A 50,100-nucleotide genomic window follows, 5' to 3' on the forward strand; every position below is an offset into this window, starting at 1 on the left:
CTTCCCCAACACCCCACACCCATTTTCACTTGTCTATGAGCGATTCTTACTCTCCTCCCGTCGATAATCCGGCCTATACCGTTGAACAAGCGATCGCTAATATCCAGCAAAGAGAAGACCTAGGCGCGCGTTATTATGCTGCTTGGTGGTTGGGTAGATTTCGTGTTCGTCAACCGGAGGCGATTTCGGCCTTAATTGCCGCTTTAGAGGACGAAAGCGATCGCACTCCCGACGGCGGTTATCCCCTGCGACGCAATGCCGCCAGTGCTTTAGGGAAATTAGATGATCTCAGTTGTGTTCCCGCTTTGATTGCCTGTCTCGAATGCGAGGATTATTATGTGCGTGAATCGGCGGCCCAAGCATTGGAAATGCTTCAGGATCGAAGCGCGATCGCACCTTTAAAGAAACTATTAGAGGGTGGCATCGAAGTGGCTGTTTTAGTGGCGGGAAAACCCCATTTAGTCCAACCCTACGAAGCGATTATCGAAGCCTTGGGAACCCTGCAAGCGACGGAAGCGATTCCCCTCATCGAACCGTTTTTAACCCATTTCGTCGAAAAAGTGCGTTATGCGGCTGCCCGCGCCCTCTATCAACTCACAGCTAACCCCCACTATGGCGATATTCTGATTAAGGCCTTGCAAGGGGAAGAATTACAGCTGCGTCGTTCTGCTTTAATGGACTTGGGTGCTACGGGTTATCTGCCAGCCGCCCCTGCGATCGCTAATACTTTGGCGGAAAATAGTCTGAAACTGGTTGCTCTCAAGGAACTTTTAGAAAACCATCTAAAAACTAATTCTAGGGGCGAAAATATCTCCGAAATTCTCACTTTAATGGATGGTTTATTGTAATTAATCATATCTAAATTAAAACCGATAAAATCCAGAGTTATTATGCTAATTCAAACTGATTATGTTGGGTGGCTGAACGAAACAATCACTCTGTTAAAACAAAAAAACTTTGATAAAGTTGACTGGGAAAACTTGCTCGAGGAGATAGAAAGTTTGGGCAGACGTCAAAAACGTGAACTCCGCAACCGGTTAACCACCATCTTAGAACAATGCCTCAAACTTTGCTATACTGATTACGTTGAGGATTATCGAGGTTGGCAAGAAACTATTAGGCGCAGTCAACGGGAACTAGAAGAACTTTTGATCGATTCTCCTAGTTTAAAACCCTACTGGGATCAAGTATTTTTAGATTGCTATGCCACGGCTTTAAAAAGCTTGCGAGATAACCCCGATTATCAATCCTTTAACTTTCCGGATGATTGTCCTTTTCCCCAAGAAATTAGTCAGATTTTACAGAAAAAAGTTTGGCGATAAAATTATCTTTAAGAGTTTGTTGGTGGGGTTAGGAGATAAGAATTAGTCGTCAGGAGATTATTTTTATTTATTCTTCCCACTTCATAATTTATAATTCATAATTCATAATTCCCAACCCCTCATCCCCTCCAATGATAACCAATGCTTCCTACCGTTGAGACTTTAATTATTGCCGTCGAAAAAGCCGACTCAGCCAATGGGTTACTAATCGCCGTGGAAAACTTAGCCGCCGCCAAAAGTGAGGCGGCAATACCCACCCTCACCGATGTCCTCAGATATAATAACCCCGGTGCCTCCGTGGCAGCCGTGGATGGTTTAATCGCCATCGGCAAAGCGGCGGTTCCCTACTTACTGGCCAACCTAGACGGTTATAATTATGGGGCGAGAGCTTGGGCAACCCGCGCCCTAGCAGGAATTGGCGATGTGCGAGGATTGGACTTATTGCTTGAGGCGGCGGTGAGTGATTTTTCCTTTAGCGTGCGGCGAGGGGCGGCTAGAGGCTTAGGAAATATAATTTGGTCTGATTTGGAGGAAAGTCGGGTTTCTGAGGCTCAGAAGGCTGTTTTTGCGGCACTGGAGAAACTTTCGCAAGGGGATCCAGAGTGGGTGGTTAGATATGCGGCGATTGTCGGATTGGAGGGGTTAGGAACTGCGGCGGCGGCATTTCGCGGGGCGATTCGGGAACTTTTAGCACAGATTCGGGAGACAGAAGCGGACATAGTGGTAAGATTGCGTGCTGATCAAGCTCTGGAACACTTACAATAAGCCTAAGTCGAAAGTAGGAAAACTTATTTCTCTACAGGGAGAAACAATTACACTAACATTCTATGAAATATTGGCAGGAAATTTTAGCGATCGCTCAACGAATTTTAGTGGAATTAATCCGGCGCGGGCGTAGCTTAATCCTCTGGGGCATTTTCCCGATCCTTGTCCTGCTCTTAAATGGCTATATTATGGCAGAAAAAGGCAAAATTGAGCTTGCCGAGGCAATGGCTCTGGCTACTCCTCCCACCCTCGTCGGGGCGGCACTTTTCTTTAGTTGTTTGGGGGGAACCGTGGCGACGGTAGTAGCAGAAAGGGAACAACAAACGATTAAACGGTTATTTTTATCGCCTTTAAGCGGTGTTTCCTATTTTATCGGCATTTTTCTCGCCCATTGTGTGATTGCTGCCTGTCAGACAGTTTTAGTTTATTCTATTGCTAAACAGTATGGAGCCACTTTTAAAGGCTCAATTCCTCTAGAATTATTAATTATTTTCCTTAGTATCACCGCCTATGTGGGTTTAGGATTTATCCTCGGTACTCAACTGGCGAAAAGAACAGAAGATGTTAATGCTTTGGTGGGAACTTTTGGGGTTCCTTTATTAATTTTAGGCGGCGTTTTTCTCCCCACTGCTTTATTCCCCGACAATATTCTATCTCTGGCTAAATATAACCCGATCTACCACATGAATGAAGCTTTAATTGCTGTTTGGGCAAAGGGCGAAAATCTAGAAGATATTAGCTCTCATTTTCGCTTTCTCTGTCTTTTTGCTCTAGCTATGGTAGCAGGTGGTTGGCTTACCTATCGACAAATGTTAAACCTTGAACGCCGATTGTAAATCAGTGATCGGTTATCAGTGATCAGTTAGGTAGGGTGGGTTAGGCGGAGACAAATTATCAGACTTAATCATTAATTTATCTATTCGCCGTAACCCACCATCAGTTATTCAGCTTCTTAGTTTTTCAGTGTAGTTAGCCAATTTCCCTGTTATTCGTACTATTACCTAGCTGACGGCTGATGACCTAAAAAAGCCTGACTATCCTTATTACTTTATTAAAAATGCTGACTATTAGTAATGTCAAAAAAAATTACGGAAGACGCTTAGTATTAGATCAATTAAACTTTCATATTGAAGCGGGGGAAATTTACGGTTTACTCGGTCCCAATGGTGCGGGAAAAACCACCACTATTAACTTAATTTGTAATTTATTAAAACCCTCATCGGGAGAAATTACCTTTAATTATTTGCCAATTTCCAGAGTTACTAAAGAATTGATTGGGGTTGCACCGCAAGAAAATTTATTGTACAAATCCCTTACTTGTGAGGAAAATCTCAACTTTTTTGCTCAGATTTATGGACTCGATCGCCCCCAGCGTCGTCATCGGATTAAAAGCAGTTTATCCGCAGTAAATTTGCTTGATCGCGCCCGTAGTCCGGTGGAAACTTTAAGCGGTGGAATGCAGCGCCGGATGAATATTGCTGTGGCTATTGTTCATCAGCCAAAATTATTAATTCTCGATGAGCCAACTACTGGTTTAGACATCGAATCTCGCTATGAAATTTGGGATTTAATCGGAGAATTACGGCGACAGGGAATGACAATTTTATTAACTACCCATCTCCTCGATGAAGCACAGCGTCTCTGTCAACGTATCGGCATTTTAAAACAAGGTCGTATTATTGCCGAAGGTAATTTAAATCAGCTGCGTCAGCATATTCCTGCTAAGGAAATTATTATCATGGATACCCAGGATCAAGAAGCGGCAATTAATCGAGGGAAACAATTAGGATTTACTCCCAAATTTTACGGTAAAGATTTAGCTTTTTGGTTAGATGAACATCTAGAATTAAGCGAGATTATTCAGGCATTCGATGGCATTAATATTGATTCTCTCGCCCGTCAGACGGTACAGTTAGAACATATTTATATAGAAATTATGAATCAATTTTAACACCGTTTTTGAGAATTCAGGTTGATGATCAGCATTTTTTCGGAATTTAGCTCAATTAAGCTAAATCACCGTTTTTTTACCGTCATGATCATCTATAATTTTTGGATAGGTTCTATTAATTGGAGACAAAATCAATGATGAAATTAACCTCTATCACTGGGTTATTGAGTCTATCGGCGGTATTATTAAGCTCACATCTACCGGCAGCGGCGCAAAATTGTCGGCCACTTTCTCTATTAGGCGGTGAAGGTAGTGAAGTTACGAAAAGCGTCTCACAACCCACTGTTCCAGGGCCTTTCGGTGTCACGATAACTCGTAATAATTGGAATACCGATTGGGCAGTGCCGGGGGGGAGACGTTTTCAGAGGTTTATCGTTACGGTTTCTGTCCCCCGGGCTGCCTCCTTCGATATCCGGCTGTTTCTCAAGTATAGCGATCAAACTAACGAGGAATTTTTTAATACTAATGGAGTACGAATCGAACCCGATAAACCCTTAACAATTACTGCCACAGTCCGGGCAAATGATCAACCTTTTCTAGTCAATCTTTTTGTCAATGGTATTCAGCACATCGGTAATACCTACACCGCTTTTGTTGTCGGTTGTGAACGATAAAATATATAGGGTGTGCTGAAAAAGTTTTTTGGTGGGGGCAGGGTGTGGGGTTTGAAGCTAAGAGGCATTTTAATCGCCTATCCGATTAGCTGAATCTCTCCCAATCCCTTTACTGTTGCCTCTTGTTTCATCTCAACAGGCAATTTATACTAAATCCAGTTATTAAAGACTGATTATCTATTCCTCCTTTTGCCTCTTGCCTCTTGCCTCTTGCCTATCCTCATAAGTAGCCTATACTCAACGGATTTAGTATTAAATGCGCGGGCAGCCCCAGACTTTACTCTCTACTCCGATTGACCTTCAGTGGGACAATTAGAGCAATGCACAATTAAGGATTTTTGTCAAGAAAATAATATTAAACTTATTATTGATGTCTGCCATCCTCACGCCCAAATTATCTGGCAATTAGCGATTAATTGCGCTACCCTAACTAACATCCCCCCATTTGCCTCGATTTAGAACTGGCTTTTATCCGTCCCCACCTTATTATCGATTTTTTTCCAGAACATTATGTCTGAAACTATCACTCCCGTCATTAGCGATCGCATATGTAAACACATGAATAAAGATCACGGTGATGCCGTGCTTTTCTACGCTCAAGTTTACGGTAATATCACCGATGCAGAAACTGCTCAAATGCTCTCCATCGATCCCGAAGGCATGGATTTAGCCGTAGAAAAATTAGGGGAGAGTCAAACAATTAGAATACCTTTTGAGCGCACCCTAGAATCAGCCAAGGATGCCCATAATATCCTCGTTGAGATGCTAAAAGTTAATCAAACCACCCCTTGAGAAAGAGCGATTTTGCGCCATAAATCTAACAACCTTGTTCGATAAAACTTTTAGATTTTTTCGCCATTAAAAAGTGTCGGCCATGGGGGTAATCCGGGGGAAATTGGGCTACTTTTTCCCTGAAAATAGGTAAAACCCCACACCCTGTCCCCACGAAAAACTTTTTCAGCAGACCCTAGTTATAGCTTAAATTGCTTTTCTATCAAAGACACGATCCAACTTCTAGGTAAAAAACGGGGCAGATTGACGATAATTTTATTAGCAAATTTACCTGCTACCACGTTGGGGCGTTTGTTGGCCAAGGCGGTTAAAGCCTCTTGTACCACCACTTCCGCCGAATCTAACCGGCCGTTTTTGCCCATAAAGGCACTGGGAAATCGGGCTACCTCAAAAAAATTAGATTCCGTCGGACCGGGGCAAAGAGCAAGGATTTTAACGCCTTTGTCTTTATTTTCTGCCCAGAGAGACTCGCTAAAACTGAGGACAAAAGCTTTTGTCGCCGCATAGACGGAAAGATAGGGGAGCGGTTGAAACCCAGCAATGGAAGCAACATTGATAATTGCCCCCCCAGCACCAGCAAGCATCGGACGGAGAAAATAGTGGCTTAATTCCACCAATACCAGATTATTTAACTGGATCATTTCTAACTGTCGGGCTAAATCCTGCTCGCTAAAAGCACCATAACCACCAAAACCGGCATTATTTACCAGTAAATCAACGTTGATTCCTTTTTGGTTCACCGTATCATATACTAGCTTTCCCGCCCCAGCAACGGTCAGATCTTGGACGATAACCGTCACTTTTACCCCGTATTGTTCCTCTAATTCCGCTGCTAATTGTTCTAGTTTATCCCTAGATCTAGCGACTAAAATTAGCTCCATTTGCCGTTGAGCAAGTTGACGAGCAAAGACGACACCGATACCAGTGGAAGCGCCAGTAATGAGGGCTGTTTTCATAGAAGATCAACTAAAAATAGCTCTTTTGCTGGAATCTTACCACAATTACCCTTCCATTTACAGTTCTTAACTTGGCGGGGAAGACATTTTTTCAACTCAGAATATATGTTAGGCTAGAAATAGAACAAAGGTCGAGGAAGGTGCAGAAATGACAGTTATAAGCTTCACTGATCAAGATATTGCCAAATATACCGCCGCTGATATTGCTTCTTTAGCCGAACGACTAGAAAAAGATGAGTATAGCAACCCCTTCGAGGCTTTGCGGGATTGGCATCTGTTGCGGGCGATCGCTTTTCAAAGGCAGGAATTAGCCGAACCTTATCTTTATCTGTTGGATCTAGAAGCCTACGATGAGGCTTAAAGTGGTTTAGTTAAACAAAACTTAACAAAAATTAGCCGGTGTGTGAGACTAGCACACCGATAATTTTTGTTTATCGTCTTCTCTGGCTGAAAACAGCCCCTAGCTTTTTGCCCCTTATTTCCCTACTATCAATAACAAAGTATTTTTAGGCGATCGACTAGATTATGGGCAAACAATACAACGTTTATGGGATCGGTAACGCGCTCGTCGATATGGAATTTCAAGTCTCTCCTGAATTACTGCAAGAATTAGGCATCGATAAAGGAGTGATGACGCTGGTGGACGAAAATCGTCAAACCCAGTTGATGGAAAAATTGGCTTTTGATTGTAAACGCAGCGGTGGCGGATCGGCGGCGAATACCCTAGTAGCGATCGCTCAGTTGGGGGGTAAAGGTTTCTATTCCTGTAAAGTGGGCAATGACGAATTAGGTAAGTTTTATCTGCAAGATCTGCGGGCCTGTGGTTTGCATACCAATGAACATGGTGGCGAAAAAGAGGTGGGAATCACGGGAAAATGTCTAGTTTTCGTCACCCCCGATGCCGATCGCACCATGAATACTTTTCTCGGCATCACCGGGGAAATTTCCGAACGGGAATTAGTCCCTTCAGCGATCGCTAATGCCGATTATCTCTATCTCGAAGGTTATCTCGTCACCTCTCCCACTGCCAAAGCTGCCGCTATTAAAGGGCGAGAAATTGCTCAGGCTGCTGGAGTCAAAACCGCTTTATCCCTGTCGGATCCCAATATGGCGATCTTCTTCCGGGAGGGATTACTGGAAATGATTGGAACGGGATTAGATTTCGTTTTCGCTAATGAGTCGGAAGCTTTGACTATTTCCAGCAGCGACGAAATCGAGTCAGCGATCGCCTATTTTAAAACCATTGCCAAAGGATTCGCTATCACCCGGGGTGCCAGTGGTTCTTTGATCTATGATGGCGAAAATCTCCTGGAAATTGACCCCCATCCCGTACAGGCGATCGATACTGTCGGTGCGGGGGATATGTATGCAGGTGCGTTTCTCTACGGTATTACCCACGGTATGGGTTACAAAGGAGCGGGAAATCTCGCTTCTCTAGCGGCTGCCCGGGTGGTTTCTACTTTTGGAGCGCGTTTACAAACCGAGGAAATTCAATCCCTGCGCGATTCGATCGTTTTGGGATAGGTTTTGTCGGTGATCAGCTTTCAGTCAGTAGTCAGGTTTTTTCTCCCTGCTCCCTGCTCATAGACAGTCTTAACCAGTAATTTAGATAGTCAGACTAAATCCCGTTTAAAAGGTATATGCGTTCCCCAAAATCGATCAGTGGAGCAGTGGGAGCCACATTAGGGAACGCACCCTACCAGATCGGCGATCGCACTACAGGATTGGCGATCTAAAGTTTTGCAACCAGAGTATTCATGGCATTAATACAATTTTGGCTCTTCGTTACTTGTTATGGTTCGATAGGGGGGCATAAATTGACTAAATCCTTCTATGGCAAGAGACTTAATTGATGAGTTCGCTCTAGATAAAAAACAATTGACAAAAATCGCCAAATGCCTTTCTACATAAGGGTTCCATTCCTTATAACCCCCGTCCATTGCATAACACAAACCGAAGAGCCACAATTTTCAAGGTAATCTGCACGGACTTGTACCTCTCGTCCTGGAAGCTTATAGATTCCAGACGACATTTTTGAAAATGGCAACCCTTGGGCAAAAGCAACTACGCCTGTTGTCTGAAAATCTCGAATATCGACCACAGCATCAGCAAGGGTAGTAAACGTCACAACATTTGGATCCGTCTCTAGAATTGAGCCAATCATTGTGTCAATTTTTGTTAGTACGGCAAAATAGGCCGATGCAGGCCCCATATATTGCGTTAGTCTATTTTTAGGGAATAAATGGAATTTCGGGGCACTTCGACCAGCAGCTTGAAGTTGGGATGAAAAGTTATGTTGTTGATAAATTGGAGAAGGTAAATTTATTCCCTGAACTAATGCAAAGGCATTTTGCACTGCTCTTCTGGAAGAATCATCCGCCATAACAGGTAAAATCATTGAATCGGTTGCTGCCAAAGCAATTTGAGTGTAAATAGAAAAACTTGGATTAGCATCAATAAAAAGAAAGTCATAATTATCAGCAACCAATGCAACAAAATCATTGGCCCAGTCGATTACTTTTAACCATGTGTTTGTCCCAGGGATTTGGGTATTAGCTAATGTTGTAATTGCGTTTGACTGTAATTCAACCAAAGCATCACCAGCCAAAAGGTCAATATTGACAGGGATACTATTGTTAAAGTGGGTTGGATTAGATATGAAATCATCAGGATTTATCTGTGGCATTGCATATGGTGATGGTAATCTTTCCTGAAAATAACCCCCAACACTTTTCCTCGGCTGGTTGTTATGTAACGAGTTGAGATTTTGGCTTCCAGAGCCAGTAAGGCCGCCTAATAATAATTCAGACAAGTTCCCTTGAGGACAAAGGTCAATAACTAAAATACGTTTGTCTGTATTATTTTCTGCAAACATCGTGACAGCTTGAAATGCCAAACTTGTCTTTCCTGTACCACCTTTATTGTTCCAGAATGAATATTTTTTCATTTATTCTCCAATTTTCTAAATGATAGAACCAACTACATATTATAGGTCAACTTTCTGTATAACACTCTCCAGAATAACGATATGGGTCAACTTTCTGTATATCACTTCATTTAGGCGCAATCGCCAGAACTTTTCCCCTATATCACCCCCAAAAGCCTGTTAGCCAGATTAGCATATTGCCAAAAACCTTGTTTAACTAAATTCCTGACAATTAGACTCATTCTAGCGATGATTCCTCTGTCTGACCGCACCCCTTGACAGAAATTTACAATTATTCGACTTTTAGCGATCGCTATCGGGGGATAGTTGTTTTTTGTTACAGCAGTGGGGAGAAGGGAGCGGGTTTTTCAAGTGGGATTGGCAGTTAATCATGCTATTAAAAACCGATTCAGTATAACGGCTAAGTTGAGCGGCGGCCAATATCCTTTGCACCACTATCAATATCTCTCGCTCGTCCACTCCAACGTGTTGTTAGACCGTGTTTTCGAGATAAGGTAACAACTTCTCTGCCACTTTCAGCTTGTTGCTTTTGCAAATCAGCAAAGATGGCTTTCAAGTCATGATTGAATGACCGAGAGTACTCTTCACGAATTTTGTGGATCTCTTCCACAATCTCATCCTGAAACATAATCAACCTCCGAGAAGTTCATAGGGTGTACAAAGAATTGGCAACTCGTAGCCAAAATCAAGGCTGATCTCTGCCAACTTTCCCTGAATTTGAGCATTGGCGATGTGCTTGCAGTTCCAGGTGAGCAGGTAATCCATGCCGTGAACGGTTGCGACGGCGATATGAACAGCATCAATATCAGCTTTTGCGGGAAGGTTGCTGCGTTCCAAAAATTGCTCTGCTAAATCTAGCACAGCTTGGTTCAAGTCGAGTAAAGATAGATTAGCAAGGATTTCTAGTCATAGACGGTTTCGCTCACGGCAATCTAGAAAATCTATCCAATGCCTATCCTACCGCATTTAATCTTGGTTCTGAGGGTGTTGGGTAACAGTCGTCAACCCAACCTTGTACGTGAAATATTCTTGTCAGCATAAAGTTGCCGCAGAAAGCGGTAGTCCCTGATCAAGCAACAGCTTCATAGCGATTAAGAAGTTCAATGATGCGATCATCCAAGTAGGAAGAGGCAAAAATTAGGGCTTGTCGAATATCTTCATCCTCCAGTTCCGGAAACTCTTGATGTAATTCTGCTCGATCGGGATAAGTTGCCAGTAGCTCAATCACTCGACGAACCGTAAGGCGAAGATTACGAATGCAGGGTTGCCCATTCATACGGTTTGGATGGCTCGTAATACGATCTAGTTTCATTAGAGTAATTCTATTGCTTCATGATCACTTTAACCTTTAGCGGGAGTAAGGGACTTGCGCTTTGATAATGTACCATTTAGGGCTGGTCTTATTCTTCTAGAGAGCGATTTTCTGGCTGGGATATTATTCCTACCCACATTCCGCACCCTAGTCGTTGAAATCAAAAGTTGCTCTAGCCCTTGTATAGTAAGACTTTTAGCGATTACTAAGAATTATGAAGTGTCACACTCTAGTCAGCGATCGCCAGCTTAATGAGAGTTTATCTCAATAATTTGGTATCAGAGCTATCAGATTTTTAGGGCTAATTGTGCATCTGCTAGACAAACAAATTAGCCTGTAATTCAGAGCCAGCAATCGTTTTGACGATTTGGATAAAATTTTCAATGTGACACTTTAGGGTGCGGAATGTGGGTTCCTACGCAAGTCCCTAACTACTGGTTTAAGGTAAATCCGTCGCCCCCATCAAAAAGCGATCGCATTCTCTGGCGGCCCCGCGACCTTCATTAATCGCCCAAACCACCAAACTTTGACCACGACGACAATCCCCCGCCGCAAAGACTTTCGGTAAGCTAGTGGTAAATTGACCGTGTTCGGCCTTGATATTGCTGCGGGCATCCTTTTCTAGTCCTAAATCATCGAGTAAAGGCTGTTCTGGTCCCAAAAATCCCATGGCCAATAGAACTAATTGGGTCGGGATGACTTTTTCTGTTCCTGCTACTGGTTGGGGGATAAACTGCCCTTTTTCGTTGCGTTGCCATTCCACCTGTACCGTATGAATCCCTGTGACGTTACCCTCGCTATCCCCCTCGAATTTAGTCGCTGTGGTGGTATAAACCCGGGGATCATCGCCAAAACGGGCGGCCGCTTCCTCTTGTCCATAGTCCAGACGGTAGATTTTTGGCCATTCGGGCCAGGGATTATCGGCAGCCCGTTCCCGGGGCGGTTGCGGCATAATTTCTAATTGGGTAACGCTACGGCAGTTATGACGCAGGGAAGTCCCCACACAGTCGGTTCCCGTGTCACCACCGCCGATAATTACTACGTCTTTACCCGCAGCCGAGATAAAATCCTCCCCGGGCTGTCCGTCTAGTAGTGCTTTTGTATTAGCGGTGAGAAACTCCATGGCGAAGTGAATGCCCTTTAATTGGCGACCTTCGATGTTTAAATCCCGGGGTTTGGTGGCTCCGGTACAGATAACCACGGCATCATATTCGTTTAATAGGTCTTGGCTGCTGATATCCTTACCCACTTCCGTGTTGCAGACCATTTTTACCCCTTCCTGTTCGAGCATCTGGAGACGACGCAGAACCACTTCTTCCTTATCTAACTTCATGTTAGGGATACCGTACATTAATAGGCCGCCGGGACGGTCGGCCCGTTCGTAAACCGTCACCCAGTGACCGGCTTTATTTAACTGGTCGGCGGCCGCTAATCCAGCAGGTCCGGAACCGATTACGGCCACTTTTTTGCCGGTACGGATTGCGGGGGGATTGGCAGTAATCCAACCGGATTCCCAACCTTTGTCGATAATCGAACATTCAATATTTTTGATCGTAACGGGGGGATTATGAATACCGAGAACACAGGAACCCTCACAGGGAGCGGGGCAGACTCTACCAGTAAATTCGGGGAAATTATTGGTTTTATGGAGGCGATCGAGGGCTTCTCGCCACAATCCTCGATAGATTAAATCATTCCATTCGGGAATCAGGTTATTAATCGGGCAACCACTGGCCATGCCACTAATTAGGGTTCCCGTGTGACAAAATGGTGTACCACAATCCATACAACGGGCGGCCTGATTGCGGAGTTTATCTTCTGGCATGGGAAGATGAAACTCATCCCAATTATGAAGGCGATCGAGGGGGGTAAGTTCGGAAGGAAGTTCACGCAGGAATTCGATAAAGCCAGTCGGTTTGCCCATAGTCTTTGTTATCTCTGTCGTTTATTCCCTATCTTCCTTCAGAGTTCGATCGATCCTCGCAACTTTACCGATTTCTTTAATCTTATCGGCAGCTCAGTGGAGCAACAGGCGGTAATTTTGACAAATTGGGTAATTAACTATTGAGTTAAAAACAGGCGATTTTAAGAGGAAGGGGGCAATTCTAACGGGATAGCCCCGATTATTCCCTTGCGAAAATCATTGAGTAACTGCATGGCTGCCCTTTCTTTATCCTCTTGATATTTGAGATTGGCCAATTTTTCGATAAAATCCTCCCCGGTTATATCTAGGGTATTCAACCCATAACGAGATTGTAAAAGTCCTTCATACTGTAATTCTCTTAATAAATCGACAAAAGCCGCCGCTATCCTTTGGTTATCATAACCAGCATCCCCAATATCCTCACAGATAGCTAATTTCACCGCATCCTTTTGATTTTCTAAACGGGAAGGAATCACCCCCGGCGCGTCTAATAATTCTAAGGTGTCGGAAATTCGCACCCATTGTAATTGTCGCGTTACTCCGGCCCTGCGGGCGCTGGCGACGACTTTTCGCCCTAATAAACGGTTAATCAGGGCAGATTTGCCCACATTGGGAAACCCAATCACCACGGCCCGCACTGGACGCGGTAACATTCCTCTTAGTTGACGTTTTTGGTTAATTTCATCGCCAATTTTTTCCGCCGCTTTGATAATTGCTTTAACTCTTTCTCCCTGTTTAGCGTTAGTAAAATAGACGGTTTCTCCTTGACTTTTAAACCATGTTACCCATTGTTGCTGGGCAGATTCGGGAATCATATCAAGACGATTTAAGATTAATAAGCGCGGTTTATTGCCAATCCAATCGTCCACCTGGGGATGATGGGAGGCTAAAGGAATGCGAGCATCGCGCACTTCTAGGACCACATCCACGAGTTTAAGATGTTCCTTGAGTTTTCTTTCCGCTTTGGCAATATGACCGGGATACCATTGAATTAACGACATGGGAGATGAGAGTATAAAATTAGATCTTATCAGGAATAGTCCCTAGATAATTAAGTGGGTAGGTGTTAAAAATTATCAGATTCCTCTTTATTAAGCTATTCATTCGTTACATCTTTCTTAACATAAAATTTGACAAAAAGAGAAAAGTGTGCCAGATGACTCAAGGGAGTTCTATGGCGGAACTAAGTAGCTGGTTATAATTAGGGTTTGCGGCAAAAAGTACGGGCGAAGCATTGGGATAGAAAATCTGATGAAGACGCAAGGTTTGGAAGCACGATTCTCTCAAAATCTTGCAGCTGTTTCGCGAGAAAAACCACAAAACCCTTACCTTGCCTAAATTTCACATTTATTCAGCAAGCCCTAATTAAATTAAAGATAGATTTTAGGTTCGATTCCCTTAATCAGGGGGGTTGACAATTGTTAACACCTACCTACTTATTTTTTGCCTCTTGCCTGACTGGGAGTCGCAAGTCTAAGCTAAGGATAGCCGGCCAACCCGTACCGACCACCGGATAACTGATAGAATGAACGATTCTAACGCTAATGCTCCCGCTCAATCCTCAGAAGAGACAATAGAGGAAACCAATTGGGTAGATCTGGGGGAAGAGGGGCAACCTCTAGATAAACCCACTGCTAAACCCATCCAACCATCTCCCCTCAAGTCTATCTCTACCCTGATCACGGTGGAGACGGCTTTTTTGGCCAGTGCTACCAGTTTAATCTGGTTAATTGATTATTATTTTCCCCTCGGACCGTTATTAAGGGTTTTCTTCCCGATTCCTATCGCTTTAGCCTATTTACGTTGGGGCGCTCGTTGTGCTTGGATGACAGCATTAGTTTCTAGTTTACTTTTGTCGGTGTTGATGGGACCGACTCGCAGTATTGTCTTTTTGATTCCCCACGGCCTGATGGGGATACAATTGGGGCTATGCTGGCGCCGGGGTGCGCGCTGGGAATTTTCTATCTTGACTGGGGGACTGTTGGGGGCTTTTGGTTTATTCTTTCGTTTTTGGCTGTTTTCAATTCTTTTAGGCGAAAATCTCTGGTTATATGTGATTACCCAAGCGACTAATTTTATTGATTGGATTTTCACCCAGTTAGGGATTCTCGCTAAACCGACGCTGCTGCAAGTGCAATCGATAGCAGTTGTGGGCATATTTGTCAATAGTTTATTATACTTATTTGCCGTGCATTTAGTGGCGTTATTAGTTCTTGATCGCCTCGGTAATCCGATTCCTCGTCCGCCCAAATGGGTGCAGGTCATACTAGATTATGAGTAATTATTTAGGGACTTGCGCTTTGATAATCTACCTTTTGGGCGAACGCAGTTCACCCCTACATTGTGGACAAAATCCGTTACTGTAGGGGCGCAATGCTTGCGCCCTCCGAGCGTTCAGGTTTGCTGATCACTCTAAGTAGGGGGAGAGCCTTCGAGCACCTCCGCAGCTAAGGGACTTGCGCTTTGATAATATGCCATCTGGCCGGTCTGATTCTTCTACAGAGCGATTTTCTGGCTGGGATATTATTCCCACGCAAGTCCCTTAGTGCTTTATGGTCAGTATCTCCAGTCAACTGTTAATCGATCATTTTTCCCCGATTATCGTCTTGTCAGAGAGTGACCCGGTGAGTTATAGTCGTCTATAAGACTCGATTAAAGCATTTCTTAAAAGAATCGTGGTTTCTGGAAAATCGAAAAGTGCGCTATTTTTCCCGTCCACAGAAACCTGTTGCCGAGGGGAGTAACTCAAAAACTCCTTTTTTCCTGGATTCTGATAGACAGAACCGGCGGAAACGGATAAAAAATGCTGTTATCGAGCAAGACTCAGGGATTAATTGAAAATCTCGTCTCCTGGCCGTGCTTACCTAATTGTGGGTCAAGCCGGCAGTTGCCAAACAGACTTAACAACTGAAACCAAGACTCAGTTCCCACGTCTGAGAGGCAGATGAATATCAAGATGAGGCTTTAACGATGCGGACTCATCTTCTTAGAACTTTCTTAACAAGACCAGATTTCCAGAAGTAGCCTCAAAGCATAGACAAATAGCCCATGGTCAGTCGCTTTTGAAACCGAAAGATTGAGGAAATTGAATGCCAAAACAAATAATCATAGCCGAACAACACCATATAGCGGCTGTTTTTTGGGAAGATCAAATTCAGGAATTAGTTGTAGCCACAGGTAATCAGCAGGTGGCCGACATCTATCTAGGATTAGTAGAAAACGTCATCCCCGGGATAGATGCAGCCTTCGTCAATATTGGCGATGCGGAACGCAATGGCTTTATCCATGTCACCGACCTGGGTCCCTTAAGACTGAAAAAAACCGCCGGTGCTATCACGGAATTACTGGCCCCCCAGCAAAAAGTGCTGGTACAGGTAATGAAAGAACCCACTGGCAATAAAGGACCGCGACTAACGGGAAATGTCACTCTCCCCGGTCGTTATCTGGTATTGATGCCCAATGGTCGCGGGGTGAATCTTTCCCGTCGCATCCGCAGTGAAGACGAGCGCTCCCGTTTACGAGCTTTAGGGATTTTGGTCAAACCGGCGGGGATGGGGTTGCTGGTACGCACCGAGGCCGAAGGCAAAGCGGAAGAAGCGATTATCGAGGATTTGGAATTTCTGCAAAAACAGTGGGAGAGCATCCAACAAATGGCCGTCAGCAGCCGCGCCCCGGCCCTGCTTAACCGCGATGATGACTTTATTCAAAGGGTTTTGCGGGATATGTACAGTGCCGATGTCAATCGCATTGTTGTGGATAACCCGATGGCGGTAAAACGAGTTAAACAGCAATTGACGAACTGGGGCGGCGGCAAAGCTCTCGAAGGGGTTTATATCGACTCCCATCGGGAAAACCAGCCAATTCTCGACTATTTCCGGGTTAACGCCGCCATTCGCGAGGCCCTGAAACCCCGGGTTGATTTACCCTCCGGCGGCTACATTATCATCGAACCGACGGAAGCTTTAACGGTAATTGATGTTAACTCCGGTTCCTTTACCCGTTCGGCCACGGCCCGGGAAACCGTACTCTGGACTAATAGCGAGGCCGCCACAGAAATCGCCCGACAACTGCGCTTGAGAAATATCGGCGGTGTGGTGGTGGTGGACTTCATCGATATGGATTCCCGTCGCGACCAGTTGAAACTGTTGGAATTGTTTAATAAGGCCCTGAAAAGCGATAAAGCCCGGCCCCAGATTGCCCAATTATCGGAATTGGGGTTAGTGGAATTAACTCGTAAGCGTCAGGGGAAAAACATTTATGAATTATTCGGCAAAACCTGTGACCATTGCGGCGGACTGGGCCATTTAGCCCATCTACCCGGAGAAGGCAACGCCATCGCCCTAGAAACCCCCACCCTTAGCCGCGCGGAAAAAGAAACCCTTGTCATCGCCACGACTAATACAAAAGTTCTACCCGATAAGAGCGCTCCTAGCGTTGCGGCGGCCGAACCCTATCTAGAAGTTTTCTCCGAATTTGAGGCCGAAGAAAACGCCCAAGAGATGGATCTTTCCTTCCATCCCAACTATCAAGAACAGGTTAATAATTCTCGTCGTCGCCGTCGCCGTCGTCCCTCGGAACTGTTACTCAAAGAGGAACGGGGCGAAAAAGCCTCTACTAACGGTGTTAACAACGAAATCGAGCCGGAATCAGAACCCCAACGCCTTGAGGAAAAACGAGAACGCCCCGCCCGTCTCTCGAAACGAGGAGAAGATGCCAGTGCTGGCAAAAATATCCCCGTCACCGAACGGGAGCGGGTTTCCGTGGAAATGACCCCCGTAGAACAGGAAGTTTATTCTTTAATGGGCATTTCTCCCCTGATTCTCGTGGATAAGGAGTTTAAAGACCCGAAATCGGTGATTGTTTCCGTGAAACTGCCAGGGGAAAGGGAAGCGGAAAACCCAGAAACGGCTGCCACTCCTGAAATATCCTTGATTCCTACCCTAGAGGCCGAGGACACAGCCGCCACCGCCCCCATAGAGGCGATGGAAACTGGCGAGGAAGCCGAAAATCGTCCCCTGGTGCGCCGTCGTCGTCGTCCCACCACTAGCGAAGTTAGTCAGGAAATCAACCAAGAAGCTAGTGCGCCAGTGACTTTTACCACCGAACCGATTGCGCCCGAAACTCCAGTTTTTCTCGGCGAAGTTATTCCTTTAGAAACCCCGGTGAGTGCCGAGGTGACGGAGGAGCCACAAGTAGAGGCTGAAACTGCGGTGCTGCGTCGTCGTCGTCGTCGTTCCTCCGCCACTGTCGATGAGTCATGAGCGCAGAACCCTTAATTGCCGGTGTCGATGAAGTGGGGCGCGGGGCTTTATTTGGCCCCGTGGTGGCGGCGGTAGTGGTCACTGTCCCCTCTGGTTTTCCGCAGCTGTGGGAGTTGGGGGTGAAGGATAGTAAGCAACTTAGCCCCCAAAAACGGCAAAAATTGAGCCAGCAAATACAACGGGATTTTGTTTGTCGCATCGGTTATGCTACGGTGAAAGAGATCGATCGATTGAATATTCTTCATGCCTCTCTACTGGCAATGAGCAGAGCTATCGGGAAATTACCCCTTTCCCCCAGTCTCTGTTTGATCGATGGCAAGCACATTATTAAAGATTTGTCAATCCCCCAAAAGGCGGTAATTCAGGGAGACCAACAATCGCCGGTAATTGCGGCGGCTAGTATCGTGGCCAAAGTCTGGCGCGATGACTTAATTGCTCGTTGGCACGGACGCTATCCCGATTATGGACTCCCTCGTCACAAGGGTTATGGCACTGCTCAACACCTAGAAGCGATTGGCAACCATGGACTTACTTCTCAGCACCGGCTCTCTTTTAGTCCCTGTCAACAAATCCGCGTCAGTCCCCACTCAAGGGCGAAGTGGGGTGGGGATGGCGATTGAGGGGTTTACTCACTGATAACTGATGCCAGGGCCTGACGGGCAATTTTTGTGACGTAGAGGGTGACGGCAACGGTAGCGATAAAACCGATAAGGCGAATAGTCCATAGTAAAACTGGGTTAGTGGCTGGTGCCGAAGTCCCGATAGTGGCAAGACTGCCCGCTAAAGAGCCAATATAGACATACATTATCGTCCCCGGAATCATGCCCGCGCAACCTAGTAGATAATCTTTCAGAGAAACCCCGGTGACACCATAGGCATAATTAAGCAGAGTAAAGGGAAATATGGGAGATAAACGGGTTAAAAGCACTATTTTTAAACCTTCTTTCCCCACAGCTTCATCGATAGCTTGAAATTTATTATTACCTTGAATTTTTTCCGCCACCCAACCCCTAGCCAGATAACGTCCCACCAGAAAAGCGGCAGTAGCGCCGATAGTCGCCCCGATAAAGACGTAAAAAGAGCCTAAAACCACGCCAAAAACCACACCAGCCCCTAAAGTCAGGATTGAACCGGGAAAAAAGGCCACAGTAGCTAGAATATAGATAATTATAAACGCGATCGCTCCCACAGCCCCCAAACTATCCACCCAAGTCAAGGCATTGAAAAGAATAGTTTGAGGATTAAAACCAGTGGAGGCACTGGATTCAACAGCAAAAGCGGGGGGAGTAGTCAGGAGAAAAACAAGGCTAAATGTAGTTAATAACAGTAAATGCCTGATAATCACAGTTTTTCCTAAGGGCAAAAACTTGGAAATAATCATAAAAAGTCCCTATAAGGAATGAAAAAAAAGAGATTGAACCATAGAAGCGAATTAAATAGAACTGGGGCTATTCTACCCCGATTATCATTGTTTAGACCAGAAAGCCAATCCTAAAAATTCCCAGAAAATCCCAGTCTTTCTGAGAAGATAAGACAAGCAACAGCCGGGTAATTTTTGCCGTTTACTTGATATTACACCTTGTCGTCTCTGGGAAAAAAATGTCACAATTAGAAATAATTAGCATTGGATATAGCAATCAATCTATGAAAATCATCCCCAAGGTCAAAGCCCCCACCTTCGTGCAAATGGCACAATGGATCATTAATCCCGTAGCTTTTATGGAAAATGCCGCCCGCAAGCATGGCGATATTTTTAGCACGAAAGTGGGTTTAACTGTAGATAATTTTATCTTTGTCAGCAGTCCTTCGGCCCTACAACAGGTTTTAACTAATGACCGTAAAAAATTTTCGGCGCCAGGGGAAGCCAATCGGATTATTGCCCCGATTATTGGTGATTATTCCGTCATCATGTTAGACGGAGACATCCACAAAAAACGCCGTCAGCTTTTATTGCCACCTTTTCACGGGGAAAGAATGCGTTTCTACGGCGATTTAATCCGCGATATTACCCTAAGAGTAATGGCAGAATTGCCAGAAAATCAACCTTTTAAGACCCGTTCAGCGACCACAGCGATTGCTTTACAAGTAATTATGGAGGCAGTTTTTGGAATTAGTCAAGGGGAACGTTATCAAACCCTGAAAAAAATTCTGGCTGAAATGCTCGATATTTTTAACTCTCCGGTGATGGTTTCTTTGTTATTTTTCCCAATTTTGCAGGCTGATTTGGGTGCTTGGAGTCCCTGGGGAAAATACCAGCGTTACCAAGCAAAAATTGATGATATTATCTACACAGAAATTGCCGAAAGAAAAGCTAATCCTAACCCCAATCGTAGCGATATTTTATCACTACTGATGTCGGCCCGGGATGAAGAAGGCAACCCGATGAGCGATAAGGAATTGCGCGATGAATTAATGACCTTATTATTTGCAGGTCATGAAACCACTGCCACCGCTATATCTTGGGTACTCTACTGGACTCATCGCTATCCAGAAATTAAAGCAAAAATTCTGCAAGAAATAGGCACTTTAGGAGATAATCCTAACCCCATTGATATAACTCGATTACCCTATCTTTCGGCGGTTTGTTCGGAAACTTTACGCATTCATCCCGTGGGAATGTTAACTTTTCCGCGAGTAGTGGAAGAACCGGTAGAACTAGATGGTTATCCTTTAGAAAAAGGGACAATTCTTATGGGTTGTATTTATCTAGCTCACCACCGTGAGCAAACTTTCCCCGATTCCCATACTTTTAAACCAGAACGCTTTTTAGAAAAACAATTCACCCCCTACGAATATATGCCTTTTGGTGGTGGAGCGCGTCGTTGTATCGGGGAAGTTTTAGCTATCTACGAGATGAAAATCGCTATCGCCACAATTTTGGCCAATTATCAGTTAACTCTAGTTAATAATACCCCTGAAAAACCCAGTCGCCGCGGTGTCACCCTTGCTCCCTCGCGAGGAGTTCCCATGGTCTTAAAAGGACGACGGGAACCTCTGGTGACTGCCCCGATGCTCGCCGAAATTTCTTAAAAAAACTGACAAACTATTGTACAATCAGAGTTGTGGTATCCCATATCATAACTCTGCTTTTTTGTCAATAAAATTGGGGATAATTATGGTCTTAATTCGTTTGGCTAAATCTTGGCAAATTTCCGAAAATGAAGTTACTTCTGAAAGTGTTTATTTTAACCGTCGTCGCTTTTTACAGGGGTTAATCGGGACAGGAATTGCGGGGAGTTCCCTATTATTAACTGCTTGTGGTAAATCCTCCTCCTCGGAAGCTTTAGAAAAAAGTTTGCAATTACCTAAAATTGCAGGGTTCAGCAAAAATCCGCAGTTTTTAACGGTAAATCGTCCCGTAGTTGCCGAAACTGTAGCGGGGAAATATAACAATTTTTATGAGTTCGGAGGGGGGAAAAATATCTGGTTAAAAGCGCAGAAACTACCGACGAATCCCTGGACGGTAGAAGTGGGAGGATTGGTAAAAAATACCCAAACCTACGATATAGATACTATTAAAAAAACCTTTCCTCTCGAAGAAAGAATTTATCGTTTTCGTTGTGTGGAAGCTTGGTCAATGGTCTTACCTTGGCTAGGGTTTCCCATGAGTGCTTTAATCGCGGCAGTGGAACCAAAACCGGAAGCTAAATTCGTCCGTTTTACCTCCTTTTATGATCCCGAAATTACCCAGGGGCCAGGATTACATTTAGGAGCCTTACCCTGGCCCTATGCAGAAGGTTTAAGAATTGAAGAAATGGCCAACGAATTAGCTTTCTTTGCCGTGGGAATTTTCGGGCATGATTTACCCAAACAACACGGCGCACCCTTGCGAATGGTTATTCCTTGGAAATACGGTTTTAAAGGGGCAAAATCGATAGTAAAAATTGAATTTACCGCCAAACAACCCGCCACCTACTGGAACACAATTGATGCTCACGAATACGATTTTGAGGCTAATGTAAACCCCAGTAAACCCCATCCCCGTTGGTCGCAAGCAACGGAGAAATTTATCGGCAGTAGAAGTGATTTATCTTGGGAAATTATCGAAACTCTCCCCTATAATGGCTACGGTGAATATGTGGCTAGTTTGTATAGTTGATTTTGATGATTATCCCCATTTATTCATTTAAAGGAAGTATTTATGGACAATAAAACTCTGTACGAACAAGACTTTTATCTCTGGATTAGAACTACTATTAATCAACTGCAAGCCAGACAGTTTGAGCGGGTAGATTTAGAGAATTTACTGGAGGAGTTAGCAAGTATGGGAAGGAGTGAAAAGCGCAAAATTGAAAATCTTTTGATTCAATTACTGGTACATTTGCTGAAACTAACTTACTGGACAGGAGAAAGAGCAAGAAATGAGGGTCATTGGAAAGGGGAAATTATCAACTTTCGCCGACAAATAATCGAAGAAATTAAAGATAGCCCTAGTTTAAAACCCTATATTCTCGAAATCTTTGAGGAATGCTATCAATTTTCTAGAAAAGAGGCTCAAGTTAGAACTCAATTACCCCTCGATACTTTCCCCGTTATTCCCATTGGTTCCCTTGAACAAATTCTCGATGAAGATTGGTTCCCTACTAATGACCACGAGTAATATATAGAGGTAAATTATGGATAATAAAACCCTGTACGAACAAGACTTTTATCTCTGGATTAGAACTACTATTAATCAACTGCAAGCCAGACAGTTTGAGCGGGTAGATTTAGAGAATTTACTGGAGGAATTAGCAAGTATGGGGAGGAGTGAAAAACGCACAATTAAAAGTCTGTTAACCCGATTATTAGAACATTTACTTAAGCTCAAATATTGGGCGGCAGAAAGAGAGAGAAACGAAGGTCATTGGAAGGGAGAGATTAGAACTTTTCGTCTCGATATATTAGATGAACTTAAAGATAGTCCTAGTCTGAAACCTTATCTTTTGGAAATTTTTGATGAATGTTATCTTTCAGCCCGAAAAAATGCCAGTGATCGCTCTCAATTCCCCCTCGATACTTTCCCCGCTATTCCCATTGGTTCCCTTGAACAAATTCTCGATGAAGATTGGTTTCCTGCGGGCGATAATCTGGAAATATAGCCATCAGTTAGACTGCTCCATACTGCTGTAACAAAAAACAACTATCCCCCGATAGCGATCGCTAAAGGTCGAATAATTGTAAGTTTTTGTCAAGGGGTGCGGTCAGATCGAAGAATCATCGCTAGAATGAGCCTAATTGTCAGTGCGATGTCGAAGGCACTGCATAGCAGATCGCCGATCTTGTAGGGTGCGTTCCCTAATATGGCTCCCACTGCTCCAGCGATCGATTTTGGGGAACGCACCATGCCCATTGATTGAAGCTGTGGTCTAAATTTGATCGCCGATCGTGTAGTACAGGGCCTGGTGATGCTCACACAAATGATACTGAATTGCCAGATATTGGAGTTCACTACTGGCTAGATGCAGGAACGAGGCTGAAATACATTTTGAAAGTCTAGGTTGAGGATTAAAGAGCTTGCGAATTAGTAGTCAGGGTGGGCGTTTGCTCACCTTGCTTTTTCATGCGGTAATATGGAATGAGATGGTGAAAGACTGAGACTATAGCTATGACGCTCGCATCAAATAAACAAACCGCTATCATTCGTACAGAGCGAGGACTGACAATCGCAGGAACCCGCATCACCCTCTACGATGTGATGGATTATGTGACTGCTCAATATCCACCTAAGTTCATTCAGGGATTATTTGATCTGACGGAAGAGCAAATTAACGCTGCCCTGGCTTATATTGAGGCTCATCGTGCGGATGTGGAAGCTGAGTACCAGCAAGTTCTCAAAGAAGCTGAAGAACTCCGACAATATTATGAAGAGCAAAATCGTGAGCGAGTTGCCCGTATTGCTGCGCAACCACCTAAGCCAGGCTCCGAGGCTGCTTGGGAAAAGCTTCGAGTGGCTAAGGCAAAGCGTGAGTCGAAAGTATGATTTTTTTGATTGATCACAATCTCAAAGGTCATGCCTTGGTTTTCTTTGGTGCGATCGCAACTCAGGGCTGGCTTGATATCGTCCCGATGCAGTTCGTCACCTTTGCAGAGATGGATTTGTCGATCAACATTGATGACAGGACGGTTTGGCGACTTGCTCAAGAGAATCAGATGATTTTGCTTACCGCTAATCGCAGTATGGAAGGGAAAGATTCCCTAGAGCAGGTTCTGCGTGAAGAAAATACCTCAGAGTCATTGCCTGTGATCACCGTTAGCAATGCTGATCGGCTTTTGAATGATTCCGAATATCGAGGTCGGTGTGTTGAAAGTCTTGTTGAAATCGTGCTTGATATTGATACCTATCGAGGTGCAAGACGCATTTTCATTCCGTGACGCGCCGAATGCTAGAGCCGTTGAAGTCTATCTGTAGGGACACGGCATAACGGGGTCTTTATACTGAATCGGTTTTTAATAGTATGATTAACCCCCAATCCAACTTGAAAAACCTGCTCCCTTCTCCCCACTGCTGTAACAAAAAACAACTATCCCCCGATAGCGATCGCTAAAGGTCTAATAATTGTAAGTTTTTGTCAAGGGGTGCGGTCAGATATAGTAATCATCGCTAGAATGAGCCTAATTGTCAGGAATTTAGTTAAACAAGGTTTTTGGCAATAGGCTAATCTGGCTAACAGGCTTTTGGGTGTGATATAGGGAAAAGTTCTGGCGATTGCGCCTAAATGAAGTGATATACCGAAATTTGACCCATATCGTTACCCCAGAGAGTTTTATGCAGAAAGTTTTCGTATAATATGTAGTTAGACGGAAATTTGTTTTAAAGAATTAAGGATTTGACCAAATGAATGAATTGATCGGTTCATTAATCGGGACTTTAGGTAACATGGCTGTTGGGAAAATACCAGATGTTATATCTTCAATAGCAGGATCACTTGATGCTCAAAGAGAGAGAAAAGAGAAAGAGGAGACTTTCAACCAAAAATTAAAACAAAGATCAGAGGCATTATCACAAAGACAACAGCGTCCCGGCTTATGTAATATTGCCTTGATTACCCCCGATGGGGAAAGAATAATGATGCAATCATATACACAATATTATGCAGGAGACTATATTATTTATGAATTAAGCTATAGGAATCTCGAAGATGGTAGATGGAGCGGTAGTTATCGGAAAATGTCTAACCATTTATTTTCCAGTGATAGCTTTGAACGGGGTCAAAATAGAAGAGTATGTATTGAAAAATCCCGAAAATCCTTGCTAAAATTAATTCAACAGCAGATTGTAAGAGCAATTGACTAAAGAGCGATCATATCGCACTGTTTCTTGTACATAGTATGGATTAAATAGTATGGATTCTACTTCTGCACTCCTGTTGTCATCTGTAAAAAAGTTATCCTTAATTAACAAATTTGTTTTCGGAGATGATTTAAATCGATCTTCCGTTCGCACAATATAAAACGCATGACTTTATAAAGTACTAAGCTACGGAAAGGGGGTTGATTATCCGTTACACACTACTGGCAGTGCGATCGCCGATCTTGTAGGGTGCGTTCCCTAATGCAACTTCTACTGCTCCAGCGATCGATTTTGGGGAACGCACCATGCCCATTGATTGAAGCTGTGGGTTAAAGTGCGGTGTGGGTTAATCTGACTAACACGCTTTTGGGCGTGATATAAAGATAGTATGGGTGACGGTATTTTCCGAAAAATAGGGCAGTTTTCAGGCTACCCTAACCAGAAAATTAATCGCCAAAATGGGAGATAATCGCGTCGGCAAATTCGGAACATTTCAGGGGAGGATTAACGGGGGGTTCCATCAGACGCGCTAAATCGTAGGTAACTTGTCGATTAGCGATCGCTGCTGCGATGCCTTTTTTAATCAAATCGGCCGCTTCTTGCCATCCCATGTATTCCAACATCATCACCCCGGAAAGAATCACCGAACCGGGGTTAATTCGGTCTAAACCAGCGTGTTTAGGGGCTGTGCCGTGGGTTGCCTCAAAAATAGCGCAAGTATCGCCAATATTCGCCCCGGGTCCCATCCCTAAACCACCGACGATCGCCGCTGCTGCGTCGGAGAGATAATCGCCATTCAGGTTCATGGTAGCGAGGATCGAGTATTCATCGGGACGGGTTTGGATCTGTTGGAAGATACTATCGGCAATGCGATCGTTAACCATAATTTTATCTTTCCATTGCCCATTGCCGTGGGTTTCCCAGATAGCATCGAGAACACTGGTCACTTCTTGGCAGATTTTGGCTTTTTTCTGGTCGGTGAGGGCATCATAACCCGGTTCTACCATGCGGGCGTTATCTTCGATGCTCAGATCAGGGTTTTTCTCCTTATTACTCAGGATCCATGATTCCATCTCGGTAACGCACACATCCCGGAATTCACTCTTAGCTAATTCATAACCCCAATCCCGAAACGCCCCTTCCGTATATTTCATAATGTTACCCTTGTGGACAAGCGTAACTTGATTTTTCGGTTTCGGTAAAGTCAGCGCCCGTTCGATCGCCCGGCGGACTAATCTTTGGGAACCCGTCTTACTAATCGGTTTGATCCCGATACCCGCATCGAGGGGAATTTGTTTTTTACCGTGTTCGGGAGTGGCGGGAATTAGTTCGGTGTTGAGATAATTAATCAGTTTATCGGCGATTTCCGTGCCTTGTTTCCATTCGATGCCGAGATAGATATCCTCGGTATTTTCCCGATAGACGATGACATCGAGTTTTTCCGGGGTTTTATGGGGGGAAGGGGTTCCCGCATAGTAACGACAGGGACGAACACAGGCATAAAGGTCAAAAATTTGCCGCAGAGCCACATTCAGGGAACGAATGCCGCCACCGATGGGAGTGGTCAAGGGACCCTTGATGGCTATACCATATTCTTTAATCGCTGTCAAGGTATCTTGGGGTAGATATTGATAAGTCCCGTAGATTTCGCAAGCTTCATCACCAGCATAGACTTTAAACCAATGGATTTTCCTTTGACCACCGTAGGCGGCGGCGATCGCTGCATCGATAACTTTTGCGGTTGCGGGCCAGATATCGACTCCCGTACCGTCACCACGAATGAAGGGAATGATCGGATCATCGGGAACTAGGGGTTTTCCGTCAGAAAAAGTAATTGTCGAGCCTGTTGTCGGTGGGGTAATTTTTTCGTAGCTCACAGTCATGGGCTTCCAGAAACAGTATTTATCTATACGTTGGCAGTCTAGCGCCGTCAATATCTATACTCAGGCATTTTGGCTAATTTCTTAAAGATTCCCTTGCTGGCATCAACTTCGTACCTCACCATTAAGATAACTGCCATAGTTAAGACTCTTTTAAGCTGCCCGCGTATTTAAATTGCTTGTTGAGATGAGGCAAGAGAATTCGCAGGAATTTGATGACACTTTACCTAAAATTGGGCTTTTCTAGGTTCTGTGTGAGCATGGTATAATGGTGACACAGAACAGGAGGTGGGTTATGTGGATAAATTTTGATCAACTCCTCGATTTACCGAATGTAACAGGGGTCAATTATCAAAAAACTGCTCAGACAATTTTCTTAAAGCTCGCTCTTTTAAATGAAACAATTGAATGTCCGAATTGCCATCAAATATATATACTACAAGAGCCGAAAACCCTTATCCATTAATGGATACACCCATTAACTTTTCTTAATGTAACCGTGGAATGGTAGTCATGTATATAATACGAGTCTCAACTTAGTTGGGGTTTAACAACCTTTCTAGATTTTGTTCACAGTTCTCTTTATGGTAGAGAATATTTAATTTTTCAGAAAGATGTAAGGCGCGTTGCCAGTGATTAATAGCTGATTTAAGATCATGGGTTTTTTCTTCAAATTCTGCCAAAACAATTAAAGTCTCTAGTTCTATATATCTTTCTCCAATATCGAGGGCAATATCTAAAGCTTGGTTAAGATATTGATAGGCTAGATCATCCTTTCGAGTGATACTATAAATTTCTCCTAATCCAGCGCAAGCATGGGCAACACTTGCTACATCTGAAATAGCTAAAGCTTTTTTCTTTTGTTGCTTAAAGTATTTTTCAGACTCCTGAAAATTTGCTTGTTGCCAATAAATTGAGGCTAAATTTCCCAAAGACAAAATAATTCCTGCTTCATCGGTTATTTGCTCAGATAAGTTAAGACTTCTTTGAGTATAATCGATAGCTTGATTCAAATCATTGATTCGCCGGTATGCTTCTCCTAAATTTCGTAAAGCCATTGCTTGATAAATAAGATTTTTAATTTTTTCTGCCCATTTTAAGTATTTTTCTAAACAAGCAATAGTCTGGTCAATTTTTCCCTGATAACCATAACAATTACCCAGATTTAAATAAGCAGCATTAATAATCTCAAATTTTTCGTCACAATCGGGAATAATCTCGGCTAGATTTAAAACTTCATTCAGTCCTATTTCAGCACTTAAATATTCCCCTTTTATTCCATCAATTGTTGCTATATTTCCTTTTCCTCTTGCTTTCCAAAGAGGATTATTTAATTGCTCGGCTAAGGATAAGAGTTTCTCCGCATAATTTTTTGCTTGGTCTAATTGTCCTAATTCTCGATACATATAACCGAGTTCACTTAAACAGAGAAAATCGGTTTCATTGTCAAGATTTCCTAATAATTCTTTACACAGTTTTATGCCCTCTTCATAGCGTCCCCAGATGCGTAATTGTTTGTGCAAAGGGAAAGAAGTTGGATCATGAATTTCTAAGGGTAAAGAAAATAAAGATTTAGCTTCTTTATACCAACCTAATCGACATAGACAGAGAAATGCTTCCACATAACGACTTGCCCGTTCTTGAATAGAGAGCTGCTGTCCCATTTTATCCTTAATATGGCGTTCATAACCAATTAAATGCCAGATAAATGCGCCAAAATGTGCTTTTTCAAAATGACTTCCTGTCGCTCCTAAAATTTCCCCTTTTTGTTTAACTTGAGCGAGTTCTCCAAAAACAGTAAAATCGATACTTTTGAAATATTCTTTGACTCTTAATTGAGGAGATTTAAAATCATTCATGATTTGGTTTTCCTTCTTTTCTTTGGGTAGATACTAGATGCTTGAAAGCAACATTGCGAATTAAGCTGTGCTGTTTGATATGTGGTTCATATCCCAGTTGTTTTTGAGTTTCTACTAAATAACGGTTAAACAAGGTAAAAAGAGCTAGGTCTAAATCTTGTTCCTCGTATTCTGAAAATAATTGAAGATTTTCAAACCACGCATTTTTAAATTCAAAAGATGAATAAGTGGAGCCATAGATAAGCAATAAATAAGCAGTTTCAAAAGTGTTTTCAAGTCGCTCTATTGTTCTTTCGATTTCCTCCTCTAACAGTTGTTTTCGTAATTGTTTGGTCATTAAGTTAACTTTGTAATAATCATCAGGATTGGCTTTTTGAGCTTCATCAATCATTTCTCTTAATCGTCGAAATCGGGATTTATTCTCCTCATAATAAATGCTGATATCTCCATTCAGTCTATCAATAATATCACCGGAAATTAAGCGGATAGCGAGAGGATGTCCTTCATAAAGTTTTCCGATCTCTTTAAGGTAAGCAAGGTTACGTCCATGAAGAATTAATTCGACTTCTGCTTGTTGAAATAAACGTTCAAATAACTGTAAACTTTCCTGATCCTCTAATCCCATTAATGGCTGAATATGCCAATATTGATCTTGACTAAAAGTTTCAAAATCTTCAGACTTATCCTGCGAAGTTATCACAATTCGAGTCTGACAATTTTCGGCTTCTAATATCTTTTGAAAAAAGACTCGCCAGAGGGGGTCTTTAAAGCGATTACTGCCATCTTGTTGTTCTCCTTGTAAAAGATTTTCCATTGAATCAAACCAAATCAATCGACGATTATTGCTCAGATGATTAACCAGTTGAGTTAATAATTGTTCTGGGTTTTTTGCTTGTTTTGCCGTAACAGGTTCATCGCCACGATTGAGTAAATCAATAGCTGTGCTGATAAAGTTTTGTGCTTCTGATTGCGACTGTTGATCCTCCCGTTGATTAAACCCATCAAAATCAATAGGCAGTTCAGGAGGAAACCCTTCTTGACACAAAGCTAAGGCCAATTTGTAGGCGAGGGCAGTTTTCCCAATACCTGTTATTCCTGTAATTACGACAATGCGACAATCGCCTCTTAGTTTTTCCAGTAAATCACTTTGAAGAGACTCTCGCCCCACCCAAATAGGCTCGATATCTTGAGTCAGTTTTTGCAAAAGATTATCTAGATCTGCGACTTTTGAAGGGTCGATGTTCAAAGCTCGACAAAAGGCGAAAAAACCTTCCGATTGAATGTTTTTACCCCTCAAAAAATGATCTAAAGTCTCTGGTGAGCAGTTGTCGGCGTAATAAGAGTAATAAGTGTGGGCTGGGTCATTTGAAATTTCCTCCCAATTCCCATCGGGTTTGGCAAATTGACTAGCCTCGGTGCATAAGTATTTTCTAGTCCAGCCTTCTTTTTGTTTTTGCGCCCATCGGGTTTTGACTTGCTCAAGTCCCGCTACGGAGAGTTTTAACTTCATTGCTCTCTATTCAATCTACATAAGTTTATTTCTCTATTGTTGATCAATTATCCCCAGAAATTCTCATTTTTTGAAAAATTTTCTCTCAAGGTGACTAAGTACATATCAGCTATTTGCTCAATTATAGGTATAGGAAGCCATTCAAGCTTTCTAATTCTTTCTAATTCCAGCTTCTTTTGCTTTTTGCGCCCAAAAATCATCGTTTTGCTTGCTTCTCCGTAGAAATCTAAGGATTTCTATCGCTTTACTCCCAATGAAGAGAGCCTCATTGCTCGTTGTCCTCTTCCTAAGGGTAGCAAAATGGCTATTTCTCAAATAATCAACCAAACCAATGGTAAACAGTTTATCTCATTATCATCTACATCGGTGCGGCTACTGTCGTCGGATGGAGGTGATGTCAATCACTTATTTAGCGGTCAAATACGAGAGCGTCACTATGAGCAACTTTCTTGTTGGCTTGATTTAAAACCAAACGAGGAAAAGGACTTAACGGCACAAACATTTGCAACGCTAAAGACCACAAATTACACCCAAAAAGATCCCCTATTCACTTTAAGGACTGTCCGAAGAATGTTACAGGATAACGGTCTTCTCTTTGTCTATGATATATCCCAAACCCCTGATATTGAGCAATATGTGAAGATTCTGTTTTCTTGTGCTGGATTTATTGTATTAAATAACATTGGCAACTGCTGGATTCTTTGCAAAAGAGCCTTACTTTGTTTTGATGTGCCAAAGGTCAAAGGTTATCTGGTCAAGGAAGCGGAAACACTGGCAGAAATTGAATCCTATTTCTTATTTCTCAAGAATCGCTATCCTGAGTCACAAAATTATTGCAAAGAAATCGACGATTTATTTACTCACCAATCGGTTATTTTTCTAGCCTATCCTGAACAGAATCCCTCTCAGGTAATCGGTGTTGCACGTTATACCTATTCTCTGCCTGAATATGGCTACTATTTGCCTTGTCAACTGGCAACATTTTGTGAAGGAAAACACACAGGAAAGCATTTGATGTTACCCAAAAATGTAACAAGCATCGGAGAAAGTCTCTCTCTGTATGATAAACAGGGAACTGGCAAAATAGGAACAAGTTATCTTGTTTATCAGCAATTGATTCGAGCTATTTTGACTTACAAACATGATATCGCTCACACTGAAATTTCCTACACGACTTATCCAAAAGGGGACGAAACGATTGAAGCACTCTATAAAGAACGTTTTGGATTTAAGCACACTCTACACGATCATGAAAAAGTTTGCTTAAAATATGGAACATTTGCCGGTCAATGGTATCTCATTGAACTGGAGCAGTGGATGATTAATCATCAGTACCACAACGCTGACCAGATTTTTCATAAACAAAAGGAAGCGTTTGCGGTGTGAATTCTGGCTTAATAGGTTGCCGATAAATACTAGATTTTGGGAACTTAAGGTAAATTATCCTGAAAATTGGCTATATCCTTAAGTGTCCCGAAGTCAATCTCAGCTTTAGATGTCATATTCCTTACTCTATAAGGGTTTGAGGCTATTTTAAATTGATACCAGTTTGGGTAGATTCCCAAATTATTCTCAAGCTATACTGGCATACCAGATGCGGTCTGTTCAGCCGAAACTTAGAAATAAGGGGATGACTGGCTTTTGTTGAGTAGCTGATAGGGTAGAGTTAGCACTTTAACCAAACTAAGGTTAGGGAACAACTTACGTTGCCTTAATATAAAATACCTTTTTTATCTAGGGTAACTTTTCACTTATGTACTCATCACAATTATTCAAAAAAACATCAAGTAAAGGAGCTTAAGATGCAATTTGACACCCCATTAGGAAAAGATGAGTCAGTTCAGAAGGAGTATGAGTTTAGCTATTCCTTGATACTTTTCTTTCTAAAATCAGGTTTTTGGTTAACTAACAAGAGACTAATCGCCAGAAAACCCAATGTTCTCCTATTTATCCCTATAGGCCAAGATGAAGTAACATATCCATTAAGAAGCATAGCAGGTATTAAAACTAGAACTGAGTTCAAGTTCTTGCCTCTATGTGTTGGCGTCATCCTTCTCTTAGTTGGTTTTAGTGCTATTAGATCATTTGGATTCCCATTACTTCTACTTGGAGTTGCCAATATCATTAGTGCTTTTCAGACCGTCATTGCTGTTGGTTCAACCGGCGGTGGAGTTGTAGCATATTCTCATGTTCCTTGGGAAGGAACAGAAGCAAAGAAAATGATTAATGAATTAAATCAACTTATTGCAGATATTTGATAAACAGTTTGTTGTTTTTTTTCTGATTATGCTAGAGGGGTTAACTGGACTGTTTTAATCCTCCCTAGCATTTAACTATCTGTTATGTAGTCTTGCAAATTTTCTGTGAATCATTGATTCTCGCTTTTAGTATTCACCAAGAATTAGTCAAGCTTAACAGTAAGTAATGTTTTCAGCAATTGACCATCTTGCGAATTGAAAATCATGAAAAAAATTAACTTCATCTTATCTATTTTTTTCCTGAGTCAGCTAGGGTTTAGCTTACCAGTTAAAGCTCAATCTCGCTGTCAAGCAACCATTAATTCTATTGTCAATGAAATAGAATCTAAAGGAGTTAGAAGGGTGATACTCACAAAAAGGACTGTAACTAATAGGAGAAATCCCACTAACAGAACTAATGAAATCATTTTCGCATTAAGCCCTTATAATGAAAGCTATACATCTCTTGATACAAGAAGTTATAGGATTGTTTCAAACATTATGGCTTCTGGTGTTTTAATGAAAAGTTATGCCGATAGAATAGTTTCTAATTGTCAAGATATTGCCGTTGTAATGTTCGGTGTTGATCAGACAGAGTCGGGACCAGAGTTTGCTATTCAATCTGATGGAAAAACTCGCCTACGGGATTGTATTCCTTCTGGTAGTAATTTAACTGCTAATTGGAATCAGACGTATTGTCATTAAGCTTAGTTTCTACCTTTTAGTATTCACCAAGAATTAGTCAAGCTTAACAGTAAGTAATGTTTTCATTAATTGACCATCTTGCGAATTGGAAATTATGAGAAAAATCAACTTTATCTTATCTATTTTTATTCTGAGTCAGCTAGGGTTTAGCTTACCAGTTAAAGCTCAATCTCGCTGTCAAGCAGCCATTAATTCTATTGTCAATGAAATAGAATCTAAAGGGGTTAAAAAGGTGATAGTAGAAAAAGGGACTGTAACCAATCAGGGGAATCCCACTAATAGAAAAGATGAATTAATTCTGTTATTAAGTTCTTACTTAGATAATACTGGTACCTCTGGTGATCAAAGAAGTGGTTGGATTGTTTCAAACATTATGGCTTCCCGTGTTTTAATGAAAAGTTATGCCGATAGAATTGTTTCTAATTGTCAAGATATTGCTGTTGTTGCGTTTGTTGCAGGTGGCTCAGATTGGAGAATAGAGTTTGCTATTCAATCTGATGGAAAAACTCAAGAGAGGACAGAGTGTATTCAACCCGATGATCCCTTAACTCCCAATTGGAATCAAATGTCTTCTTGTCATTAAGCTTCTAAAAGTCTTAATCAACCTCAAATATTTCTTTCATTAATTTAGCACAAAATATGAAAACTACTCATTTATTTTTTATCACCTGTCTTGTCAGTTTAACCAGCTTAGTCTTACCAGTAAATGCTCAAACATGGCGTCGTCATCAAGAAAATAACTATCGTAATGTAGTAGCTATTGTTAAACCTCATCGGAGTGGATATTGTAGCAATCATTTTATTCGACAAGATGGCAGGGTTTATGACGCAAGAAAGGGGACTCGTGGAAGTTATTTAATTGTTGATCAAGTCGTCTCATTAACAGGTGTTATTGACACCAATAATAGAGGTAATAAAATTTGGCAAGTTTTCTATCAACCCTCACGCACAACCATGTGGTTACATGACTGTGATTTATCTATTCCTCAACTCGTTGATTAATTAACAATAACCCAGAGGTTTAAACATGAAAACAATTCAAAATTCAATTGCTCGTATGATTGCTAATAGAGAGCAAATTTGGCAACAATATGATCGGGCTGATTCTAATCGAAAAGACCTAAGTAAACGCTTTGCTAAATATTATAGTAATCCAAGTAAAGTTACGACTATTTCCCCCTTAACTTCTCAACAATTACCCCCTGCTGAAATTGAAGCTTGTCTGGATAAATTAGAAGAAACAGACCGTAAAATTAACCAAGAACAGTCTAACATAGAATCTCATAAAAATGAGATAGAGTCTTTACAAATTAAAGCTCGTAACCTAATTATCGGACTAATCATTGGGCTGAGTGTGGGGGGTTCTTTCTTGTTGTTTACTTTATTTATCTTTACTAACAATAACTCCTCCGATGACTCTAATTCTTCTCAACTGTATCAGTTAAATACTCAAAAAAATGTTTTAAAATTATCTAAATAAGGAGAATAATACTTATGTTTTGGCAACAACAAATTGAAGGGTTAAACCAAAAAATTGAACAAAGTAGTCAACGCATAACCGACTATTTAGGGGTTTGTGCTTCTTTGTTCAATCATGGTAAATTAAACGGCGAACAATTACCTAATTATTTTGGAAAATTTCTCCAAGATAGCTATCTATCGACTCAATCCTATTTAGAACAGCAACCATTAGAAATAATAGGAAGTTGGCAAGATTCTCGTTGGGAAAATTGGAACATTAACGATAATTTATTATCCTCATTGGAGCATACAGAATTAATTCGTATTGGTCAATTAGTTGAACAAAGATCAAGTAATAACACTTTTTGTGTTCCCGAATTTGCTCCCTTTATTGGTGGGAATAAAACTATTATTATTCGCTGTAGCAATAATACCCGTAATACGGGACTAGAATTACTGCAATCTCTTGTGATTCGTACCGCTATTTTACTTCCTTATCAAATACGTTATACCTTCTGCGATCCCGTTAATAATGGGGGTGCATTTTTAATGCGTCGTTCCCTTCCTGAAGCTTTGATTAGAGAAAATAGTGGCGAAGTTTATCGAGATTTATTAGAAGTCACTCAAGATATTCGTCGCGTCAAAGAAACCTATTTAGATCCTCAGTCTCCTGCCTTACATTTACTCCCCCCAGATATTCGAGTCAATGAAAGATTTGAGGGGATTTTTGTCGCAGATTTTCCTAAAAGATATGACCGTAGAGATATTGAAGAATTACAAAAAATTGGTAATAGTGGACCAGAAGCTGGAAGATATGTGTTTATTCACTATAATCAAGATATTGATCTCCCTAGAGATATTAATATGAGTGGGTTTGAAAATGCCTTTTATATTGATCTCAATAAACAGTCAAAGACAGCAACATCTTGTCAACTTCAATTTAAAGCGGATAGTATTCCTGACGCAGATTTACAAAAACAATTACTTGATAAAGTTAAACAAGCCAAACCCCCCGAACGAAAATTAGATTGGGATGATATAGTAGGAATTGATCCGCAAAATTGGTGGAATTATAGCAGTGAAGAATGGATAACCACACCTATCGGTGGAAGAGGAAGTTCTGATCAATTAAATATTTGGTTTGGTAAAGATAGCGAAGGTCATCAATGCGCTCATGGTATGCTAGGAGCAATGACTGGATCAGGAAAATCTACCCTGTATCATGGGCTTATTTTAGGTTTGGCAACTCGTTATAGTCCCTCAGAATTAAGATTTTATCTCATTGATGGCAAATATGGCGTAGAATTAGCCCCCTATCGCAATTTGCCCCATACCGAAGTAGTTTCCTTACATTCTTCCCCTGAATTATCGCGTAGTGTTTTAACTGAATTAATCGCCGAAAAAGAACGACGTAACGCCTTATTTAAAAGATTAGGGGTGTCAGAATTGGCAGGTTATCGCCGCCTAGGACAACCAGAGAGCAAAATGCCCCGTATTCTTCTAATTATTGATGAATATCAAGAGTTATTTTTTAACGACAAAGATGATACTGCTTCAAGTCAACTACTGATTTTAGCCCAACAGGGGCGGAGTGCGGGTATTCATATGTTACTCGCTTCCCAAAGGTTTGGGGCTGAAGGAATGCGGAATCAAACGGGAATTTTGGGTAATATTCATCTGAGAATGGGAATGCAGATGTCAAAAACAGAAATTCAAGCCCTGACAGAATTTGGAAAACGAGGAAAACAATTATTAATGACCTGTGATTTGCCGGGGAAAATTGTTATTAATGACCGTAGTGGCGATGATAACTCTAATTATTTTGGGAAAGTGGCATTTATCGAAAAATCTCGCCGAGATCTGATCATTAACGCTTTATCTCAAAAAGCTCATCAACTTTGCCCAGAAGATTATACAGAAGCAGTGGTCTTTGATGGAGATTCTCAGCCTAATTTAGCAGATAATCCTCAATTACGTCATATTTTAGATTACGGTAAATGGTTAACCTCAGAAGATTGGGAAAAAATCGCCCGTTTACCTTTCTATAAAGGAGGATTAGGCATTTCTGACTGGTTTAGTGCAGAATACCCGGTCTTAACATGGCTAGGACAAGAATTCAGTGTGAGGCAACAGGCAAGGCTGATATTACGCCGTCGTCCAAGTGAAAACGTTCTAGTTATCGGTGGAGACTATAATACAGCCCGTTATGGAATTCTATCGGCTATTTTGACCAGTCTTGCTATTAATGGCAATCTTCAACAATCTCGTTTTGTTGTGGTAGATCGCAGTGTATCTGGTACACAATGGCATTTAGCATTGGAAGAAGTATGTCAGATTATTCTAAAACCTTTGGGCTTTACGACGGCATTTAACCGAGAAAATCGAATTATTACGGCAATTTTGAACAATTTAATTCTTCAACTTGACGAAAGAAACCAACTCAGTGAAGCAGACTTGATGACTCAACCTTCTATTTTTGTCATCATGACAGAATTAGATAGAGTAGATGACTTAAGACGGAGTAATGAGCAGTCTTATAGCCCAGAAAGTCACTTAACTACTCAAATTAAGCGATTATTGAAGGAAGGATCTAGTAAAGGTATTCATCTCATCCTCAGTTTTTCAGGGATCAAAGCTTTCTCTAATGTCCTTGATATTCGGCGAAATTTAGCTTATTTTCGCCATAGAGTCGCTTTACAGATGTCAGAAGATGATTCTTTTACCTTTGTTAGTGATCGCCAAGCCTCACGCTTACAAGCAGATGGAGATGTTCCAATTAAAGCCCTTTATCGGGACATAGATAGCGATCGCACTACTCTTTTTAAACCTTATAGTACGGAATCTACCCCCGAATTTAAGCAACAAATAGAGAAAATTGCTAATAGTTTAATCAAAAGAGCTTAAAGCTTAATTTAACCATGGATGACTCATTTTTACAACTCAAACACTTTCAACAAACCCTCGAACAATTCCATGATCGCGTTCAATCGGCGTGGCGAGAAGTGGAAACCACCTATGAGGATCTTTCCCCCCATTGGCAAGACCAAAAACGACAAAAACATGATGAAATGTGGCTTGATTTGCAAGAAAAGACTAATAATTATTATAGTCGCCAAATTCCCAGCTATAATGATTTTTTAAACCATAAATTACAAGTATTAGAGAGGTATTTAAACGGTGGATAATTCCCGAAAAACAGCCCTTTTAGCCTATCAAACTGCACTCAATCAATATTATTTGATTTTAAGCGAAGAATTGGAATTTCTCGATACGGCATGGCGATCGCTTGATGAAGTTTTTCAAGGATCAGCCGCCGAAGAATTTACAGGTTTTTGGACAAGAACCTTGGCAGAAATGGAAGATTCAAGGCTAGAAGTTCAGAAAATCCTCAATTTTATCCAAGAAATCCCCGATAAATCTTAATCATTATGACCATTCAGGATCCGCGTATTCTTATTACCCTTCTCAATGACTTAATTGAAGAACTTAGATACTGGAAAATAACCGCCCGTGAGACGCTTGATCAAATGTCATGGCATCAAAGGCAAAGTGAAGAAAAAGTCAGTCAAGCTCTGTATCATGCTTCAATTATTCAAGATCAGGCTAAAAATGATCAAAAATTAGTTGATCAGGCTAATGATGAAGTTGCTCAATTGTTGTCTAATTGTTATCAAGTTTTAGAAAAAGCTCAACAAAATTTGGCAGCAGCTCAAAATACCCAAAATCAGGCGCAATCAACCCTAAATGATTGGGAATATCAGTTAGGTATTGCAATTGACTGGTTAAGACGGGCAGAAGCCCGATTAGAACTTGCCATAAACGAAAGAGAGCAAGCAGAATTTATTTTAAGCAGTGCAGAATCTGAATTACAAAGCGCACAATCCGCCCTTACCAGTTGCCAAAATTCAGGCTATACTGACAAGGATGGACGATATCATGCGCCCAATTGTTCTGGTCAGCAAGCTAGGGTTAGTCAAGCCCAAAAAAAGGTTCAGGCTGCGATTGCTCGCTTAAATAAAGCCATTGAAGAAGAAAAAGCAGCAAGAGAAGAAGTGGCACGAGCGCAAGCTAGGGTGAATTGTTGTCGAAATGCCGTCGGATATGCCCAAAAAGCCATCTATCAGGCGAATATTACTTTAAATTATGCCCATAATGCCCTGAGTTTTGCCGAACGTAGTTTAGAAAATGCGAATGCAGCCAGACGGGAAGTTGATAGAGCGCAATTAGAGGCAAGCAATGAGCAGGAAATGGCAGATTTAATGTCTTTAGCCGTAAATAATGCCCGCAATTTCACCGAAGAAGCCCGAAATGATTTCAAAGGAGCGGAAAAGCAAGGAAACTCCGCTCAATGTTTAGAAATTGGGGTAACAAGAGAAATAGAATATCGAGTAGAAAGTCTGATTGAATTCAACCGTCCTTTTCAATTTTAGTGATTTTTGGAGGATAAAAAATGATGGAAGATATTGTTTGGAAGATGCAGCAGCGATCTCGCACTCTGCAAGACTATCGTAAAGATATTCGAGGCCTATGGCAAGATGAGGCTGCCAAAACTCTTAACCGTCGTTATCTTGACCCCCATGAAGATGACGATCAAAAAATGATAGAATTTTTGCAAAAACAGGTACAAGGCTTAGAAAAAACCAATGAGGAGTTGGTTAAAGCCAAAGATTATGCTTTAGAGGCTGAACGCTATTCCCAACAAGTTGAACATTTCTTAGAACGAGAAAAACAGGAAGTTAAACAAGCTTATCATTCTTATGATCGATCTATCGAATATTACGGCTTAACTCAAGCAGAATTACCTAATATTCACAGATTAATTCAACAAGCTAATCGCAGTTGTAACTAAAAAAGATATTTATATTACGAAATTTTATTAAAATAAATGTTTGATAAATATCTATATTAGACAGGAAAAAAAGATGAATAACTAAGAGAATAAAAACAATGTTAAGTTACCAGAATATCAAAACCATTTTTTCCCAGAAATCATTTTTAGCTATTGCGGCTGAAACCTATGAAAGCTATAAAACAGAAACAGGTGGCATTTTTTTAGGAATTAGAACCCCTAATAAATGGTATATTTTAGAAACCTTAGATTCGGGTTTAAATCCTATTTTTCGCCCTGGCTATTTTGAGTATGATAATGCTTATATCAACCACCTGTCTAACAAAATTGCCAGATTTTATCGAGAACCCATAGAAGTTCTTGGACTATGGCATAGACATCCGGGCAGTTTTGATTACTTTTCCTTAACTGATGATACAATTAATAAAAAATACGCTTCTCAACATTCTGAGGGAGCTATTTCTGCTTTAGTTAATTTTGACCCATTTTTTCGATTGACTATGTATCATGTTTCCCTCACTTCTCAATCTGATTTACGACCCCAATATACTAAGCTTTCTATCGAAATTGGAGATCAATTAATCCCCAAAAATTTGCTAACTATTAAATCTTTATCCGATTATTTATCAATAGTTAATGATTAATTTTATTAAATCTAGTTCCACAAGTATTAACTTTTTTAATACTTAACTTAATTGACGGTGAATAGATGATCAAGCTATAATCCTTAAAAGTGAAATTTCAGACTATGCCCAATCTCAATACCAGTCCTAACGTCAAAAAAAGAATTCTGATCTTCTTAGAAAGACTATTAACTCATGTTAATAAGGAATCACGAGATCATCAGTATTGGTCAAATCAACTGTCTTTCAATTGGCTGAAAGACGAACAACCACACCCTAAGCTAATTGTCAATACAACTTTAAAAATATTAACAGATTTTTGTCAGGGAATTACTAAGCAAAAGTTAGGGGCTGCCATTACTGTTGAACAAATGAGAAATGACCTTAAGGTTTTACAAGAATGGGAAATACTAATAGATAATAGAGTCAAAACTAAAGGCGCAGCAAATTTGCACTTTACCCTAAATCTTTGGCATTCATCGACAGAAGAAAATTTGAAAAAATTTGAGGAAGAATGGGATAAGCGCAAATCTCCCGGTCTTGAAAACTCATCAGTTAAAACAGAAATAAATTATGATAATTTCGGATTAATTCCTGATATTTCTCAGATTTATGGGAGAGAGAAAGAACTGACATTATTAAAACAAAAGTTTTTTCAAAATACTCCCCCGTGTAAAATTATCGGAATTTTCGGAATAGCAGGAATCGGAAAAACATCTCTTGTTTGTAAACTGATTGAGCAAATTCAAGAGGAATTTACCCGTGTTATCTATTGGTCTTTTTTGAATCCTCCTTTACCCCTAGAATTTCTGGAAAATACAAGTAATATTATTTCAGAAAATATTAGTTTTAAGACAGAAGACAAATTTAAAATAAAACTGATAAAATTTATCAAGATACTAGCCAAATCTCGTTGTTTATTATTTTTAGATAATATTGATGCGATTATTGAGCATGAAAACTATCGAGAATATAGCGAAATTTTACAAGCAATTGGGGTTCTTCGGTTTGTCTTATGCAATAGACGGGAGTTATAAGGGATGGAACCCTTATAGAGAAAGACATTGGGCGATTTTTGTCAATTGTTTTTTATCTAAAGCGAACTAATCAATTAAATCCCTTACCAGATAAAGATTTTGTTGATTTATGCCCCCCTATCGAACCATAACAAGTAACGAAGAGCCGCAATTGGTCAGTCAAAGCACAACAGCTGTTTAATTATAACCAGTCGAAAAATCCCTCAAGAACTTGAATCGTTAGCGGGAAATAAAACTTCAACTTATTTCCGAGAGTTACAAGGACTTGACTATCAAACTGGACGGCAAATTTTGAGAGATATTGACACCTTTCATGGTTCAGAGGATGAATGGCAATTTTTAATTCAACAAGTCTGTCACGGCAATCCTTTATTCATCAAATCTATCGCTCATCATATTCAAGAAGTTCATCATAATAATCTCTCGGATTTTCTGTTAAAAGGGAATCTTCTGATAAAAAAAATTGAGTCTATTTTAAATTCTTACTTTCAGCAACTATCTAATTTAGAAAAAGCGATTATTTTTGAGTTAGCGATTAATCGAAATCCAGTTTCTTTGTCGGAGCTAGAACATAATATTATCATTGAACCTGACGGTAAAAGTATCCAAGAAGGGATCAGATCATTATCTAGCAAAATTCTGTTAGATAAAAAAGATGACTACTTGACAATACATCCTCTACTGATTGAATATTTCACTCAAAAAATTATTACCATAGCAACAGAAGAAATAAAAACTGAAAATTTCCAATTATTAAGAAGCAACTCCTTGACTAAAACTACTGTTCCTGATTATCTAAGAAAGATTCAAATTAATGTTATTTTACACCCAATAATTAAGAACTTAATCCATGATTTTCAAGAAAATAATCTGGAAAGAAAACTAATCGATTGTCTAAAGACATTAAAGCATCAACCTTCTGGACAAATTGGGAGCATTGCTGGCAATATTATCAACTTACTTAATATACTGAAAAATGGTCACTTAATCGGCTACGATTTTTCTCATCTCCCTATTCGACAAGTCGATTTTTCAAACATTAGACTCAACCAAGTAGATTTTTCCTATTCACAGTTTTTTGACTGTATTTTCCCTCAAACTTGTGGTAGTATTTTATCAATTTCTTGTAGTCAGTTTGATCCCTCTCTTCCAAGAGAATATCTTTTAGCAACTGGTGACAGTCATGGGATGATTTACCTCTGGAAAGTCAAACAAGACGGAAAATTAGAATTAAGCAAAAGCTTTCCTGCTCACGGAAGCTGGGTGTGGTCAGTAGCCTTAAATTCCGAGGGACAGTTACTAGCAAGTGGGGGACAAGACGGAATTATTAAAATTTGGTCTATTACAACAGATTTATCTATAAATTGTCACTCTTTGCCCCACCCTTCTCAAAAACATCATGCTCCTATTAGAGCAGTTGCTTTTAGTGCTGATAGTAAGTTTTTAGCCACAGGAAGTGAGGACAAAACCATCAAAATATGGTCAGTTGAAACAGGAGAATGTCTCCACACCCTTGAAGGACATCAAGAACGAGTGGGTGGTGTTACTTTTAGTCCAAATGGTCAACTTTTAGCCAGTGGCAGCGCTGATAAAACCATCAAAATATGGTCAGTTGACACAGGAAAATGTCTCCATACTCTTACAGGACACCAAGATTGGGTTTGGCAAGTTGCCTTTAGTTCCGATGGTCAACTTCTAGCCAGTGGAAGTGGGGATAAAACCATTAAAATATGGTCTATTATAGAAGGAGAATATCAAAATATTGATACTTTAGAAGGACATGAAAGCTGGATTTGGTCAATTGCTTTTAGTCCAGACGGTCAATATATAGCCAGTGGGAGTGAAGATTTTACACTGCGATTATGGTCAGTAAAAACCAGAGAATGTCTTCAATGTTTTGGGGGATATGGCAATCGATTATCATCGATTACTTTCAGTCCCGATAGTCAATATATCTTGAGTGGGTCTATAGATCGATCGATCCGATTGTGGTCTATCAAAAACCATAAATGTCTTCAACAGATCAATGGTCATACTGACTGGATTTGTTCAGTAGCTTTTAGTCCCGATGGAAAAACATTGATAAGTGGAAGTGGAGATCAAACGATTAGATTATGGTCAGGGGAAAGTGGCAAAGTAATTAAAATTTTACAAGAAAAAGATTATTGGGTTTTATTGTATCAAGTGGCAGTTAGTGCGAATGGTCAACTGATTGCTAGTACCAGTCATGATAACATCATTAAACTTTGGGATATTAAGACAGATGAAAAATACACTTTTGCTCCAGAACATCAAAAGCGCGTATGGTCGATCGCTTTTAGTCCTAATAGTCAAATATTGGTGAGTGGTAGTGGAGATAATTCTGTTAAGCTTTGGTCAGTTCCGAGAGGATTTTGTCTCAAAACTTTTGAGGAACATCAGGCCTGGGTATTATCAGTAAATTTTAGTCTTGATGGAAAATTAATAGCAACTGGTAGTGAAGATCGAACTATAAAACTCTGGTCTATTGAAGATAATATGACTCAATCTTTGCGAACTTTTAAAGGTCATCAAGGAAGAATCTGGTCTGTTGTCTTTAGTCCTGACGGTCAGCGATTAGCCAGTTCAAGTGATGATCAAACGGTCAAAGTTTGGCAAGTCAAAGATGGTAGATTAATTAATAGTTTTGAAGGTCATAAGTCTTGGGTATGGTCAGTGGCCTTTAGTCCCGATGGCAAGTTACTAGCAAGTGGGGGAGATGACGCAACAATCCGAATTTGGGATGTTGAAACAGGTAAACTTCATCAACTCCTGTGTCAACATACTAAAAGTGTCAGGTCAGTCTGTTTTAGTCCCAACGGTAACACATTGGCCAGCGCAAGTGAAGACGAGACGATTAAACTTTGGAACCAAAAAACAGGAGAATGTCAGAATACTTTACGCTCTCCTAGACTTTATGAACAAACCAATATTAAGGGAGTAGAAGGGTTGAATTATGAAACCATCAACACAATGAAAATTTTAGGAGCTTTTCTGTCACGTTGAAAAGAAGATAGAAGTTAGCCAAGGGAGTCTCAATGAGAGGTAATCCCGACCTGAAAATCCCTAAAACCCCACTTCATAATTCATAATTCATAATTCCCATGTAGTCTTAACGGGTTACTCCATCCACCACCGGACGGACATCGCTACCCTCAAAATAGCCGGGGTTGCCTGTCCAATTGAAATCCGACACGCGGATGTTGAGTATTCCCAACTGCAGCACCGGGTTATAGCGCAAAATTAAACTATAGGTGCGACGACTCCATTCGAGAAAATATTCTGTACTGATTTCCTTCGCTTGATCGACACTGTAAATACTCTGGAAACCCACACGAATCGGACCATATACCTGTTGAGTTATACCATAGGACATTGTTTGTTGATCAACAAAGCGATCAAAGAAAAAGGGTGATTGTCCGTTAACTAAACCCTGACTAAAACTGAGATTAAACCCGGTATAGTCGAACAAATTGCGGGAAAAACGCCCAAACTGTCCCAATAATCCCACAGTTCCCGTGACGGAATTTTGCGTCTCTCCATTAGTGTAATAACTGGTGACACCGGTGACACCAGTGACAAGAGCAATATAGGGTTGAACGGGAAGAGGAGAAAATCTTAAACCTTGGTCGGGAGTCGGTGGTAAAGTAAGGGCAGACCAGAGTAAAAAACTGCGATTGAGGGAGACAGCACCCTGAAAACGGCTTAAATTGGTCACATTATCCGTTGCATTGGCCGCTAAGAGATCACTGCGATCGGTGGGTGCGTTAACATTCTGAACAGAAGCTTGATAACTGAGTCTAATATCCGTATTGGGGACAACAATCACCGGTGAGGTCAAAATTGCCCCAAAACTGCTATTAACCGTCTGAAACCCCAAAGAACCGTTAAAGAGACGCTCGCGATAATTGTACTCCACATTGAGCAGATAGGGATCCTGCAACTGTCCGATCGTCTGTTGAAAGCGAATTTTAGAACGAACAATATTTTCGATCTGTTCCAAATCTAAATTAGAAAAAGAAGCTGTCGCTTGCAAAAACGAGCGCTCACCAAAATTAGTGGCAAAATTGCCCAACAAACCAAAAGCTTTCGGACTAAGGGGCGAAACTTCGCCACCTCCGGGGTTAGCTGAGGGAAAAGCATCGGGATTAAGGACTTTTTGAATTAAATATTGCGGTGTCAACTCAAAAAGAGTCTTCGGTGTCTCCACTAAAGTTAGGGGACTTTCTACGAAAAATCCGCCCCGATCCTCCCCATCATAGCCTGGGGCAATTAAAAAAGGACGACGACGACGGCGATCGAACGTAAGACTATTAATAAAAGTGGGTGCCACTACCCGTTGATCGAAAACCAACTGGGAATTACTCATCCGCAACTCATCGGTAAAGGGGCCGGTACTGCGAAAAGTGGCGGAATTAGCCCGAACTTCCAACTCAGGGGGGGAAAAAGGGTCATTAGTCAAACGCACATTAGTGGCATTCCACACCTTACCATCAAAATTCAAGCGTTCGGCCTGAAAACGGACACGATTAATCGTTCCCCCCGACGGACTACTAATATTCTGTCGATCGCGCCGACTGGGATCCTGTCCCCCGACGACAAATTGAAAACCCTCTCCCGTCGTGATTCTCTGCAAGGGTTGATTTAATGCCAAACGATCGGTTAGGGTTCCAAAAGAACTACTGGCCCCCACATCCGTGGGCAGCGTTTGCCCTAAATCCCTAGCGGTGCTGGGTTGAAAAATCTCCCCATTAGCATTAAATACCACACCGCTATCCTGGACGAAATAATATTCAAAGCGATCGCCGCGCAGGATTTGATCTCCCCGGGTTAGGATCACCTGGCCCTCCGCTACCGCTAACTTTTCGGGAAGATTAATCTGTAAGCGATCGGCTGTTAGTACACTTTGGGCAAAACGTAGGGTGACATTACCTCTAGCGGTGATAATCTGCCGATTTTGGTCAAATTCCTGCTCATCAGCCACTAATTCTAGAGGCTTTTCCTCTTCTGGATTAACTGCAGCGGTCTGAGCTAGGCTGTTATTGAGGGAAATCCAGTATTCTTGGCTGGTTTTTTCGCCTTTTTTCCTCACTAATAGCCGAGTCGAGCCATTTTTATGGTTAAGAGCTTTTTGATTTAATCCTGAAACTATCTCGGTTTCGGGATTAATGGTGACACCAGCGGCTGCAGGAGGTGGAGAATTCTGAACGGAAAGGGGTTTTCCTAAAGCTGCCGCATCACCCCCACTGCTAGGTAAAGGTTCCAGGGGAATACCCTGAGCGGGAACCAAGGGTTTTACCTCGACGATTTCCGGGGGTGGAGTGACGGTGAGGGGAATAGAAACGCTCTCTGCTGAAGGCTTTTTTGCCTCTAGAGGTGCTGGGGTGACAGGAAGGGGAACTACTGACGTGGGAATATTTTCAGCAACTTGGCGCTCCTCCGTTTCCGGTTCAGCTACAGTATTAATCAGGGCAGGTGGTTCAACAGCTAAGAAAAAAAAAGACATGACTGCACGAGTCGGCGATCGAAATAGAGGACGAGCGAACCTCAATGATACTACCACGATCATTATTTCTAGGGAGACAGGGAAAGTCCGATAACTTGTTCCCTGTGTCTCTACCCTAGAACCAGTTTGATAATTGTCTTCTACTCAAAGTCTTTGCGTCCAGGGTTACGGGTAGGATCGCCAGAAAGGAAGCCAAAGATAAAAAGTAAGACAAAGAAGGAAACAACGATATAAACGGCGATTTTTAGGGTTAACATTACTAAGACGTTCTCCTTAGACTAGATTAATTCAATAACAGGGGTGAGCATACCTTGACCTACTTTACCCTATTTCAGTGATCCCTGAACAGAGAAAAGTGATCAGTCTTCAGTTATCAGCCTACTGTTTACTGTTTACTGATCACTTAAAATACAACTAAATAGCCTATTTTTAGCCAATTTATGAATAATCTCGGTAAATTATATGTGGTGGGAACGCCGATCGGTAATTTAGACGATCTGACTTTCCGATCCCTGGCAACTCTCAAAAAAGTCGCTCTAATTGCCGCCGAAGATACCAGACACACCGGCAAATTATTGCAGCATTTTGATATTTCAACCCCTCAAATTAGTTACCATGAACATAATCGCCTTTCCCGTCTCGATCAGTTATTAAATATTCTCAGTCAAGGTCAGGATATCGCTTTAGTTACTGATGCGGGAATGCCGGGGATTTCTGACCCGGGTTATGAGTTAATTAAAGCTTGTATAGAAGCTCAGATCGAAGTGGTTCCCATCCCCGGAGTAACGGCGGTAATTACTGCTTTAGCGGTGTCGGGATTACCGACAGAAAGATTCTGTTTTGAAGGATTTCTTCCGGGTAAGGAAAAGCTGAAACAAGAGCGCTTAGAGGGTTTAAAAACCGAGACGAGAACGATGGTTTTTTATGAAGCACCTCACAAACTTATTAAGACTTTGGAGGATTTACGGGAAACTTTTGGACCCACGAGAAAGATAGTTTTAGGTCGGGAATTAACCAAGCTTTACGAAGAAATTTGGCGAGGAACTATCGACGAGGCGATTAATTTATATCGGGAGAATAAAACTCCTAAAGGGGAATTTACCATCGTAGTTATGGGCAACGATCAGGGCGATAATATCCAATTATCCGACGAGGAATTAAAACGGGAATTAAAACAAATTATAGAACGGGGAGTTAGTCGATCGCAAGCTAGCCGACAATTAGCACAAGTTACTAATTTATCCCGCAGTCGTTTATACAAATTAGCCCTAGAAATTTGATGATTATCAATTTTTATTCCCACCGCTAACCCTCGATTACTTAGCTGATTGAAGTAACAAAATTCCCCCGGCAGTTAATCCTAAAATATTGGGCAACCAAGCGGCCATCAATGGGGTTAAAACTCCGCCAATACCTAGGGAACTGGTGACAAAAGATAGGAGATAATAGGAGAAAATTAGGACAATACAAATACCAAAACTGGTGGCTTTATTAGAATTTTGGGGACGTAATCCCAAGGCTGCCCCAATCATGCCAAAAACTAAACAAACAAAGGGTAAAGATATTTTCTGCTCGATTTGAACCTGTAGTTTTCTAGTTTTGGTAGGATTGCCGCTTAATTGCAGTATTTCTAAGTATTCCCGCGCTTGTCTGAGGGTCATTTCTGAACCATCTCGACCTCGAAAAGCTAAATCTAAAGGGGTACGCGGTAGGGCTAATTGTTGATGTTGAAAGCGGACAATATTACGATAGGAACCATTAGGATCAATTAGATAAATTGTGCCGTTATAAAAATCCCAGATATTTTTTTCAATATTCCAAGAAGCTGTTTCTGAGGTAATAATTTGATTAACTTCTGGTTGGGTGCGATCGAGAATGGTTAAACCTAACATTTCTTGACCGTTAAATCTTTCGGCATAAAATAACCTTCTTAATACCGTTTGCGCTTCCCCTCCATCTGGTGGCCGCACTTTGCCGTATTCAGGATAAATAATATTATCTTCAATAAAAGACTTGCGATTTGGTCGCAGAGCTTTCGTCATGGTAGCATTAGCTTCATAACTGGCAGCCGGGGCTACATAATCATTAAAAATGTAGGTTAATCCTGTCACTATTAAACTTAGCACAATGGCGGGAATTATTAGGCGATAAACACTAATTCCAATACTTTTAAAAGCAATTAATTCGCTATCACTGGCTAAACGACTGTAGGCCATTAAAGCTGCTAAAAGTATCGACATGGGAAAGGCTAAAACGATAAACTCTGGCATTTTTAATAAGAGAATTTTTAGGGCCAAAGTAAAAGGTAAACCCGACTCAGTAATGCGTCGCACTAAATCAAATAAAGTCCCGATCGCCACTCCCAAAGAAGTGAATAAACCCATACCAAATAGAAAGGGTAATAATAACTCGACAAAAATATAGCGGTCTAAGATGGTAAATCCTGGTACTCTACTTAAATTTCCTTGCCAATTGCTAACTTTCATGATATAATACAGCGATTTTTATTAATAACAATTATCTTAAGAAATTATCACCCAAATAATACTGACGCACCAGAGGATTATTATACAGTTCTTCGCCACTTCCCGCCGCTAAAATCTGCCCTTCGCGCATAATATAAGCCCGATTAGTGATAGCCAAAGTTTCTCGCACATTGTGATCAGTAATTAAAATTCCCATCTGACGATCCCTTAAACCAGCAATCATCGCTTGAATCTCGGACACGGCGATTGGATCCACCCCAGCGAAGGGTTCATCTAATAACAAAAATCTTGGTCCGTTGACTCCCACCGCTAAAGCGCGAGCTAATTCTGTCCTTCTTCTTTCTCCTCCAGAAACGTAGGCGCCTTTAGTGCCAACAATCTTATCGAGGCGAAATTCTTTTAATAAATCATAGAGACGATTTGCCCGTTGGGAAAAGGGAACCCCCGACTGTTCTAGGGCTAACTGAATATTTTCTGCTACAGTTAAATAACGAAAAATACTGGCCTGCTGCGTCAGATAGCCAATACCCAGACGCGCCCTTTGATTAAGGGGTAATTTAGTAATTTCTTTTTGATCGAGCCAAACACGTCCTAGATTCGGTTTAATTAATCCCGTGGCGATATAAAAAGTTGTGGTTTTTCCCGCACCATTTGGTCCTAATAACCCGACAATTTCCCCCGGGGCAACAGTAATACTCACCCGGTTAACCACGAGCCTTTTCCCGTAGGATTTATGGATATTTTCTAATACTAAAGTCATCTTTATCCGGTGTTGGGGTGTGGGGTGTAGGGTGTGGGGTGTGGGGAAGTGG

At 41.4% G+C, this 50,100-nt stretch carries 47 protein-coding genes and 4 pseudogenes; 36 read left to right on the top strand and 15 right to left on the bottom strand.

The window, feature by feature from the left end; genetic code table 11:
- Window positions 1-35 precede the first annotated feature (35 nt).
- From IQ224_RS03125 to IQ224_RS03160, 8 genes are all read left to right on the top strand, one after another.
- Window positions 36-848, top strand: coding sequence for a HEAT repeat domain-containing protein (locus IQ224_RS03125; RefSeq protein ID WP_002741437.1), 813 nt, complete (start codon window positions 36-38; stop codon window positions 846-848).
- Between the two features lie 42 nt (window positions 849-890).
- Window positions 891-1,322 (top strand): DUF29 domain-containing protein, encoded by a 432-nt coding sequence (locus IQ224_RS03130; RefSeq protein ID WP_002741438.1) that lies wholly within the window; start codon window positions 891-893, stop codon window positions 1,320-1,322.
- Between the two features lie 141 nt (window positions 1,323-1,463).
- A complete protein-coding gene (locus IQ224_RS03135; protein WP_002741440.1) occupies window positions 1,464-2,087 on the top strand; it encodes a HEAT repeat domain-containing protein in 624 nt (207 codons plus the stop codon).
- 62 nt (window positions 2,088-2,149) lie between these two features.
- On the top strand, window positions 2,150-2,923 hold the full coding sequence (locus IQ224_RS03140; RefSeq protein WP_002734025.1) for an ABC transporter permease: 774 nt from the start codon (window positions 2,150-2,152) through the stop codon (window positions 2,921-2,923).
- Window positions 2,924-3,144: 221 nt separating this feature from the next.
- Window positions 3,145-4,038: an ABC transporter ATP-binding protein gene (locus IQ224_RS03145; RefSeq protein ID WP_002741442.1), complete on the top strand. Its 894-nt coding sequence runs from the start codon at window positions 3,145-3,147 to the stop codon at window positions 4,036-4,038.
- A 134-nt stretch (window positions 4,039-4,172) separates the two neighbouring features.
- Window positions 4,173-4,652, top strand: coding sequence for a hypothetical protein (locus IQ224_RS03150; RefSeq protein ID WP_036399670.1), 480 nt, complete (start codon window positions 4,173-4,175; stop codon window positions 4,650-4,652).
- Between the two features lie 303 nt (window positions 4,653-4,955).
- The gene (locus IQ224_RS24860) at window positions 4,956-5,111 is read left to right on the top strand and encodes a precorrin-6A/cobalt-precorrin-6A reductase (protein ID WP_002734855.1); all 156 of its coding nucleotides are present in this window, start codon (window positions 4,956-4,958) and stop codon (window positions 5,109-5,111) included.
- Between the two features lie 51 nt (window positions 5,112-5,162).
- Window positions 5,163-5,444 carry a DUF2470 domain-containing protein gene (locus IQ224_RS03160; RefSeq protein ID WP_002741445.1) on the top strand — a complete coding sequence of 94 codons (282 nt, stop codon included), beginning with the start codon at window positions 5,163-5,165 and terminating at the stop codon, window positions 5,442-5,444.
- A 179-nt stretch (window positions 5,445-5,623) separates the two neighbouring features.
- Here the strand turns inward: IQ224_RS03160 and IQ224_RS03165 are convergent, their stop codons facing one another.
- Window positions 5,624-6,400 carry an SDR family oxidoreductase gene (locus tag IQ224_RS03165; RefSeq protein ID WP_002741447.1) on the bottom strand — a complete coding sequence of 259 codons (777 nt, stop codon included), beginning with the start codon at window positions 6,398-6,400 and terminating at the stop codon, window positions 5,624-5,626.
- A 148-nt stretch (window positions 6,401-6,548) separates the two neighbouring features.
- On the opposite strand from IQ224_RS03165, the gene IQ224_RS03170 reads away from it, so the two are divergent.
- Both IQ224_RS03170 and IQ224_RS03175 read left to right on the top strand, forming a co-directional pair.
- The gene (locus tag IQ224_RS03170) at window positions 6,549-6,761 is read left to right on the top strand and encodes a DUF2555 domain-containing protein (RefSeq protein ID WP_002732311.1); all 213 of its coding nucleotides are present in this window, start codon (window positions 6,549-6,551) and stop codon (window positions 6,759-6,761) included.
- Window positions 6,762-6,925: 164 nt separating this feature from the next.
- A complete protein-coding gene (locus IQ224_RS03175) occupies window positions 6,926-7,924 on the top strand; it encodes an adenosine kinase (RefSeq protein WP_002741448.1) in 999 nt (332 codons plus the stop codon).
- Between the two features lie 817 nt (window positions 7,925-8,741).
- Here the strand turns inward: IQ224_RS03175 and IQ224_RS23770 are convergent.
- The 6 genes and pseudogenes from IQ224_RS23770 to ylqF all read right to left on the bottom strand — a co-directional run.
- A pseudogene (locus IQ224_RS23770) lies at window positions 8,742-9,347 on the bottom strand (ParA family protein); the annotation flags it as partial.
- Window positions 9,348-9,747: 400 nt separating this feature from the next.
- Complete coding sequence (locus tag IQ224_RS03185; RefSeq protein WP_002741454.1) at window positions 9,748-9,975, bottom strand: hypothetical protein; 228 nt, start codon at window positions 9,973-9,975, stop codon at window positions 9,748-9,750.
- A gap of 2 nt (window positions 9,976-9,977) precedes the next feature.
- Window positions 9,978-10,253, bottom strand: a pseudogene (locus IQ224_RS03190) (DNA-binding protein); the annotation flags it as partial.
- Between the two features lie 163 nt (window positions 10,254-10,416).
- A complete protein-coding gene (locus IQ224_RS03195) occupies window positions 10,417-10,659 on the bottom strand; it encodes a DUF433 domain-containing protein (protein ID WP_036399673.1) in 243 nt (80 codons plus the stop codon).
- 439 nt (window positions 10,660-11,098) lie between these two features.
- Entirely contained in the window at window positions 11,099-12,583 is a 1,485-nt protein-coding gene (locus IQ224_RS03200) for a glutamate synthase subunit beta (protein ID WP_036399676.1), read from the bottom strand.
- A gap of 161 nt (window positions 12,584-12,744) precedes the next feature.
- A complete protein-coding gene (gene ylqF, locus IQ224_RS03205) occupies window positions 12,745-13,584 on the bottom strand; it encodes a ribosome biogenesis GTPase YlqF (protein ID WP_002741462.1) in 840 nt (279 codons plus the stop codon).
- 524 nt (window positions 13,585-14,108) lie between these two features.
- Between ylqF and IQ224_RS03210 the strand changes: the two genes are divergently transcribed.
- The 3 genes from IQ224_RS03210 to IQ224_RS03220 all read left to right on the top strand — a co-directional run bounded on the left by IQ224_RS03210 (window position 14,109) and on the right by IQ224_RS03220 (window position 18,464).
- On the top strand, window positions 14,109-14,864 hold the full coding sequence (locus tag IQ224_RS03210) for a DUF2232 domain-containing protein (protein WP_002741464.1): 756 nt from the start codon (window positions 14,109-14,111) through the stop codon (window positions 14,862-14,864).
- Window positions 14,865-15,672: 808 nt separating this feature from the next.
- Window positions 15,673-17,844 carry an Rne/Rng family ribonuclease gene (locus IQ224_RS03215; protein ID WP_194032533.1) on the top strand — a complete coding sequence of 724 codons (2,172 nt, stop codon included), beginning with the start codon at window positions 15,673-15,675 and terminating at the stop codon, window positions 17,842-17,844.
- A complete protein-coding gene (locus tag IQ224_RS03220; protein ID WP_194032534.1) occupies window positions 17,841-18,464 on the top strand; it encodes a ribonuclease HII in 624 nt (207 codons plus the stop codon). Before IQ224_RS03215 ends, IQ224_RS03220 begins: the two co-directional genes overlap by 4 nt.
- Window positions 18,465-18,469: 5 nt before the next feature.
- On the opposite strand, the gene IQ224_RS03225 is transcribed toward IQ224_RS03220, so the two are convergent.
- A complete protein-coding gene (locus tag IQ224_RS03225) occupies window positions 18,470-19,225 on the bottom strand; it encodes a TVP38/TMEM64 family protein (RefSeq protein ID WP_002741474.1) in 756 nt (251 codons plus the stop codon).
- 263 nt (window positions 19,226-19,488) lie between these two features.
- Between IQ224_RS03225 and IQ224_RS03230 the strand changes: the two genes are divergently transcribed.
- From IQ224_RS03230 to IQ224_RS03260, 7 genes are all read left to right on the top strand, one after another.
- Window positions 19,489-20,874 (top strand): cytochrome P450, encoded by a 1,386-nt coding sequence (locus tag IQ224_RS03230; protein ID WP_194032548.1) that lies wholly within the window; start codon window positions 19,489-19,491, stop codon window positions 20,872-20,874.
- Between the two features lie 85 nt (window positions 20,875-20,959).
- On the top strand, window positions 20,960-21,943 hold the full coding sequence (gene msrP, locus IQ224_RS03235; protein ID WP_194032535.1) for a protein-methionine-sulfoxide reductase catalytic subunit MsrP: 984 nt from the start codon (window positions 20,960-20,962) through the stop codon (window positions 21,941-21,943).
- 42 nt (window positions 21,944-21,985) lie between these two features.
- Window positions 21,986-22,444 (top strand): DUF29 domain-containing protein, encoded by a 459-nt coding sequence (locus IQ224_RS03240; protein ID WP_002741479.1) that lies wholly within the window; start codon window positions 21,986-21,988, stop codon window positions 22,442-22,444.
- A 16-nt stretch (window positions 22,445-22,460) separates the two neighbouring features.
- Window positions 22,461-22,925, top strand: coding sequence for a DUF29 domain-containing protein (locus IQ224_RS03245; protein WP_002741480.1), 465 nt, complete (start codon window positions 22,461-22,463; stop codon window positions 22,923-22,925).
- A gap of 506 nt (window positions 22,926-23,431) precedes the next feature.
- Window positions 23,432-23,806, top strand: a complete 375-nt coding sequence (locus IQ224_RS03250; RefSeq protein WP_002741484.1) for a DUF433 domain-containing protein — start codon at window positions 23,432-23,434, stop codon at window positions 23,804-23,806.
- Window positions 23,803-24,198: a DUF5615 family PIN-like protein gene (locus IQ224_RS03255; RefSeq protein ID WP_002741485.1), complete on the top strand. Its 396-nt coding sequence runs from the start codon at window positions 23,803-23,805 to the stop codon at window positions 24,196-24,198. The genes IQ224_RS03250 and IQ224_RS03255 overlap by 4 nt, the downstream gene beginning before the upstream one ends.
- 463 nt (window positions 24,199-24,661) lie before the next feature.
- Window positions 24,662-25,120: a hypothetical protein gene (locus IQ224_RS03260; protein WP_002741487.1), complete on the top strand. Its 459-nt coding sequence runs from the start codon at window positions 24,662-24,664 to the stop codon at window positions 25,118-25,120.
- A 443-nt stretch (window positions 25,121-25,563) separates the two neighbouring features.
- Here IQ224_RS03260 and IQ224_RS03265 read toward each other — a convergent pair whose 3' ends face one another.
- Window positions 25,564-27,000, bottom strand: a complete 1,437-nt coding sequence (locus IQ224_RS03265; RefSeq protein WP_194032536.1) for an NADP-dependent isocitrate dehydrogenase — start codon at window positions 26,998-27,000, stop codon at window positions 25,564-25,566.
- A 292-nt stretch (window positions 27,001-27,292) separates the two neighbouring features.
- Here IQ224_RS03265 and IQ224_RS03270 point away from each other — a divergent pair.
- Window positions 27,293-27,424, top strand: a pseudogene (locus IQ224_RS03270) (ISL3 family transposase); the annotation flags it as partial.
- Between the two features lie 109 nt (window positions 27,425-27,533).
- Here the strand turns inward: IQ224_RS03270 and IQ224_RS03275 are convergent.
- Window positions 27,534-28,856: a lipopolysaccharide assembly protein LapB gene (locus IQ224_RS03275; protein WP_194032537.1), complete on the bottom strand. Its 1,323-nt coding sequence runs from the start codon at window positions 28,854-28,856 to the stop codon at window positions 27,534-27,536.
- Window positions 28,849-30,366, bottom strand: a complete 1,518-nt coding sequence (locus IQ224_RS03280; protein WP_194032538.1) for an ATP-binding protein — start codon at window positions 30,364-30,366, stop codon at window positions 28,849-28,851. Before IQ224_RS03280 ends, IQ224_RS03275 begins: the two co-directional genes overlap by 8 nt.
- A 300-nt stretch (window positions 30,367-30,666) precedes the next feature.
- Between IQ224_RS03280 and IQ224_RS03290 the strand changes: the two genes are divergently transcribed.
- The 14 genes and pseudogenes from IQ224_RS03290 to IQ224_RS03355 all read left to right on the top strand — a co-directional run bounded on the left by IQ224_RS03290 (window position 30,667) and on the right by IQ224_RS03355 (window position 44,302).
- Complete coding sequence (locus tag IQ224_RS03290) at window positions 30,667-31,752, top strand: hypothetical protein (protein ID WP_194032539.1); 1,086 nt, start codon at window positions 30,667-30,669, stop codon at window positions 31,750-31,752.
- A 416-nt stretch (window positions 31,753-32,168) separates the two neighbouring features.
- On the top strand, window positions 32,169-32,624 hold the full coding sequence (locus tag IQ224_RS03295; protein ID WP_002741496.1) for a hypothetical protein: 456 nt from the start codon (window positions 32,169-32,171) through the stop codon (window positions 32,622-32,624).
- Between the two features lie 204 nt (window positions 32,625-32,828).
- Window positions 32,829-33,308 carry a hypothetical protein gene (locus IQ224_RS03300; protein WP_036399686.1) on the top strand — a complete coding sequence of 160 codons (480 nt, stop codon included), beginning with the start codon at window positions 32,829-32,831 and terminating at the stop codon, window positions 33,306-33,308.
- Window positions 33,309-33,402: 94 nt separating this feature from the next.
- The gene (locus IQ224_RS03305) at window positions 33,403-33,891 is read left to right on the top strand and encodes a hypothetical protein (protein WP_194032540.1); all 489 of its coding nucleotides are present in this window, start codon (window positions 33,403-33,405) and stop codon (window positions 33,889-33,891) included.
- Window positions 33,892-33,947: 56 nt separating this feature from the next.
- Complete coding sequence (locus tag IQ224_RS03310; RefSeq protein WP_194032541.1) at window positions 33,948-34,310, top strand: hypothetical protein; 363 nt, start codon at window positions 33,948-33,950, stop codon at window positions 34,308-34,310.
- Window positions 34,311-34,335: 25 nt separating this feature from the next.
- Window positions 34,336-34,788: a hypothetical protein gene (locus IQ224_RS03315; RefSeq protein WP_194032542.1), complete on the top strand. Its 453-nt coding sequence runs from the start codon at window positions 34,336-34,338 to the stop codon at window positions 34,786-34,788.
- Between the two features lie 14 nt (window positions 34,789-34,802).
- On the top strand, window positions 34,803-37,673 hold the full coding sequence (locus IQ224_RS03320; protein WP_194032543.1) for an FtsK/SpoIIIE domain-containing protein: 2,871 nt from the start codon (window positions 34,803-34,805) through the stop codon (window positions 37,671-37,673).
- A gap of 14 nt (window positions 37,674-37,687) precedes the next feature.
- Window positions 37,688-37,954, top strand: coding sequence for a hypothetical protein (locus IQ224_RS03325; protein WP_194032544.1), 267 nt, complete (start codon window positions 37,688-37,690; stop codon window positions 37,952-37,954).
- Entirely contained in the window at window positions 37,947-38,192 is a 246-nt protein-coding gene (locus IQ224_RS03330) for a hypothetical protein (RefSeq protein WP_002741506.1), read from the top strand. Before IQ224_RS03325 ends, IQ224_RS03330 begins: the two co-directional genes overlap by 8 nt.
- 5 nt (window positions 38,193-38,197) lie before the next feature.
- Window positions 38,198-39,199 (top strand): hypothetical protein, encoded by a 1,002-nt coding sequence (locus IQ224_RS03335; RefSeq protein WP_194032545.1) that lies wholly within the window; start codon window positions 38,198-38,200, stop codon window positions 39,197-39,199.
- 23 nt (window positions 39,200-39,222) lie between these two features.
- Window positions 39,223-39,618: a hypothetical protein gene (locus IQ224_RS03340; RefSeq protein ID WP_002741509.1), complete on the top strand. Its 396-nt coding sequence runs from the start codon at window positions 39,223-39,225 to the stop codon at window positions 39,616-39,618.
- 98 nt (window positions 39,619-39,716) lie between these two features.
- Window positions 39,717-40,262 carry a Mov34/MPN/PAD-1 family protein gene (locus IQ224_RS03345; RefSeq protein ID WP_194032546.1) on the top strand — a complete coding sequence of 182 codons (546 nt, stop codon included), beginning with the start codon at window positions 39,717-39,719 and terminating at the stop codon, window positions 40,260-40,262.
- A 104-nt stretch (window positions 40,263-40,366) separates the two neighbouring features.
- Window positions 40,367-41,260 (top strand): annotated as a pseudogene (locus IQ224_RS03350) (AAA family ATPase); the annotation flags it as partial.
- A gap of 573 nt (window positions 41,261-41,833) precedes the next feature.
- Entirely contained in the window at window positions 41,834-44,302 is a 2,469-nt protein-coding gene (locus tag IQ224_RS03355) for a WD40 repeat domain-containing protein (protein WP_194032549.1), read from the top strand.
- Between the two features lie 106 nt (window positions 44,303-44,408).
- On the opposite strand, the gene IQ224_RS03360 is transcribed toward IQ224_RS03355, so the two are convergent.
- Together IQ224_RS03360 and IQ224_RS03365 are read right to left on the bottom strand one after the other, a co-directional pair.
- Window positions 44,409-46,802 carry a DUF3769 domain-containing protein gene (locus IQ224_RS03360; RefSeq protein ID WP_194032547.1) on the bottom strand — a complete coding sequence of 798 codons (2,394 nt, stop codon included), beginning with the start codon at window positions 46,800-46,802 and terminating at the stop codon, window positions 44,409-44,411.
- Window positions 46,803-46,942: 140 nt separating this feature from the next.
- Entirely contained in the window at window positions 46,943-47,059 is a 117-nt protein-coding gene (locus IQ224_RS03365) for a photosystem II reaction center protein I (protein WP_002732356.1), read from the bottom strand.
- Between the two features lie 183 nt (window positions 47,060-47,242).
- Here IQ224_RS03365 and rsmI point away from each other — a divergent pair, with 183 nt between their 5' ends.
- Window positions 47,243-48,082 carry a 16S rRNA (cytidine(1402)-2'-O)-methyltransferase gene (rsmI, locus tag IQ224_RS03370; RefSeq protein WP_002741517.1) on the top strand — a complete coding sequence of 280 codons (840 nt, stop codon included), beginning with the start codon at window positions 47,243-47,245 and terminating at the stop codon, window positions 48,080-48,082.
- Window positions 48,083-48,118: 36 nt separating this feature from the next.
- On the opposite strand, the gene IQ224_RS03375 is transcribed toward rsmI, so the two are convergent.
- Together IQ224_RS03375 and lptB are read right to left on the bottom strand one after the other, a co-directional pair.
- The gene (locus tag IQ224_RS03375) at window positions 48,119-49,288 is read right to left on the bottom strand and encodes an LptF/LptG family permease (protein ID WP_002741519.1); all 1,170 of its coding nucleotides are present in this window, start codon (window positions 49,286-49,288) and stop codon (window positions 48,119-48,121) included.
- A gap of 31 nt (window positions 49,289-49,319) precedes the next feature.
- Window positions 49,320-50,048, bottom strand: a complete 729-nt coding sequence (gene lptB / locus IQ224_RS03380; RefSeq protein ID WP_002741521.1) for an LPS export ABC transporter ATP-binding protein — start codon at window positions 50,046-50,048, stop codon at window positions 49,320-49,322.
- Window positions 50,049-50,100: the final 52 nt, after the last annotated feature.

This window comes from Microcystis sp. LEGE 00066 (genome assembly GCF_015207925.1).
GTDB lineage: Bacteria > Cyanobacteriota > Cyanobacteriia > Cyanobacteriales > Microcystaceae > Microcystis > Microcystis ichthyoblabe_A.

What these genes read in the sequence shown, in the direction of transcription:
- IQ224_RS03320 (WP_194032543.1), top strand. Translation starts at nt 34,803, where the DNA reads ATGTTTTGGCAACAACAAATTGAAGGGTTAAACCAAAAAATTGAACAA.
- IQ224_RS03200 (WP_036399676.1), bottom strand. Translation starts at nt 12,583, where the DNA reads ATGGGCAAACCGACTGGCTTTATCGAATTCCTGCGTGAACTTCCTTCC.
- IQ224_RS03315 (WP_194032542.1), top strand. Translation starts at nt 34,336, where the DNA reads ATGAAAACAATTCAAAATTCAATTGCTCGTATGATTGCTAATAGAGAG.
- ylqF (WP_002741462.1), bottom strand. Translation starts at nt 13,584, where the DNA reads ATGTCGTTAATTCAATGGTATCCCGGTCATATTGCCAAAGCGGAAAGA.
- IQ224_RS03135 (WP_002741440.1), top strand. Translation starts at nt 1,464, where the DNA reads ATGCTTCCTACCGTTGAGACTTTAATTATTGCCGTCGAAAAAGCCGAC.
- IQ224_RS03225 (WP_002741474.1), bottom strand. Translation starts at nt 19,225, where the DNA reads ATGATTATTTCCAAGTTTTTGCCCTTAGGAAAAACTGTGATTATCAGG.
- IQ224_RS03335 (WP_194032545.1), top strand. Translation starts at nt 38,198, where the DNA reads ATGACCATTCAGGATCCGCGTATTCTTATTACCCTTCTCAATGACTTA.
- IQ224_RS03230 (WP_194032548.1), top strand. Translation starts at nt 19,489, where the DNA reads ATGAAAATCATCCCCAAGGTCAAAGCCCCCACCTTCGTGCAAATGGCA.
- msrP (WP_194032535.1), top strand. Translation starts at nt 20,960, where the DNA reads ATGGTCTTAATTCGTTTGGCTAAATCTTGGCAAATTTCCGAAAATGAA.
- IQ224_RS03280 (WP_194032538.1), bottom strand. Translation starts at nt 30,366, where the DNA reads ATGAAGTTAAAACTCTCCGTAGCGGGACTTGAGCAAGTCAAAACCCGA.
- IQ224_RS03175 (WP_002741448.1), top strand. Translation starts at nt 6,926, where the DNA reads ATGGGCAAACAATACAACGTTTATGGGATCGGTAACGCGCTCGTCGAT.
- IQ224_RS03130 (WP_002741438.1), top strand. Translation starts at nt 891, where the DNA reads ATGCTAATTCAAACTGATTATGTTGGGTGGCTGAACGAAACAATCACT.
- IQ224_RS03170 (WP_002732311.1), top strand. Translation starts at nt 6,549, where the DNA reads ATGACAGTTATAAGCTTCACTGATCAAGATATTGCCAAATATACCGCC.
- IQ224_RS03325 (WP_194032544.1), top strand. Translation starts at nt 37,688, where the DNA reads ATGGATGACTCATTTTTACAACTCAAACACTTTCAACAAACCCTCGAA.
- IQ224_RS03295 (WP_002741496.1), top strand. Translation starts at nt 32,169, where the DNA reads ATGCAATTTGACACCCCATTAGGAAAAGATGAGTCAGTTCAGAAGGAG.
- IQ224_RS03305 (WP_194032540.1), top strand. Translation starts at nt 33,403, where the DNA reads ATGAGAAAAATCAACTTTATCTTATCTATTTTTATTCTGAGTCAGCTA.
- IQ224_RS03375 (WP_002741519.1), bottom strand. Translation starts at nt 49,288, where the DNA reads ATGAAAGTTAGCAATTGGCAAGGAAATTTAAGTAGAGTACCAGGATTT.
- IQ224_RS03185 (WP_002741454.1), bottom strand. Translation starts at nt 9,975, where the DNA reads ATGTTTCAGGATGAGATTGTGGAAGAGATCCACAAAATTCGTGAAGAG.
- IQ224_RS03150 (WP_036399670.1), top strand. Translation starts at nt 4,173, where the DNA reads ATGATGAAATTAACCTCTATCACTGGGTTATTGAGTCTATCGGCGGTA.
- IQ224_RS03300 (WP_036399686.1), top strand. Translation starts at nt 32,829, where the DNA reads ATGAAAAAAATTAACTTCATCTTATCTATTTTTTTCCTGAGTCAGCTA.
- IQ224_RS03220 (WP_194032534.1), top strand. Translation starts at nt 17,841, where the DNA reads ATGAGCGCAGAACCCTTAATTGCCGGTGTCGATGAAGTGGGGCGCGGG.
- IQ224_RS03265 (WP_194032536.1), bottom strand. Translation starts at nt 27,000, where the DNA reads ATGACTGTGAGCTACGAAAAAATTACCCCACCGACAACAGGCTCGACA.
- IQ224_RS03360 (WP_194032547.1), bottom strand. Translation starts at nt 46,802, where the DNA reads ATGTCTTTTTTTTTCTTAGCTGTTGAACCACCTGCCCTGATTAATACT.
- IQ224_RS03240 (WP_002741479.1), top strand. Translation starts at nt 21,986, where the DNA reads ATGGACAATAAAACTCTGTACGAACAAGACTTTTATCTCTGGATTAGA.
- IQ224_RS03125 (WP_002741437.1), top strand. Translation starts at nt 36, where the DNA reads ATGAGCGATTCTTACTCTCCTCCCGTCGATAATCCGGCCTATACCGTT.
- lptB (WP_002741521.1), bottom strand. Translation starts at nt 50,048, where the DNA reads ATGACTTTAGTATTAGAAAATATCCATAAATCCTACGGGAAAAGGCTC.
- rsmI (WP_002741517.1), top strand. Translation starts at nt 47,243, where the DNA reads ATGAATAATCTCGGTAAATTATATGTGGTGGGAACGCCGATCGGTAAT.
- IQ224_RS03340 (WP_002741509.1), top strand. Translation starts at nt 39,223, where the DNA reads ATGGAAGATATTGTTTGGAAGATGCAGCAGCGATCTCGCACTCTGCAA.
- IQ224_RS03260 (WP_002741487.1), top strand. Translation starts at nt 24,662, where the DNA reads ATGAATGAATTGATCGGTTCATTAATCGGGACTTTAGGTAACATGGCT.
- IQ224_RS03195 (WP_036399673.1), bottom strand. Translation starts at nt 10,659, where the DNA reads ATGAAACTAGATCGTATTACGAGCCATCCAAACCGTATGAATGGGCAA.
- IQ224_RS03365 (WP_002732356.1), bottom strand. Translation starts at nt 47,059, where the DNA reads ATGTTAACCCTAAAAATCGCCGTTTATATCGTTGTTTCCTTCTTTGTC.
- IQ224_RS03290 (WP_194032539.1), top strand. Translation starts at nt 30,667, where the DNA reads ATGGCTATTTCTCAAATAATCAACCAAACCAATGGTAAACAGTTTATC.
- IQ224_RS03345 (WP_194032546.1), top strand. Translation starts at nt 39,717, where the DNA reads ATGTTAAGTTACCAGAATATCAAAACCATTTTTTCCCAGAAATCATTT.
- IQ224_RS03245 (WP_002741480.1), top strand. Translation starts at nt 22,461, where the DNA reads ATGGATAATAAAACCCTGTACGAACAAGACTTTTATCTCTGGATTAGA.
- IQ224_RS03275 (WP_194032537.1), bottom strand. Translation starts at nt 28,856, where the DNA reads ATGAATGATTTTAAATCTCCTCAATTAAGAGTCAAAGAATATTTCAAA.
- IQ224_RS03160 (WP_002741445.1), top strand. Translation starts at nt 5,163, where the DNA reads ATGTCTGAAACTATCACTCCCGTCATTAGCGATCGCATATGTAAACAC.
- IQ224_RS03255 (WP_002741485.1), top strand. Translation starts at nt 23,803, where the DNA reads ATGATTTTTTTGATTGATCACAATCTCAAAGGTCATGCCTTGGTTTTC.
- IQ224_RS03250 (WP_002741484.1), top strand. Translation starts at nt 23,432, where the DNA reads ATGACGCTCGCATCAAATAAACAAACCGCTATCATTCGTACAGAGCGA.
- IQ224_RS03215 (WP_194032533.1), top strand. Translation starts at nt 15,673, where the DNA reads ATGCCAAAACAAATAATCATAGCCGAACAACACCATATAGCGGCTGTT.
- IQ224_RS03145 (WP_002741442.1), top strand. Translation starts at nt 3,145, where the DNA reads ATGCTGACTATTAGTAATGTCAAAAAAAATTACGGAAGACGCTTAGTA.
- IQ224_RS03140 (WP_002734025.1), top strand. Translation starts at nt 2,150, where the DNA reads ATGAAATATTGGCAGGAAATTTTAGCGATCGCTCAACGAATTTTAGTG.
- IQ224_RS03165 (WP_002741447.1), bottom strand. Translation starts at nt 6,400, where the DNA reads ATGAAAACAGCCCTCATTACTGGCGCTTCCACTGGTATCGGTGTCGTC.
- IQ224_RS03310 (WP_194032541.1), top strand. Translation starts at nt 33,948, where the DNA reads ATGAAAACTACTCATTTATTTTTTATCACCTGTCTTGTCAGTTTAACC.
- IQ224_RS03210 (WP_002741464.1), top strand. Translation starts at nt 14,109, where the DNA reads ATGAACGATTCTAACGCTAATGCTCCCGCTCAATCCTCAGAAGAGACA.